Annotated in this window: 41 protein-coding genes and 2 pseudogenes (2 of these 43 only partly in view); 25 read left to right on the forward strand and 18 right to left on the reverse strand. The window is 70.9% G+C overall.

Annotated features, from left to right (window positions below):
- The 3 genes from ACIRJP_RS11715 to ACIRJP_RS11725 form a co-directional block, all read left to right on the forward strand.
- Positions 1–1,174 carry the 3' portion of an ATP-binding protein gene (locus tag ACIRJP_RS11715; protein ID WP_351262571.1) on the forward strand. Its footprint begins 56 nt before the window's first position, so 1,174 of the gene's 1,230 nt are visible here — the last part of the coding sequence; the start codon falls outside the window, past its left edge; its stop codon occupies positions 1,172–1,174.
- Positions 1,175–1,579: 405 nt separating this feature from the next.
- The gene (locus ACIRJP_RS11720; RefSeq protein WP_003965732.1) at positions 1,580–1,876 is read left to right on the forward strand and encodes a DUF4193 domain-containing protein; all 297 of its coding nucleotides are present in this window, start codon (positions 1,580–1,582) and stop codon (positions 1,874–1,876) included.
- A gap of 12 nt (positions 1,877–1,888) precedes the next feature.
- Entirely contained in the window at positions 1,889–2,866 is a 978-nt protein-coding gene (locus tag ACIRJP_RS11725; RefSeq protein ID WP_404171469.1) for a hypothetical protein, read from the forward strand.
- Positions 2,867–2,939: 73 nt separating this feature from the next.
- Here the strand turns inward: ACIRJP_RS11725 and ACIRJP_RS11730 are convergent, their stop codons facing one another.
- Positions 2,940–3,395, reverse strand: coding sequence for a DUF3093 domain-containing protein (locus ACIRJP_RS11730; RefSeq protein ID WP_404171472.1), 456 nt, complete (start codon positions 3,393–3,395; stop codon positions 2,940–2,942).
- 58 nt (positions 3,396–3,453) lie between these two features.
- Between ACIRJP_RS11730 and ACIRJP_RS11735 the strand changes: the two genes are divergently transcribed.
- From ACIRJP_RS11735 to ACIRJP_RS11765, 7 genes are all read left to right on the forward strand, one after another.
- On the forward strand, positions 3,454–4,038 hold the full coding sequence (locus ACIRJP_RS11735; RefSeq protein WP_404171475.1) for a PaaI family thioesterase: 585 nt from the start codon (positions 3,454–3,456) through the stop codon (positions 4,036–4,038).
- On the forward strand, positions 4,038–4,571 hold the full coding sequence (gene dut, locus ACIRJP_RS11740) for a dUTP diphosphatase (RefSeq protein WP_404171478.1): 534 nt from the start codon (positions 4,038–4,040) through the stop codon (positions 4,569–4,571). Before ACIRJP_RS11735 ends, dut begins: the two co-directional genes overlap by 1 nt.
- Before the next feature lies 1 nt (position 4,572).
- Complete coding sequence (locus ACIRJP_RS11745) at positions 4,573–5,346, forward strand: DUF3710 domain-containing protein (protein ID WP_388658161.1); 774 nt, start codon at positions 4,573–4,575, stop codon at positions 5,344–5,346.
- Between the two features lie 357 nt (positions 5,347–5,703).
- Positions 5,704–5,793 carry a K(+)-transporting ATPase subunit F gene (gene kdpF / locus ACIRJP_RS11750; protein WP_361448262.1) on the forward strand — a complete coding sequence of 30 codons (90 nt, stop codon included), beginning with the start codon at positions 5,704–5,706 and terminating at the stop codon, positions 5,791–5,793.
- Positions 5,794–5,800: 7 nt separating this feature from the next.
- Positions 5,801–7,504, forward strand: a complete 1,704-nt coding sequence (gene kdpA / locus ACIRJP_RS11755) for a potassium-transporting ATPase subunit KdpA (protein ID WP_404171482.1) — start codon at positions 5,801–5,803, stop codon at positions 7,502–7,504.
- Complete coding sequence (gene kdpB / locus ACIRJP_RS11760) at positions 7,501–9,627, forward strand: potassium-transporting ATPase subunit KdpB (RefSeq protein WP_404171485.1); 2,127 nt, start codon at positions 7,501–7,503, stop codon at positions 9,625–9,627. The genes kdpA and kdpB overlap by 4 nt, the downstream gene beginning before the upstream one ends.
- Positions 9,628–9,649: 22 nt before the next feature.
- On the forward strand, positions 9,650–10,318 hold the full coding sequence (locus tag ACIRJP_RS11765; RefSeq protein WP_404171487.1) for a potassium-transporting ATPase subunit C: 669 nt from the start codon (positions 9,650–9,652) through the stop codon (positions 10,316–10,318).
- A gap of 53 nt (positions 10,319–10,371) precedes the next feature.
- Here ACIRJP_RS11765 and ACIRJP_RS11770 read toward each other — a convergent pair whose 3' ends face one another.
- Positions 10,372–11,811, reverse strand: a complete 1,440-nt coding sequence (locus tag ACIRJP_RS11770) for a M1 family metallopeptidase (RefSeq protein WP_404171490.1) — start codon at positions 11,809–11,811, stop codon at positions 10,372–10,374.
- 23 nt (positions 11,812–11,834) lie between these two features.
- Positions 11,835–12,743: a M20/M25/M40 family metallo-hydrolase gene (locus ACIRJP_RS11775; RefSeq protein ID WP_404171492.1), complete on the reverse strand. Its 909-nt coding sequence runs from the start codon at positions 12,741–12,743 to the stop codon at positions 11,835–11,837.
- A 252-nt stretch (positions 12,744–12,995) separates the two neighbouring features.
- On the opposite strand from ACIRJP_RS11775, the gene ACIRJP_RS11780 reads away from it, so the two are divergent.
- The 5 genes from ACIRJP_RS11780 (at position 12,996) to ACIRJP_RS11800 (ending at position 18,862) form a co-directional block, all read left to right on the forward strand.
- Positions 12,996–13,745: an ABC transporter ATP-binding protein gene (locus ACIRJP_RS11780; RefSeq protein ID WP_404171495.1), complete on the forward strand. Its 750-nt coding sequence runs from the start codon at positions 12,996–12,998 to the stop codon at positions 13,743–13,745.
- Between the two features lie 351 nt (positions 13,746–14,096).
- Entirely contained in the window at positions 14,097–16,640 is a 2,544-nt protein-coding gene (locus tag ACIRJP_RS11785) for an ATP-binding protein (RefSeq protein WP_404171498.1), read from the forward strand.
- Between the two features lie 179 nt (positions 16,641–16,819).
- On the forward strand, positions 16,820–17,512 hold the full coding sequence (locus ACIRJP_RS11790; RefSeq protein ID WP_404171501.1) for a response regulator: 693 nt from the start codon (positions 16,820–16,822) through the stop codon (positions 17,510–17,512).
- A gap of 159 nt (positions 17,513–17,671) precedes the next feature.
- Positions 17,672–18,088 (forward strand): OB-fold nucleic acid binding domain-containing protein, encoded by a 417-nt coding sequence (locus ACIRJP_RS11795; protein ID WP_404171504.1) that lies wholly within the window; start codon positions 17,672–17,674, stop codon positions 18,086–18,088.
- Between the two features lie 3 nt (positions 18,089–18,091).
- On the forward strand, positions 18,092–18,862 hold the full coding sequence (locus ACIRJP_RS11800) for a DUF3159 domain-containing protein (RefSeq protein WP_266729247.1): 771 nt from the start codon (positions 18,092–18,094) through the stop codon (positions 18,860–18,862).
- A gap of 119 nt (positions 18,863–18,981) precedes the next feature.
- Here the strand turns inward: ACIRJP_RS11800 and ACIRJP_RS11805 are convergent, their stop codons facing one another.
- Together ACIRJP_RS11805 and ACIRJP_RS11810 are read right to left on the reverse strand one after the other, a co-directional pair.
- Entirely contained in the window at positions 18,982–19,659 is a 678-nt protein-coding gene (locus tag ACIRJP_RS11805) for a TrkA family potassium uptake protein (protein ID WP_266729246.1), read from the reverse strand.
- Positions 19,659–20,327, reverse strand: a complete 669-nt coding sequence (locus ACIRJP_RS11810; protein ID WP_124721011.1) for a TrkA family potassium uptake protein — start codon at positions 20,325–20,327, stop codon at positions 19,659–19,661. The genes ACIRJP_RS11805 and ACIRJP_RS11810 overlap by 1 nt, the downstream gene beginning before the upstream one ends.
- Positions 20,328–20,638: 311 nt before the next feature.
- Here ACIRJP_RS11810 and ACIRJP_RS11815 point away from each other — a divergent pair, with 311 nt between their 5' ends.
- The 6 genes and pseudogenes from ACIRJP_RS11815 to ACIRJP_RS11840 form a co-directional block, all read left to right on the forward strand.
- On the forward strand, positions 20,639–21,295 hold the full coding sequence (locus ACIRJP_RS11815; RefSeq protein ID WP_404171508.1) for a GntR family transcriptional regulator: 657 nt from the start codon (positions 20,639–20,641) through the stop codon (positions 21,293–21,295).
- A gap of 120 nt (positions 21,296–21,415) precedes the next feature.
- Positions 21,416–22,441: a 1-aminocyclopropane-1-carboxylate deaminase gene (locus ACIRJP_RS11820; RefSeq protein WP_404171721.1), complete on the forward strand. Its 1,026-nt coding sequence runs from the start codon at positions 21,416–21,418 to the stop codon at positions 22,439–22,441.
- A 112-nt stretch (positions 22,442–22,553) separates the two neighbouring features.
- Positions 22,554–24,602 carry an APC family permease gene (locus tag ACIRJP_RS11825; RefSeq protein WP_404171511.1) on the forward strand — a complete coding sequence of 683 codons (2,049 nt, stop codon included), beginning with the start codon at positions 22,554–22,556 and terminating at the stop codon, positions 24,600–24,602.
- A gap of 115 nt (positions 24,603–24,717) precedes the next feature.
- Entirely contained in the window at positions 24,718–26,046 is a 1,329-nt protein-coding gene (locus ACIRJP_RS11830; RefSeq protein WP_404171514.1) for a class I SAM-dependent RNA methyltransferase, read from the forward strand.
- A 272-nt stretch (positions 26,047–26,318) separates the two neighbouring features.
- Positions 26,319–26,732: pseudogene (locus ACIRJP_RS11835) on the forward strand (RNA methyltransferase); the annotation flags it as partial.
- A gap of 637 nt (positions 26,733–27,369) precedes the next feature.
- Positions 27,370–28,750 (forward strand): annotated as a pseudogene (locus ACIRJP_RS11840) (RHS repeat domain-containing protein); the annotation flags it as partial.
- Between the two features lie 1,311 nt (positions 28,751–30,061).
- On the opposite strand, the gene ACIRJP_RS11845 reads toward ACIRJP_RS11840, so the two are convergent.
- Both ACIRJP_RS11845 and ACIRJP_RS11850 read right to left on the reverse strand, forming a co-directional pair.
- Positions 30,062–30,304, reverse strand: coding sequence for a hypothetical protein (locus ACIRJP_RS11845; protein WP_404171517.1), 243 nt, complete (start codon positions 30,302–30,304; stop codon positions 30,062–30,064).
- Positions 30,305–31,043: 739 nt separating this feature from the next.
- Positions 31,044–32,078 (reverse strand): RDD family protein, encoded by a 1,035-nt coding sequence (locus ACIRJP_RS11850; RefSeq protein ID WP_404171724.1) that lies wholly within the window; start codon positions 32,076–32,078, stop codon positions 31,044–31,046.
- A 432-nt stretch (positions 32,079–32,510) separates the two neighbouring features.
- On the opposite strand from ACIRJP_RS11850, the gene ACIRJP_RS11855 reads away from it, so the two are divergent.
- On the forward strand, positions 32,511–32,876 hold the full coding sequence (locus tag ACIRJP_RS11855; RefSeq protein WP_404171727.1) for a trypco2 family protein: 366 nt from the start codon (positions 32,511–32,513) through the stop codon (positions 32,874–32,876).
- Between the two features lie 53 nt (positions 32,877–32,929).
- Positions 32,930–35,827: a trypsin-like serine protease gene (locus ACIRJP_RS11860; RefSeq protein WP_404171520.1), complete on the forward strand. Its 2,898-nt coding sequence runs from the start codon at positions 32,930–32,932 to the stop codon at positions 35,825–35,827.
- 481 nt (positions 35,828–36,308) lie between these two features.
- Here ACIRJP_RS11860 and ACIRJP_RS11865 read toward each other — a convergent pair whose 3' ends face one another.
- Together ACIRJP_RS11865 and ACIRJP_RS11870 are read right to left on the reverse strand one after the other, a co-directional pair.
- Positions 36,309–40,640 (reverse strand): tetratricopeptide repeat protein, encoded by a 4,332-nt coding sequence (locus tag ACIRJP_RS11865; protein WP_404171523.1) that lies wholly within the window; start codon positions 40,638–40,640, stop codon positions 36,309–36,311.
- A gap of 38 nt (positions 40,641–40,678) precedes the next feature.
- Positions 40,679–41,008, reverse strand: a complete 330-nt coding sequence (locus ACIRJP_RS11870; protein ID WP_383720481.1) for a CU044_2847 family protein — start codon at positions 41,006–41,008, stop codon at positions 40,679–40,681.
- 169 nt (positions 41,009–41,177) lie between these two features.
- On the opposite strand from ACIRJP_RS11870, the gene ACIRJP_RS11875 reads away from it, so the two are divergent.
- Positions 41,178–42,200, forward strand: coding sequence for a hypothetical protein (locus tag ACIRJP_RS11875; protein ID WP_404171527.1), 1,023 nt, complete (start codon positions 41,178–41,180; stop codon positions 42,198–42,200).
- A gap of 189 nt (positions 42,201–42,389) precedes the next feature.
- Here ACIRJP_RS11875 and ACIRJP_RS11880 read toward each other — a convergent pair whose 3' ends face one another.
- From ACIRJP_RS11880 to ACIRJP_RS11920, 9 genes are all read right to left on the reverse strand, one after another.
- The gene (locus tag ACIRJP_RS11880) at positions 42,390–42,755 is read right to left on the reverse strand and encodes a PH domain-containing protein (protein WP_376625529.1); all 366 of its coding nucleotides are present in this window, start codon (positions 42,753–42,755) and stop codon (positions 42,390–42,392) included.
- Between the two features lie 155 nt (positions 42,756–42,910).
- A complete protein-coding gene (locus ACIRJP_RS11885) occupies positions 42,911–45,508 on the reverse strand; it encodes an AAA family ATPase (RefSeq protein ID WP_404171530.1) in 2,598 nt (865 codons plus the stop codon).
- Positions 45,505–46,881 (reverse strand): hypothetical protein, encoded by a 1,377-nt coding sequence (locus ACIRJP_RS11890; protein ID WP_404171533.1) that lies wholly within the window; start codon positions 46,879–46,881, stop codon positions 45,505–45,507. Before ACIRJP_RS11890 ends, ACIRJP_RS11885 begins: the two co-directional genes overlap by 4 nt.
- The gene (locus ACIRJP_RS11895) at positions 46,871–47,548 is read right to left on the reverse strand and encodes a 4Fe-4S single cluster domain-containing protein (protein WP_404171535.1); all 678 of its coding nucleotides are present in this window, start codon (positions 47,546–47,548) and stop codon (positions 46,871–46,873) included. The genes ACIRJP_RS11890 and ACIRJP_RS11895 overlap by 11 nt, the downstream gene beginning before the upstream one ends.
- Positions 47,545–49,107, reverse strand: a complete 1,563-nt coding sequence (locus tag ACIRJP_RS11900) for a VWA domain-containing protein (protein ID WP_404171538.1) — start codon at positions 49,105–49,107, stop codon at positions 47,545–47,547. Before ACIRJP_RS11900 ends, ACIRJP_RS11895 begins: the two co-directional genes overlap by 4 nt.
- Entirely contained in the window at positions 49,104–50,492 is a 1,389-nt protein-coding gene (locus tag ACIRJP_RS11905; protein WP_404171541.1) for a hypothetical protein, read from the reverse strand. Before ACIRJP_RS11905 ends, ACIRJP_RS11900 begins: the two co-directional genes overlap by 4 nt.
- Complete coding sequence (locus ACIRJP_RS11910) at positions 50,489–53,146, reverse strand: hypothetical protein (RefSeq protein WP_404171544.1); 2,658 nt, start codon at positions 53,144–53,146, stop codon at positions 50,489–50,491. Before ACIRJP_RS11910 ends, ACIRJP_RS11905 begins: the two co-directional genes overlap by 4 nt.
- Positions 53,140–54,348: a hypothetical protein gene (locus ACIRJP_RS11915; protein WP_404171547.1), complete on the reverse strand. Its 1,209-nt coding sequence runs from the start codon at positions 54,346–54,348 to the stop codon at positions 53,140–53,142. The genes ACIRJP_RS11910 and ACIRJP_RS11915 overlap by 7 nt, the downstream gene beginning before the upstream one ends.
- 29 nt (positions 54,349–54,377) lie before the next feature.
- Positions 54,378–56,228 carry a hypothetical protein gene (locus tag ACIRJP_RS11920; RefSeq protein ID WP_404171550.1) on the reverse strand — a complete coding sequence of 617 codons (1,851 nt, stop codon included), beginning with the start codon at positions 56,226–56,228 and terminating at the stop codon, positions 54,378–54,380.
- Positions 56,229–56,943: 715 nt separating this feature from the next.
- Here ACIRJP_RS11920 and ACIRJP_RS11925 point away from each other — a divergent pair.
- Positions 56,944–57,671 carry the 5' portion of a Gfo/Idh/MocA family protein gene (locus ACIRJP_RS11925; RefSeq protein WP_404171553.1) on the forward strand. 133 nt of this gene lie beyond the right edge of the window, so 728 of the gene's 861 nt are visible here — the first part of the coding sequence; its start codon is at positions 56,944–56,946; its stop codon lies beyond the right edge, outside the window.

Below are 57,671 nucleotides of genomic sequence, written 5' to 3' on the forward strand. Positions count from 1 at the left end.
ACAGCAGGAGCCCCCCTACTGGCTGCGCCCGACCATCCGGATACGGCTCACGCTGCTCTACGGCGGCATGTTCCTGATCGCCGGAATCCTGCTGCTGTCGATCATCTACATGCTGGCCGCGCAGGCCCTGCACGTGGGCAGCGAACTGCCGTTCAAGATCGTCAACGGGCAGGTCACCAGCGATGTCTGCAACCTGCCCGAGAAGGCATCTCCGGAAGCCTTCAACGCGGCGATGAACTCCTGCGTCAACCACCAGCGGCAGCAGGCGCTCGACACGCTCCTGAACCGCTCGCTGCTGGCCCTGGTGGGGCTGAGCGTCATCGCCTTCGCCTTCGGTTACGCGATGGCCGGGCGCGTGCTCTCGCCGCTGGGCCGGATCACCCGCACCGCCCGCAGGGTGGCCGGGACCGACCTGTCCCGGCGGATCGAGCTGGACGGCCCGGACGACGAGCTGAAGGAGCTCGCCGACACCTTCGACGAGATGCTCGACCGCCTGGAGCGGGCCTTCACCGCCCAGCAGCGGTTCGTCGGCAACGCGTCGCACGAGCTGCGCACGCCGCTCGCGATCAACCGCACACTGCTGGAGGTCCACCTGTCCGACCCCCAGGCCCCGCCGGAGCTGAAACAGCTCGGGAAGACCCTGCTGGCCACCAACGAGCGCAGTGAGCAGCTGGTCGAGGGCCTGCTGCTGCTGGCCCGCAGCGACAACCAGATCGTCGAGCGCAAACCGGTCGACCTCGCCGAGGTCGCCTCGCGCGCGATCGACCAGACCCGCGGCGAGGCCGAGGAACGAGGCGTGGAGATCCGCGGCGAGCGGGCCCCGGCCGTCGTCCAGGGCAACGGCGTCCTGCTGGAGCGGATCGCGCTGAACCTCGTACAGAACGCCGTGCGCTACAACGTCCCGGAGGAGGGCTGGGTGGAGGTCACCACCGAGCTCCAGGGCGGTCAGGCCCTGCTGGTTGTCTCGAACACCGGCCCGGTGGTGCCGGCGTACGAGATCGACAACCTCTTCGAGCCCTTCAGACGGCTCCGTACGGAGCGAACGGGCAGCGACAAGGGGGTCGGGCTCGGCCTGTCGATCGCACGCTCCGTGGCGCGCGCACACGGCGGCCGTATCATCGCGGAGCCCCGTGAAGGTGGTGGTCTTGTGATGCGGGTCTCACTGCCCGTCTGAGACGGCCGGGCGGACCGATCCGGGCACGAATTAATTTGTTCGCTTTGAGCGGAATTTTCGGGACCTGCGCCCGGATCGTCCGTGTGTGATCGATCACAGGAGCGAATTTCGGACCGTCAACGCTCCGTGATCAGGAACCCCACCGGAAAACCCGCAAAAGTCGGGGTTTTCGGGGCCCGATATCACGGGAAGTACACGGGGTGGCGCCCGTGAAGCGTGACACCGGGACCGTGTACGGTCCCCATCGCCACCCAAGCCGGCCACTCCCGAGCGGCCCTTTTGGGTGTCGATTGAGTAACAGACCTTGATGTGAGGCAAAATCTCCGCCTCGGGTCGGGCACAAGTCCGGCCTCTCACGCGTTACGTGCGCTGAGACACCGCAGACACCCAGAGGGGGAGAGCGACATGGCAACGGATTACGACACCCCACGCAAGACCGATGACGACGTCGACCAGGACAGCCTCGAAGAACTCAAGGCTCGCCGGAGCGACAAGACGGCGTCCGCCGTCGACGTCGACGAATTCGACGCGGCCGAAGGACTGGAGCTGCCCGGCGCAGACCTGTCCAACGAGGAACTGGCCGTCAGGGTCCTGCCCAAGCAGGCCGACGAGTTCACGTGCATGAGCTGCTTCCTCGTGCACCACAGGAGCCAGCTGGCACGCGAGAAGAACGGCCAGCCGATCTGCCGCGACTGCGACTAGGTCGCACCGACCGTGGCAGGCGACACACCGTTCCGGAAGCGGCGCTTGCGACGCAAGGGGTCGTCGGAGGCGTATCAGGGCGGCACAGGCCCGGCAGAAGGCGTGACAACGCCGGCCGAGCGGTCCGCCCTGCCACCCTCCCAGGGCGAGTGGGACGGCGAGCGAGGCCGGCCGGCCTCGCTCGAAGCAGTCGTCGCGGCAATCGAAGAAGCACATGCGGCGACCGAGGAAGTCGACGCGGCCGATGGGGCCGGACAGGTCGACAGGACGGAGCCCGTGACCGGGGCAGGCCGTCTGAGTTCAGCGAAACGGGGCGTACGCAAGGGCGGGGAGAGCGCCAAGGCGGCGATCGGTCATATCGCCGACCTGATCATCGAGAACGCTCCCCGCGTCCCTGTGCGCGATCTCGCCACCCTGCGCAAGCAGTTCCCCGGGCTCGGCCCGGAGGAGCTCGCCGACAAGCTCATCGCAGGCGCGAGCAAGGGCACCGCCACCGTGGGCGCCGGTATCGGCGCGGCGGCGATGATGCCCGTACCGCCCGCCATGCTCGCCGAGCTGGCGGCGGAGATCACCGGTGTGGCAGCGATCGAGATGAAGCTCGTCGCCGAGCTGCACGAGGTCTATGGACAGCGTCCGCCGGGCGGGCTCGGCCAGCGTTCCGGCGCCTACCTCACGTCCTGGACGGAGGAACGCGGAATCGATGTCGCCCGCCCCGCGACGGTCAACGCCGCGCTGGGCGGCCAGATGAAGCGCGAGCTGCGCCAGCAGATCACGAAGCGCATGGCGCGCGATCTGCCGAACCTGGTTCCGTTCATGATCGGCGCCGCCGTCGGCGCGATGATGAACCGGCGCGACACCAGAAAGCTCGCCGAACGCGTCAGGAAGGACCTGCGCAAGCGCCAGGTCCCCTGGGACCGGCTCCCCGAGCTGCCTCCGCTGGAGCGGCAGGTGGGCCCCAGCGGACCTCTGCCGGGCGAGTTGGAGGCCTAGGTTCTCTCGGGTCGCGGGGCCTGTGAACGGCCCTGACGGCCCCGCCGAGGGCTTGGGGTGCCCCCTGCCCGGATCAGGCGCGTACAGCCGTGAGCGCCGCCACCAGGGCCTGCGGCTCGCGGGTCGAGAGATAGACGTACGGGGTCGGGTCCTGCGGGTCGGTGATCTCCACCCGGACCGCCGTCGGGATGTAGCTGCGCAGCAGCATGAACGCCCGGGTGTCCGCCTTGTACGTGCGCCACGCGCGCGCCTCCTCCCCCTCCAGCACCTCGGCATCGCCGAGCGCCGTCACGGGGATCCGCGCGTCTCCGGCGACCAGGGCGCCCGCCACCACCCGGATCCTGGCCGAGCCGTACGAGCTCACCACGACCGCCGACAGGGCCGTGCCGCCCACCAGGCCGGCCAGCAACGGCAGGGTGCCGAGCGGCAGCAGCATCAGCGCACAGGCGATGCCGACCAGAAGGGCGATGAGCCACCACGAACGGGGTGCGGTCAGTCGTTCGTCGAAAGGCGGGGTGGAAGGCTGCATGAACCCAAGCTTGGCACGGCGCGACCCGCGGGTAGCCTCGCGGGTAAGGTCTGCGCCTGTGAGTGGAACATCTGCGGCTCTGAAGCCCCCGGCCGACGCGGTGATACCGGTTCGGCACCCCGAAGCCCCGGCCCCCGGCGAACTCCTCGGTGCGCACTACGAACACTGTTTCGGCTGCGGCGAAGGACAGCAGCACGGGCTGCACCTCCAGGCGCGGGCCGGCGACGGCGTCAGCGTCACCGCCGAATTCACCGTGAAGGCCGCGCATCAGGGCGCCCCGGGGCTGGCGCACGGCGGCATCCTGACCACCGCGCTGGACGAGACGCTCGGCTCGCTGAACTGGCTCCTGCGGGTGATCGCCGTGACCGGACGGCTGGAGACCGACTTCGTGCGCCCGGTGCCGGTGGGCACCGTGCTGTATCTCGACGCCGAGATCACCGCGGTGCACGGCCGAAAGATCTACTCCCGGGCGACCGGCCGGATCGGCGGCCCGGACGGCCCCGTGGCGGTCCGGGCCGAGGCCGTCTTCATCGAGGTCAAGGTCGACCACTTCATCGAGAACGGCCGCCCGGCCGAGATCCAGGCGGCGATGGCCGACCCGGACCAGGTCAGGCGGGCCCGTGCCTTCGAGGTGAACCCCTGATGCGCGGACCCGTGGACGTACTGATCCGGCGGATCGACCCGGACGTGCCGATTCCGGCCTATGGGCACCCGGGCGACGCCGGAGCGGATCTCGTGACCACCGAGGCCGTCGAACTCGCCCCCGGCGAGCGGGCTGTGCTGCCCACCGGGGTGTCGGTCGCGCTGCCCGACGGATACGCCGCCTTCGTCCACCCGCGCTCCGGCCTCGCCGCACGCTGTGGAGTCGCCCTGGTGAATGCCCCGGGGACGGTTGATGCCGGGTACCGTGGAGAGATCAAGGTGATCGTCATCAACCTCGACCCGCGAGAGCCCGTGAGGTTCGAGCGGTTCGACCGGATTGCCCAACTGGTCGTCCAGCAGGTCGAGAAGGTGCGCTTCCACGAGGTGGCGGAGCTGCCGGGTTCGGCCCGCGGCGAGGGAGGCTTCGGATCCACCGGAGGGCATGCCTCCGGTGATGTCGATGGCGTCAGGGGCGGGAACACCCAGGGCGGGAACAGCTACGCTTCGGTCGTACCCGACCGGGAAGGACAGTGACGTGTTCGGACGTCGCAAGAAGAGTGGTTCCGCCGAGGACACGGCGGACGAAGCGCGCGAGGCCGAGCAGGTCGTCGACGAGCTCGATGACACCGACGGCGCCGACAGCGGCTCGCGTCGGGTGAACCTCCCGCCGGCGCCGCGGCCGGACGGGCCGTGGGACGTCTCCGAGGTCTCCCAGCCCGCCGAGGGCCGGGTCGATCTGGGCGGCATCTTCGTGCCCGGCGTCGAGGGCATGGAGCTGCGCGTGGAGGTGGCCGGTGACGCGATCGTCGCCGCGACCGTGGTGCTGCGCGACAGCGCCGTCCAGCTCCAGGCCTTCGCCGCGCCCAAGAAGGAGGGCATCTGGGGCGAGGTCCGCGAGGAGATCGCCTCCGGCATCACCCAGCAGGGCGGGATCATCGACGAGGTCGAGGGCCCGCTGGGCTGGGAGCTGCGTGCCCAGGTCCCCGTACAGCTTCCGGACGGAACGAACGGCGTGCAGCTGGTGCGCTTCGTCGGCGTCGACGGTCCGCGCTGGTTCCTGCGCGGAGTGATCTCCGGCCAGGGTGCCGTGCAGCCGGAGGCCGCCGGGCTGCTGGAGACGATCTTCCGGGACACCGTGGTCGTCCGGGGCGAGGGCCCCATGGCGCCGCGCGACCCGATCGTCCTCAAGCTGCCCAACGATGCCCAGATGGTCCCCGAGGGGGTCCAGCAGGAGAGCCAGGAGGGCTCGAAGTTCTCCGGTGGCATGGGCCAGCTCCAGCGCGGACCCGAGATCACCGAGGTGCGCTGAGCGACTCCGGGCAGCCGCCCGGCACAGCTTCGGCCGGTGGGCCGTATCCCCTTGCGAGGGGATACGGCCCACCGGCCGTTCTGCGTCCGGGGCGGTTTCCGGACAGCGCACGAGCAGCGCACGGAAGGTGCGCGTATGGGGCGCGTATGGGGCACGTATGCGCGCCGTCAAGGGCCCGACGTTCCCCGTAAGGAAGCCATCAACGCAGGCCAGAAGGGTCGTGGCGGGAGGTTTGCTCAAGAGGTCCGAGAATCCGTACCTCATCTAGGAGCACACGATGGCCGATGTGGCCTTCGTCGTCACCACGATCGCGGTCTTCGCGCTGGTGGCTCTCGTCGCCAAGGGGGTGGCGAAGCTGTGACTGCCGAAAACATCGTCGGTCTGGTAGTGGCCGTCGCCCTGCTGGGCTATCTCATCCTCGCCCTTCTGTACCCGGAGAGGTTCTGAGCGCGAAATGAGCCCCGTCCTCGCTGGTGTGCTCCAGGTCCTCGCGCTCGTGGTGGCGCTGGGGCTGGCGTACCGTCCGCTCGGCGACTACATGGCCGGTGTCTACTCCTCGACGAAGCACCTCCGGGTCGAGAAGTGGATCTACAAGGCTGTCGGCGTCGACCCGAACGCGCAGATGCGCTGGCCCGCGTATCTGCGCGGGGTGCTCGCCTTCTCCGCGGTGAGCGTCCTCTTCCTCTATCTGCTGCAGCGGCTCCAGGGCCCGCTGCCCGGTTCGCTCGGCTTCGCCTCGATCGACCCGGACCAGGCGTTCAACACGGCCGCGTCGTTCGTCGCCAACACCAACTGGCAGTCGTACTACGGCGAACAGGCCATGGGCCACGTCGTGCAGACCGGCGGACTCGCGGTGCAGAACTTCGTCTCGGCCGCCGTCGGCATGGCCGTGGCGATGGCCCTCGTACGCGGCTTCGCCCATCCCCGAGTTCTCGGCTCCGCTCGAACAGGGGAGACCCCGTCCCGCACCGGTGAACTCGGCAACTTCTGGTCCGACCTGGTGCGCGGCACCATACGGATCCTGCTGCCGATCGCCGTGGCCGGCGCGCTGCTGCTGGTGGCCTGCGGCGCGATCCAGAACTTCGCCGGCATCCACGAGGTCGGGCAGTTCATGGGTGGCTCACAGCAGTGGAACGGCGGCGCCGTGGCCTCCCAGGAGGCCATCAAGGAGCTGGGCACCAACGGCGGCGGCTACTTCAACGCCAACTCGTCCCACCCGTTCGAGAACCCCAACGGGCTGTCCAACCTCCTTGAGATCTTCCTGATCCTGGTCATCCCCTTCGCGCTGACGCGGACCTTCGGCCGGATGGTCGGTTCGCTCAAGCAGGGTTACGCGATCCTCGCGACGATGGGTGTCATCTGGCTGGGCTTCACCACCCTGATGATGTGGACCGAATTCTCCCACCACGGGCCCGCGTTCGATATCGCGGGCGGGGCGATGGAGGGCAAGGAGACCCGGTTCGGGATCGCCGGCTCGTCGATCTTCGCGGTGGCCACGACCCTCACCTCCACCGGTGCGGTGAACTCCTTCCACTCCTCGTACACGGGCTTCGGCGGCGGGATCACGATGCTGGGCATGCAGCTCGGCGAGATCGCGCCCGGAGGCGTCGGTTCCGGCCTCTACGGGATGCTGGTCATGGCGATCATCGCGGTGTTCATCGCCGGGCTGATGGTCGGCCGCACACCGGAGTATCTGGGGAAGAAGATCGGCACCCGTGAGATCAAGCTCGCGGCCTGCTACATCCTGATCACCCCGGCCCTGGTGCTCTGCTTCACCGCCGCGGCGATGGCGCTGCCCACCCCGCCCCACTCGATGACCAACACCGGCGCACACGGATTCTCCGAGATCCTCTACGCCTACACCTCGGGCGCGAACAACAATGGTTCGGCGTTCGCCGGGCTCAACGCGGACACGCAATGGTTCAACACCACGATCGGTCTCGCGATGCTGCTCGGCCGGTTCCTGCCGATGGTGTTCATCCTGGCGCTGGCCGGCTCGCTCGCCGAGCAGAAGCCCGTACCGGCGACCGTGGGAACCCTGGGCACGCACAAGCCGCTGTTCAGCGGACTGCTGGTCGGCACGATCCTGATCATCACCGGGCTGACCTACTTCCCGGCCCTGGCGCTGGGGCCGCTGGCCGAAGGGCTGGCGTCATGACCACTCGTACGGAGCAAGAGGACTCGATGTCCACTGTCACCCCCACCCGGGCACCGCACCAGGACGCGCCCACGGGTCACCAGAGCGAAGGGCGCGTCGGCGCGGGTCTGTTCGATCCCGCGCAGCTGATCCGGTCCTTCCCCGACGCCGTGCGCAAGCTCGATCCCCGGGTGATGGTCAAGTCCCCGGTCATGTTCGTCGTGCTGATCGGTTCGGTGTTCACCACGGTGCTGGCGTGCCTGGACCCGGGGGAGTGGTTCGGCTGGGCGATCGCGGCCTGGCTCTGGCTGACCACGATCTTCGCCAACCTGGCGGAGGCGGTCGCCGAGGGCCGCGGCAAGGCGCAGGCCGACACGCTGCGCAAGGCCAAGACCGACACCGTCGCCCGGCGGCTGATCGGCAAGAACGAGGAGCGGGTGCCCGGCACCGATCTGCGCGTCGGTGACCTGGTGGTCTGCGAGGCCGGTGACATCATCCCCGGCGACGGAGACGTCGTCGAGGGCGTCGCGAGCGTCGACGAATCCGCGATCACCGGCGAGTCCGCCCCGGTCATCCGGGAGTCCGGCGGTGACCGGAGCGCCGTCACCGGGGGGACGAAGGTGCTCTCCGACCGCATCGTCGTCAAGATCACCACCAAGCCCGGCGAGACGTTCATCGACCGGATGATCGCCCTGGTCGAGGGTGCCGCCCGGCAGAAGACGCCCAACGAGATCGCGCTGAACATCCTCCTCGCGTCCCTCACCATCGTCTTCCTGCTCGCCGTCGTCACCCTCCAGCCCTTCGCGATCTACGCCGGGCAGCGGCAGTCGATGATCGTGCTGACCGCCCTGCTGGTCTGTCTGATCCCGACGACGATCGGCGCACTGCTCTCCGCGATCGGCATCGCCGGCATGGACCGCCTGGTGCAGCGCAATGTGCTCGCCATGTCGGGGCGGGCCGTCGAGGCCGCCGGAGACGTCTCGACGCTGCTGCTCGACAAGACCGGCACCATCACGCTCGGCAACCGGCAGGCCGCCGAGTTCGTACCCGTCAGGGGCACGACCGAGGCCGAACTGGCCGACGCTGCCCAGCTCTCCTCGCTGGCCGACGAGACGCCCGAGGGCCGTTCGATCGTGGTGCTCGCCAAGGAGAAGTACGGGCTGCGCGAGCGCCACCAGGGCGAGCTGCGGCAGGCCGACTGGGTCGCGTTCACCGCCCAGACGCGCATGTCCGGCGTCGACGTCGACGGGCGCAAGGTCCGCAAGGGCGCCACCGGTTCGGTCGTCGCCTGGGTCAAGGAGCGCGGCGGCAGCGTCCCGCAGGACGCGCAGGCACTCACCGACAGGATCTCCGAGGCGGGCGGCACGCCGCTGCTGGTGGCCCTGGAGGACGAGCACGGCGCCCGGGTCCTGGGTGTCATCCACCTCAAGGACGTCGTCAAGGAGGGCATGCGGGAGCGGTTCGACGAGCTGCGCCGGATGGGTATCCGTACGGTCATGATCACCGGCGACAACCCGCTGACCGCGAAGGCCATCGCCGATGAGGCCGGCGTCGACGACTTCCTCGCCGAGGCCACGCCCGAGGACAAGATGGCCCTCATCAAGCGGGAGCAGGCGGGCGGCAAGCTCGTCGCGATGACCGGTGACGGCACGAACGACGCCCCGGCGCTCGCCCAGGCCGATGTCGGCGTGGCCATGAACACCGGCACCTCGGCCGCCAAGGAGGCCGGGAACATGGTGGACCTGGACTCCAACCCCACGAAGCTGATCGAGATCGTCGAGATCGGCAAGCAGCTGCTCATCACGCGTGGCGCCCTGACGACGTTCTCGATCGCCAACGACGTCGCGAAGTACTTCGCGATCATTCCCGCGATGTTCGCCGTGGTCTATCCCGGCCTGGACAAGCTCAACATCATGCAGCTGTCCTCGCCCCAGTCCGCGATCCTGTCGGCCGTCGTATTCAATGCGCTGATCATCGTCGCGCTGGTGCCGCTCGCCCTGAAGGGCGTGCGCTACCGGCCCAGCAGCGCCGACTCGATGCTCCGGCGCAACCTCGGGATCTACGGACTCGGCGGTCTGGTCGCCCCGTTCATCGGCATCAAGATCATCGACATGGTCATCTCCCTCGTACCCGGGCTGAACTGAATTAGGAATCGGCTGACCTGCCATGAACAACTCCGTAGCAAACACCGCCCGGTTGCTCTGGGCCGGGCTGCGCGCCCTGCTCGTCCTCACCGTCGTCTGCGGCGTGCTCTACCCGCTCGCCGTCACCGGCGTCGCCCAGGGCATCTTCCCCGACAAGGCCAACGGCTCCGAGATCACAGAGAACGGCAAGGTCGTCGGCTCCGAACTCATCGGCCAGCGCTACGACCTGCCGCTGAAGAAGGGGCAGGAGACCGCGGCCCCGGACCTCAAGTGGTTCCAGCCGCGCCCCTCCAACGGCCTGGGCACCAACAGCGTCAACACCCGGTACAAGCTGATCCTCTCCGGCGCGACCAACCGCTCCGGCGACAACAAGGAGCTCATCGACTGGGTGAAGGCCGCCAAGGCCGCCGTGGTCAAGGACAACTCCGTCCCCGGCCACCCGGTCAGCCCCTCGGACGTGCCGGCCGACGCCGTCACCTCCTCCGGCTCCGGCCTCGACCCGGCCATCTCCCCGGCGTACGCACAGCTCCAGGTGCGCCGGGTCGCCGAGCGGAACCACCTCCCCGTCGACCGGGTGGAGAAGCTCGTCGAACAGCACACCGACGGCCGGATCCTGGGCTTCGTGGGGGAGCCGAGGGTCAATGTCCTCCAGCTCAACATCGCACTCGAGCAACTGGCCGACGGGGCCTGAGGAAGCGCGAGCGGCGAGGCGCGGGGGCAGGACCCCGCGCCTCGCGCGCCCGTTCACCTGGCCGGCGTGCCCAGGGAGCCCGGGTAGAGGTACTTGTGCGGCGGGAGGACCGTGCCGTCCACCCAGGCCGCGAAGAAGCCCTTGAGATCCTTGCCCGACACCTTCGCCGCCAACGCCTCGAACTGCCGGAACGACGCATTGCCGTACGCGTGGTCGCGGGTCCAGGCCCGGAGCGTCCGGAAGAACGCCTCGTCGCCCACCGTGCGGCGCAGGGCGTGCAGCATCAGCGAGCCCTTGGAGTACAGAGCCGGGTCCAACTCCTTGCCCGGACCCGGGTCGTAGAGCCGGACGGACCAGAACGACGGGTCGTCGCGGTACTCCGCCACCTCGGACCGATAGTAGTCCCGGTCCAGGTCGGCGCCCTTGTGTTCCTCCCACAACTGCCCGGTGTACTGGGCGAAGCACTCGGCGGCGCAGCCGTCCCGCCAGTCCTTGAACGAGACGCTGTTACCGAACCACTGGTGGGTGTTCTCGTGGACCATCGAGGCGTCGAAGAGCATGGAGCCGTAGGTGGGGCGGCTCTGCGTCTCCAGGGCGAGGGGGCCGTCGGACGGCTCCTTCGAGGCCCCGACGACGATGGCCCCCGCGGAGGAGAACGGGTACGGACCGAACTTCGAGGCCAGGAAGTCCAGGATCTCCGTCTGCTGGGCCTCCGCCTCGGGGTCGATCACGGCGTCCGGGCTGTACGCGGTGATGACCGGCGTTCCGGCGGCCGTCCGGCTGCGGTGGACGGTGAACCGGTCGATGGCGACCGTGCTGAGGTACGTGGCCATCGGCCGGTCCTCGAACCAGCGGAAGGTCCTTCTGCCGTCCTTCACGCTCTCCGGGCCGGGCAGTCCGTTGCCGACGGCCGTCCAGCCGTCGGGGACCGTCGCGGTGAGGGCGAAGGTGGCCTTGTCGGACGGGTGGTCGTTGGCGGGGTACCAGGAGGTCGCGGAATGCGGCTCGCCCGCCACGTTCGCGCCGCCGCTGCGCAGGGTGTGCCAGCCCTCGGGGTCGGGCCTGCCCGCGTACCTCACCCGGACCTCGAACGTCGCGCCCTTTGCCACCGGGCGGGCCGGGGTGATGAGCAGTTCGTGGGCGCCGGCCCGGGAGAACGTCTTCGCCGGCACGCCGTCCACCTCCACCGATGCCACGGTGAAGCCCTTGAGATCCAGGCCGAACCGGTCCAGGCCGGTCAGGGCGCGGGCGGTGACGGTGGTGTCGCCCTCCAGACGGTCGGTGTGCGCCGGGTCGTAGGAGATGCGGACGTCGTAGTGGGAGACGTCGTAGCCGGAGTTGCCGTCGTCGGGGAAGTACGGGTCGCCGAGACCCGGTCCGCCGATGGCGGCCGAGGCGGGGACGGTGGCCAGCACGGAGCCGCACACGACCGCGGCCACCAGGGCGGCGACGGTCCTGCGGCGTCGGTGCAGTCGGTTCTGGAGTCTGCGCATGTCTCGTTCCTGGGAGTCGGGGGTCAGTGCCCGGGCGTGGTGGCGGCAAGCTTCCACAGCACGCCGACGATGGCGTTGGCGCTGGTCGTCTCCGTCTTCGGATCCACGTTGGCGAGGTTGTCGCAGGCCTCGTGGATGCAGTCGGAGATGCCGGTGCTGAAGCCGGACGACGGGATGCCGGCCTTGCCGAACGACTCGTGATCCGAACCGCCGACGCCAATGTCGAAGGTGGGAATGGACCGCTCGGCGAACCATGCCTCGAAGGCCTGCTGGGCCTCGGTCTCGCCGTGCTCGTCGTCGTGGACCACGAGCCACTGCCGGGTGTTCCTGCTGCCCGCCTGGTCGAAATTGAGATAGACGTCGATCCTGCGGCGCTCGGTCCCGGAGAGCCCGCTGACGTAGCTCTCCGAGCCGATCAGACCCGGCTCCTCCGCGCCCCACCACGCGAACCGCAGACGCCGCTCGGGCTTCGTGCCGGACGCGGCGACCTGAAGGGCCGCGGCCAGGACCGCGGCCGACCCCGAGCCGTTGTCGTTGATCCCCGGACCCTCCTTCACGCTGTCGAGGTGGGCCCCGGTCAGCACCACATGATCCGGGTCGCCGCCCGGCCAGTCGGCGATCAGGTTGTCGCCGGTGGCCCCGGCGTGGGTGAACGGGACCAGCCGGGTCCGGAAGCCCGCCCGGTCCAGGGCGCGTTTCACGTACGCCACCGAATCCGCGTACCCCTTCGTGCCGTGCGCGCGGTTTCCGCCGTTGCGGTCCGCGATGCGCTGCAGGGCGCGCAGATGGGGCATCACCTCCTGCTCGGAGACGGTGAGGGCGGCGGGGGCGGCGGTGGACCGGGATTCCGCGGCGGCGGGGACCGCGGACAGGGTCAGGGAGATCCCGAGAACTCCGGCCGCCAGCCGGGGAAGGCTTCTGCGTGATGTCATGCGCACCCTTTCGAGGACGGGTACTTCGAGGCCGGGGCGCTCGCCCCGGTGGACCCCGGCCAGGCTGGTCGGACGGTGTCAGAAAGTTGTCGGGAAGTTGTCGGGGGGCGGTAGTACTTCGACAAGGGGGCGTGGCGGACCCAGTCACCGCCGGACGACGGATCGGACGTCCGAAAACCGCTGGTCATTGTCCAGCCCTGTGCGCATTGCACATACTGGCGGCCGACGGACCGAGCACATACGGGGAGAGACATGACCGAGAGCACCGGCCGGACGGGCACCGAGGGGCAGGCCGGTACCGCGGTCGCCGAGGAACCGGCAGGCGGGCCCATGGTGCGGGTCGAGGACCTGCACCGCTCCTACGGCTCCGGCGCAGGAGCGGTGCACGCGCTGCGCGGGGTGTCCTTCGAGGTGCCGCGCGGCGAGCTCGTCGCGCTCAAGGGGCGCTCGGGGTCGGGCAAGACGACCCTCCTCAACCTGCTCGGCGGGCTCGACAGTCCCGACGGCGGCCGGATCACGGTCGACGGCACGGACCTCGCCGAGCTCGGTGAGAACGGGCTTCTGGAGCTGCGCCGGGACCGGATCGGTTTCATCTTCCAGTCGTTCGGCCTGATCCCGATCCTGACCGCGGCGGAGAACGTGGGCGTGCCCATGCGGCTGCGCAGGGCGGACCCGCGCGAGCGCGAGGAGCGGGTGGCGCTCCTGCTCTCCCTGGTCGGCCTCGCCGACCACGCAGCCCAGCGCCCCGGAGAGCTCTCCGGGGGCCAGCAGCAGCGCGTCGCGATCGCCCGCGCCCTCGCCAACCGGCCCGCACTGCTGATCGCGGACGAGCCGACGGGGCAGCTCGACGCGGAGACCGGGCTTGCGGTGATGGAGCTGCTGCGGGCGGTGGTGCGCAGCGAGGGCGTCACCGCGCTGGTGGCGACGCACGACACCCAGCTGCTGGGGCTGGCGGACCGGGTGCTGGAACTGAGCGACGGACACATCGTCGAACACGCGTAGGGCCTGTCCGCCGGATCAGGGCGGGGGCCGCGGCGTCTGGCACGGCGCCTCGCGGGGTTGCCGGAACGCCCGAACAGCTCCGCCGTCAAGATGGTCCGGCGCCTCGCGATGCACCGAACCGGACGCCGCGCCCGGTCCGACCCCGGCTCCGCCGGACAGGCCCTGGCGGAGCCGGGGGAGCGGCCTTCGCGGGGGCGCCCCAGGACCCTGCGAACCCCGTTCGGGGCGTCAGAATCCTGTCAATTCGGTCCCTCGCCCCCACCCCGCGCCCCATTTGTCGACCATGCGCGGGGTAGCTTCGAAGCGGCTGCCGCATCGAAGGCAGCCGGTTCGAGAGAAGACAATGGGGCCATGGCACGCGGCAAGCTTCGGATCTACCTGGGTGCGGCACCCGGCGTCGGCAAGACGTACGCGATGCTCTCCGAGGCCCATCGACGGGTGGAGCGGGGCACCGACTGCGTCGTCGCCTTCGTGGAGCACCACGACCGGCCGCGCACCGAGGTCATGCTGCACGGCCTGGAACAGGTCCGGCGCCGCGAGATCGAGTACCGCTCCGCCGTCTTCACCGAGATGGACGTCGACGCTGTCCTGGAGCGGGCCCCCGCCGTCGCCCTGGTGGACGAACTGGCGCACACCAATGTGCCGGGCTCCCGCAATGCCAAACGCTGGCAGGACGTCGAGGAACTCCTCCAGGCCGGCATAGATGTGGTGTCCACCGTCAACATCCAGCACCTGGAGTCGCTCGGTGACGTCGTCGAGGCGATAACCGGCGTACGGCAGCGCGAGACCGTCCCAGACGAGGTGGTCCGCCGGGCCGACCAGCTCGAACTCGTCGACATGTCGCCACAGGCGCTGCGCCGCCGGATGGCCCACGGCAACATCTACAAGCCGGACCGGATCGACGCCTCGCTGTCCAACTACTTCCGCCCCGGCAACCTGACCGCCCTGCGCGAGCTGGCCCTGCTCTGGGTCGCCGACCGGGTCGACGAGTACCTCCAGCAGTACCGCGGCGAGCACAACATCCGCACCACCTGGCAGGCCCGCGAACGCATCGTCGTCGGACTCACCGGCGGCCCCGAGGGCCGTACGCTCATCCGCCGCGCGTCCCGGATGGCGGCCAAGGGCTCGGGCAGCGAGATCCTCGCCGTCTACATCGCCCGAAGCGACGGGCTGACCTCCGCGTCCCCCAAGGAACTCACCGTCCAGCGCACCCTCGTCGAGGATCTCGGAGGCACGTTCCACCACGTCATAGGCGACGACATACCCTCGGCGCTGCTCGAATTCGCCCGGGGGGTGAACGCCACGCAGATCGTCCTCGGTTCCAGCCGTCGCAAGGCCTGGCAGTACATCTTCGGGCCCGGGGTGGGCGCCACCGTCGCCCGGGAGTCCGGGCCCGACCTCGACGTCCACATCGTCACCCACGAAGAGGTCGCCAAGGGGCGCGGTCTGCCCATCGCCCGCAGCGCCCGGCTGGGCCGGGTCCGGATCATCTGGGGCTGGCTGGTCGGGGTGGGCGGCCCGGCCCTGCTCACCCTGCTCCTCAGCGGCCTAGGCAACGGTCCGGGGCTCGCCAACGACGTACTGCTCTTCCTCTTCATGACGGTCGCCGCGGCCCTGCTCGGCGGGCTGCTGCCCGCCCTCGCTTCGGCCGCCGCCGGCTCGCTGCTGCTGAACTACTGGTTCACCCCGCCCACCCACACCCTGACGGTGCAGGACCCGGAGAACTTCGTCGCCATCGTGATCTTCTTCGCGGTGGCGGTCTCGGTCGCCTCGGTCGTCGATCTGGCGGCCCGCCGCACCCATCAGGCGGCCCGGCTGCGCGCCGAGTCGGAGATCCTCTCCTTCCTGGCGGGCAGTGTGCTGCGCGGCGAGACGACGCTGGACGCGCTCCTCGACCGGGTCCGCGAGACCTTCGCCATGGAGTCCGTCGCCCTGCTGGAACGCCGCAGCGACGTCGACCCGTGGACGTGTGCCGGGAGCGTCGGGCCGGGCCCGGTGACCCGGCCGGAGGACGCCGATGTGGACATGCCCGTCGGCGACCACATGGCGCTGGCGCTCTCCGGGCGGGTGCTGCCCGCCGAGGACCGGCGAGTCCTCGGCGCATTCGCCGCGCAGGCCGCCGTCGTACTGGAGCGGGAGCGACTGGTCGACGAGGCGGAGGAGGCCCGGCGGCTCGCCGAGGGCAACCGGATCAGGACGGCGCTGCTCGCCGCCGTCAGCCACGATCTGCGTACCCCGCTCGCCGCCATCAAGGCCGCCGTCAGCTCCCTGCGCTCCGACGACGTCGCCTGGTCCGAGGAGGACCAGGCCGAACTCCTGGAGGGCATCGAGAACGGCGCCGACCGTCTCGACCACCTCGTGGGCAACCTCCTGGACATGTCCAGGCTCCAGACCGGCACCGTCACCCCGCTGATCCGCGAGATCGATCTCGACGAGGTGGTCCCGATGGCGCTCGGCGGCGTCCCCGAGGACAGCGTCGACCTGGACATCCCCGAGACCCTGCCGATGGTCGAGGTCGACCCCGGGCTGCTGGAACGGGCCGTCGCCAACATCGTCGAGAACGCCGTGAAGTACAGCCGCTACGCGGAACGCGTCACCGTGGCCGCCAGCGCGCTCGGCGAACGCGTCGAGCTACGGGTGGCCGACCGCGGCCCCGGAGTCCCCGACGAGGCCAAGGAGCGCATCTTCGAACCCTTCCAGCGCTACGGCGACGCCCCGCGCGGCGCGGGCGTCGGACTGGGGCTCGCCGTGGCCCGCGGCTTCGTGGAGTCCATGGGCGGCACGCTGGACGCCGAGGACACCCCCGGCGGCGGCCTCACCATGGTGCTGACCCTCAAGGCGGCGTCGGGATACGTTCCGGTCAGCCCCGAGCTGCACACGCGGGTCACCTCATGACCGTGCAGGACACTTCATGATCGAACGGCACGGTCACCGCACGACCAAGCAGTCCATCGCATGACCGAGCAGTCAACTCACGACCACTGACCGAGCAGTCAACTCATGACCACGCAGTTCACCTCATGATCTCCGGTACGTCCCGGGAGATCGCCGTACAGCAGAAAGGCAGGGCCCCCATGACCCGGGTGCTTGTGGTCGACGACGAGCCGCAGATCGTACGCGCCCTCGTGATCAACCTGAAGGCGCGCAAGTACGAGGTGGACGCGGCGCCCGACGGTGCGACCGCCCTCCAGCTCGCCGCCGCCCGCCACCCCGACGTCGTCGTCCTCGACCTCGGGCTGCCGGACATGGACGGCGTCGAGGTGATCAAGGGGCTGCGCGGCTGGACCAGGGTGCCGATCCTCGTGCTGTCCGCCCGCCACACCTCCGACGAGAAGGTGGAGGCGCTGGACGCCGGTGCGGACGACTACGTCACCAAGCCGTTCGGCATGGACGAGCTGCTGGCCCGGCTGCGCGCCTCGGTCCGCCGCGCCGAACCCGTCGGGCAGCAGGGCTCCGACGACATCGTGACCGTCGAGACCGAGGGGTTCACCGTCGACCTGGCGGCGAAGAAGGTCCACCGCGAGGGGCGCGACGTACGGCTCACCCCCACCGAGTGGCACCTGCTGGAGGTCCTGGTCCGCAACAGCGGCCGGCTCGTCAGCCAGAAGCAGCTGCTCCAGGAGGTCTGGGGGCCCTCGTACGGCACCGAGACCAACTACCTGCGGGTCTACATGGCCCAGCTGCGGCGCAAACTGGAGTCCGACCCGTCGCACCCCCGGCACTTCGTCACCGAACCGGGCATGGGGTACCGGTTCGAGCGCGGCTGAACGAGCGGCGGCGTGGAGGGGCGGGCCGGGCGGTCGGCCGGCCCGCCCACCGCGACCTGCACAAGTGGCGGGACCGTCTTTCGGGACCTGTGCCGGTCACCCGTTCGAGTGAGACCGGAGACACCCGCTCGGAGCAGCCGGGACCGGTACCCTTCGGGTATGAGTGCTGTTCCCCGATCCGACAAGTCCGGCAGGGCGGAGAAGCCGTCCGGCCGCTTCCGGCGGATGCTCGACCGGCTGTCCACCTCCCAGGAGGACCTCGAGTCCGAGGAGCTGCAGGAGGACTCGCAGGCTTCGGGCTGCACGCGGATCTCCGAATGCGCCGACCGCCAGGTCGTGAAGGTGACTGGTACCTTGCGGACCGTCACCCTGCGGCCGCGCGCCGGAGTGCCCGCCCTGGAGGCCGAGCTCTTCGACGGCACCGCTCCGCTGGACGTTGTCTGGCTGGGCCGGCGCTCCATCGTGGGCATAGAACCGGGCCGCAAGCTCATCGCCTCGGGCCGGATCGCCATGAGTCACGGGCGCCGGGTGCTGTTCAACCCCAAATACGAACTCCGACCGCTCGGCAAGGAGTAGCCGGTGACGTCCCTCGACAAGCCGACGTCCGACACGGACCGCACCACCCGCACCGACCAGCAGGATGCCGAAGCGAAGGCGGTCACCGAGGCCGCGCTCTTCGAGGCGTTCGGCGGTGTCCGGGGAATGGTGGAGACGGTCCTCCCCGGGCTGCTGTTCGTCACCATCTTCACGATCAACAAGGATCTGCACAGCTCGGCCATCGCGGCCCTGGTGGTGTCCCTGGTCCTCGTCGCCGTGCGGCTGATCCGGAAGGACACCGTCAAGCACGCCTTCAGCGGCGTTTTCGGTGTGGCCTTCGGTGTGGTCTTCGCGATGATGACGGGCAACGCCAAGGATTTCTATCTGCCGGGCATGCTCTACACGCTCGGTCTGGCCCTCGCCTACCTGATCACCACCCTCGCCGGGGTGCCGCTGATCGGTCTGATCCTGGGGCCGGTGTTCAAGGAGAACCTCTCCTGGCGCACCAGGAACCCCGGCCGCAAGAAGGCGTACGCCAAGGCCAGCTACGCCTGGGGCCTGATCCTGCTCGCCAAGTGCGCGATCCTCTTCCCGCTGTACTGGTGGGCCGACACCACGCAGTTCGGCTGGGTCCTGGTCGCCCTGAAGATCCCGCCGTTCCTGCTCGCGGTCTATCTGACCTGGGTCTTCCTCGCCAAGGCTCCGCCGCCCATCGATGTGTTCGCCGAGATGGAGGCCGAGGAGCAGGCGGAGAAGGACCGCAAGGCGGCCGAGGCCGCAGCGGCAGCCGCGGCGCGCAACCAGGAACTCTGAGACGCAGCCCGCAGTTCTGAGACGTACGGGAGTTCCGAGACGTACAAGGAGGGGCCCGGAACCGTTTCACACGGTTCCGGGCCCCTCCCGTACCCCTGCCCTGATATACGCCCCGCGGGTCAGTCGTCCGAGTCGCCCCGGCGCACCGACAGCAGATCCTCCAACTGCTCCTCGCGTGCCTGTGCGGCCACGAACAGCAGCTCGTCGCCCGCCTCCAGGGTCTCCTCGGTGTTCGGCGTCAGAACCCGCTGTCCGCGGATGATGGTGACCAGCGAGGTGTCCTCGGGCCAGGCCACCTCACCGACCTGGGTGCCGGCCAGCGCCGACTCCGGGGGCAGAGTCAGCTCGACCAGGTTGGCGTCACCGTGACTGAAGCGCAGCAGCCGGACCAGATCGCCGACGCTCACCGCCTCCTCGACCAGGGCCGACATCAGGCGCGGCGTCGAGACCGCGACATCGACGCCCCAGGCCTCGTTGAACAGCCACTCGTTCTTCGGGTTGTTGACCCGGGCGACGACCCTCGGCACGCCGTACTCCGTCTTGGCGAGCAGCGAGACGACCAGGTTCACCTTGTCGTCGCCGGTCGCGGCGATCACGACGTTGCAGCGCTGCAGCGCCGCCTCGTCGAGCGAGGTGATCTCGCAGGCGTCCGCCAGCAGCCACTCGGCCATCGGCACCCGCTCCACCGAGATGGCGGTCGGCGCCTTGTCGACGAGCAGCACCTCGTGCCCGTTCTCCAGCAGCTCGCCCGCGATGGAACGGCCCACCGCACCTGCCCCGGCAATCGCGACACGCATCAGTGACCGCCCTCCTCAGGACCCTCGGCGAAGGCCGCCTCGACCTTCGCGATCTCGTCCGTACGCATCATCACGTGGACCAGGTCGCCCTCCTGCAGCACCGTCTGCGAGGTGGGCAGTATGGCTTCGCCCAGCCGGGTGAGGAACGCCACGCGGACGCCCGTCTCCTCCTGCAGAGTGCTGATCTTGTGACCGATCCAGGACGGGGTGGTGTGTACCTCCGCGAGCTGTACACCGCCGCTCGGATCCCGCCACAGCGGCTCGGCGCCGGAGGGCAGGAGCCGCCGCAGCATCTGGTCCGCGGTCCAGCGCACGGTGGCGACCGTGGGGATGCCGAGACGCTGGTAGACCTCGGCGCGCCGGGGGTCGTAGATCCGCGCCGCGACATTCTCGATGCCGAACATCTCGCGGGCCACCCGGGCGGCGATGATGTTCGAGTTGTCGCCGCTGCTCACCGCGGCGAACGCACCGGCCTCCTCGATACCCGCCTCGCGGAGGGTGTCCTGGTCGAAGCCGACACCGGTGACGCGCCGTCCGCCGAATCCGGAACCGAGACGACGGAACGCCGTCGGGTCCTGGTCGACGACGGCGACCGTGTGCCCCTGCTGCTCCAGGGTCTGCGCGAGAGCGGCTCCTACTCGCCCGCAGCCCATGATGACGATGTGCACCTTGCGCCTACCTCGCAGTCCTGGTCGTCCGGCTGACCTGCGAAAACACCCTGCTCACACTTCTTTCTCAGCTTGCCGGGCAAACAACGGGGCAACGGTATGTCCCGTTGCCCAGGATGAGCTTATGCGTCCCGGAGTGCGAAGCCTCATCCGAGTGCGCTTTCGCCGTGCCCCGAGCGACGGACGGCCAGGACCGCCGGCCGAGGCCGCGGACGAACCACTGACGCACCGCGGACCAACCGACCATGCGCCCCTTGGCCCATGCGGTGGCCCTTGAATACGAAGCGAACAGACATCTAACATGTCAGTTCATGGAGACTCTGCGCCCCGTCCGGCGGACCCTTTTGCGGGACACCGCCTACGAAGCGATCCGCGACGCCATAGTCCGCGGTGACATCCCACCCGGTGCCCCTGTCCGCGACGCCGACCTCGCCGAACGCCTCGGACTCTCCCGCGCCCCGGTCCGCGACGCGCTGTCCCGGCTCGCCGGTGAGGGCCTGGTCGAGTCCAAGCCGCAGAGCTACACCCGGGTGACCCGGCTGGTGCCGGGTGACGTCCGGGATGCCGCGGCCGTAGTACGAGCCATGCAGGAACTGGCCGCCAGGACCGCCGTGCCCCACCTCGTGGACGCGGACGTCACCGTGATGCGCGCGGCCAACGACCGGTTCCGGAAGGCAGCCGGCCGAGGCGACGTGGCGGAGGCGCTCCGCGCCGACGACCGGCTCCACGACGTCCTCGTCGCCGCCTGCGGCAACCGGGCCGTGGTCGCCACCGTCGAGCGCTACACGCCCTTGATCCGGCGCCTGGAATGGCGGCGGTTCGGCACGGCCGGCTCCGCGCACGGCTCCGCGGAGCTGCACGATCAGCTGATCGAGGCGTGCGCGGCGCGTGACGCCGAGGCCGCGGTCCGGATCACCGCCGAGATCTGGCGGGCGCTCGAAGAGCTGGCCGACGAACCGCTCGAGTAGCCCGCCGCGCGACGCCCACCGGCCAAGCGGTTCCGAGCGCGAGTGGACCCATCCCGCCTCATCCCACCCCGACCAGTGGACCCACCCCACCTCACCCCGACCAAGGGAGCCCCAGTGTCGATCTCGATCTCTTCGTACGACCGCTACCCCCTCCTCTTCGGCCCCTCTCCCGTGCACCGGCTCGACCGGCTCACCGAGCACCTCGGCGGCGCCGAGGTCTGGGCCAAGCGGGAGGACTGCAACTCCGGCATCGCCTACGGGGGCAACAAGACCCGCAAGCTCGAATACCTCGTCGCCGACGCCCTCGCGAAGGGCTGCGACACCCTCGTATCCATCGGCGGCGTCCAGTCCAACCACACCCGCCAGGTCGCGGCGGTCGCCGCCCGCGCCGGTCTCAAGTGCGTACTCATCCAGGAGAGCTGGGTCGAGTGGCCCGACGCCGTCTACGACAAGGTCGGCAACATCCTGATCAGCCGCCTGGCGGGCGCCGACGTCCGTCTGGTGCGCGCCGGGTTCGGCATCGGGGTCAAGGAGAGCTGGGAGCAGGCGCTGCGCGAGGTGGAGGAGGGCGGCGGCAGGCCGTACGCGATCCCCGCGGGCGCGTCCGACCACCCGCTGGGCGGGCTCGGCTTCGCGAACTGGGCGTACGAGGTGGCCGAGCAGGAACGCGCGCTCGGTGTGTTCTTCGACACCGTGGTCGTCTGCTCGGTGACCGGCTCCACCCAGGCCGGCATGGTAGCGGGCTTCGCCGCGCTGGAGGAGGCAGGCGCCCGCCCTCGTCGCGTACTGGGCATCGACGCCTCCGCCGAGCCCGCCCGTACCCGCGAGCAGATCGCCCGGATCGCGGCCGGCACCGCACGGCTCATCGGGGTGCGCCGGGAACTGACCGTGGACGACATCGAGCTCGACGAGCGCTACCACGCGGGTACCTACGGCATCCCCGACGACACGACCCTCGACGCCATGCGGCTGGCCGCCCGTACCGAGGGCATGGTCACCGACCCCGTGTACGAGGGGAAGTCGATGGCGGGAACGATCGATCTCGTGGGACGCGGCGAGATTGCCCGGGATTCCACCGTCCTTTACGCACATCTCGGCGGTCAGCCCGCATTGAATGGTTACAGCGCCCTTTTCGCGGACGCTTAGTGCAAGGATTTCGTTAAGGATTTCGTGGCTTTTTCGTCCGAGCGCAGGAGATTGCGGGGCCACGGGGGTGGTTGGTCCGCGGCTTCCATACGGAACGCTTACGATCCTCTGCGTGTCCAAACTGACCGACGTGCCCAAACGGATCCTGATCGGGCGCGCACTGCGCAGTGACCGGCTCGGAGAAACGCTCCTGCCGAAGCGCATCGCCCTCCCCGTCTTCGCCTCCGACGCCCTGTCCTCCGTTGCCTACGCGCCTGGCGAGGTTCTGCTCGTCCTGTCTGTCGCGGGCGTGTCGGCGTACCACTTCAGCCCATGGATCGCCCTGGCGGTCGTGGTGGTGATGTTCACCGTGGTGGCGTCGTACCGGCAGAACGTGCACGCGTACCCCAGCGGTGGTGGCGACTACGAGGTCGCCACCACCAACCTCGGCCCCAAGGCCGGCCTGACGGTCGCCAGCGCGCTGCTCGTGGACTACGTCCTCACCGTCGCCGTCTCCATCACCTCCGGCATCGAGAACCTGGGCTCGGCGATCCCGTTCGTGGTCGAGCACAAGGTGCTGTGCGCCGTCGCGGTGATCCTGCTGCTGACGCTGATGAACCTGCGCGGCGTCAAGGAGTCCGGGTCGCTCTTCGCGATTCCGACTTACGTGTTCGTGGTGGGCGTCTTCATCATGATCGCGTGGGGTGCCTTCCGCACTCTCGTGCTCGGCGACACCATGCGCGCGCCCACCGCCGACTTCCACATCAAGGCGGAGCAGGAGGGCCTCGCGGGCTTCGCCCTTGTCTTCCTGCTGCTGCGCGCCTTCTCCTCCGGCTGCGCCGCGCTCACCGGCGTCGAGGCGGTCTCCAACGGCGTCCCGGCCTTCCGTAAGCCCAAGTCCAAGAACGCGGCGACGACGCTCTCGATGATGGGCGTGCTCGCCATCACCATGCTCGTCGGCATCATCGCCCTCGCCCTGGTCACCGACGTCCGGATGGCCGAGAACCCGGGGCAGGACCTGCTGAAAGGCGGCGTGCCGGTCGGCCCCGGCTATGTACAGGACCCGGTGATCACGCAGGTCGCCGAGGCCGTCTTCGGCAACGGCAGCTTCCTGTTCATCGTGCTCGCCGCGGCCACCGCCCTGGTGCTGTTCCTCGCGGCGAACACGGCGTACAACGGCTTCCCGGTGCTCGGCTCGATCCTCGCCCAGGACCGCTACCTGCCGCGCCAACTGCACACCCGCGGCGACCGCCTCGCGTTCTCCAACGGCATCGTGCTGCTCGCCGGCGCGGCCGCCCTGCTCGTCGTCATCTACGGCGCCGACTCGACCCGGCTGATCCAGCTCTACATCGTCGGCGTGTTCGTGTCCTTCACGCTCAGCCAGACCGGCATGGTCCGCCACTGGAACCGCCACCTTCGCACCGAGAAGGACGCCGACAAGCGCCGTCACATGATCCGCTCCCGCGCGATCAACGCCTTCGGTGCCTTCCTGACCGGCCTCGTCCTCGTGGTCGTCCTGGTCACCAAGTTCACCCACGGTGCCTGGGTCGCCCTGCTCGGCATGTGCATCTTCTTCGCGACGATGACCGCGATCCGGAAGCACTACGACCGGGTCGCCGAGGAGATCGCCGCCGACGAGACCCCGTCCGACGAGACGATCCGGCCCTCCAGGGTCCACTCGATCGTCCTGGTCTCCAAGCTTCATCGGCCCACCCTGCGTGCTCTCGCCTACGCCAAGCTGATCCGTTCCGACCGGCTGGAGGCGCTCTCCATCAGCGTCGACCCGGCCGAGACCAAGGCGCTCAAGGACGACTGGGAGCGGCGCGGCATCGACATCCCGCTGAAAATCCTCGACTCCCCGTACCGCGAGGTCACCCGGCCGGTCATCGACTACGTGAAGAGCCTGCGCCGGGAGAGCCCGCGCGACGTGGTGAGCGTGTACATCCCGGAGTACGTGGTCGGACACTGGTACGAGCACCTCCTCCACAACCAGAGCGCCCTGCGCCTCAAGGGACGGCTGCTGTTCACCCCGGGCGTCATGGTGACCTCCGTGCCGTATCAGCTGGAGTCCTCCGAGGCGGCCAAGAAGCGCGCCAGGAAGCGCGCCGAGTGGAACGCGCCTGGCTCGGTGCGCCGCGGCCCGGTGGAGCGCAGGCCCAAGGAACCCAGCAGCAAGGCCTGAGCGCCCCCGTCCACGTGCCTGCCCGCCCGCTCGTGGTAAACGGCCGGACGACACCCACGTAGAATCGTAGGTTGTTGTCCGGCCGTTTCCCCTTGATCTCTGGAGCCACCCCCTCATGCAGAACGAACCCACGTCGTCGCTGGTCGGGGAGGAGTACGAGGTAGAGGTCGGCCCCGTCGCACACGGCGGCCACTGCATCGCCCGCACCTCGGAGGGCCGGGTCCTCTTCGTACGGCACACGCTCCCCGGCGAGAAGGTGATCGCCCGGGTCACGGACGGCGAGAGCGACTCCCGCTTCCTGCGCGCCGACGCGGTACGGATCATCGAGGCGTCCAAGGACCGCGTAGAGGCGCCCTGCCCGTACGCCGGCCCCGGCAAGTGCGGCGGCTGCGACTGGCAGCACGCCAAGCCCGGCGCCCAGCGCCGCCTCAAGGGCGAAGTGATCGCCGAACAGCTCCAGCGCCTCGCGGGCCTCACCCCCGAGGAGGCGGGCTGGGACGGCACGGTCATGCCGGCCGAGGGCGACAAACTCCCGGCGGGCGAGGTTCCCGCCTGGCGCACCCGCGTCCAGTACGCCATCGACGAGGACGGCAAGGTCGGCCTGCGCAAGCACCGCTCGCACGACGTGGAGCCCGTCGAGCGCTGCCTGATCGCGGCCCCCGGCGTCACGGAGCTCGGCATCGAGAAGCGCGACTGGCCGGGCATGGCCACGGTGGAGGCCATCGCCGCCACGGGTTCCCACGACCGCCAGGTCATCCTCACCCCGAGCCCCGGCGGCCGGCTGCCTCTGGTCGAGCTCGACAAGCCCGTCTCGGTGATGCGCGTCGACGAGCGCGACGGCGGCGTCCACCGCGTGCACGGCCGCGCCTTCGTCCGCGAGCGCGCCGACGACCGCACCTACCGCGTAGGCTCCGGCGGCTTCTGGCAGGTCCACCCGCAGGCCGCCAACACCCTGGTCCGCGCCGTCATGCAGGGCCTCCTGCCCCGCAAGAACGACATGGCCCTCGACCTCTACTGCGGCGTCGGCCTGTTCGCCGGCGCCATCGGCCAGCGCATCGGCGAAAAGGGCGCCGTCCTCGGCATCGAGTCCGGCAAGCGCGCCGTCGAGGACGCCCGCCACAACCTGAAGGACCTGGACCGCGTCCGCATCGAGCACGGCAAGGTCGACCAGATCCTCCCGCGCACCGGCATCACCGAGTGCGACCTGATCGTCCTCGACCCGCCCCGCGCCGGGGCCGGCAAGCAGGTCGTCAAACACCTCACGGGCCTGGGCGCCCGCCGCATCGCCTACGTCGCCTGCGACCCGGCGGCGCTGGCGCGCGACGTGGCGTACTTCCGGGAGGGCGGGTACCGGGTGCGGACGCTGCGGGCGTTCGATCTGTTTCCGATGACTTCGCATGTTGAGTGCGTTGCCATCTTGGAGCCTGCGGCAAAGGGTGTCTGACCTGCGGTTTTGTTGTCCGGGTGGGTTGCTCGACCTGTTTCCCTCCGTGTAGCGAGTCGAGCGGACGGATTGACCCTTTGGGCGGTCTGACCTGCGAATTCATGAGGAAGGCACTTGCAGCGGCGACGCCTCAGGGGCTTGTTCGGAGATTCTTGACGCTCGGATGACGCTCGAAGCGGAAGCCTCGACCTCGAGGACCTCTCCGGCTGGGGCCGTGCGGACCGGAGCAACGGCACGGGGACAAGTGCGCCGGTACGGGCGTCCCGTTGCATTTCCCCGGCGCCATCGGCCAGCGCATCGGCGAAAAGGGCGCCGTCCTCGGCATCGAGTCCGGCAAGCGCGCCGTCGAGGACGCCCGCCACAACCTGAAGGACCTGGACCGCGTCCGCATCGAGCACGGCAAGGTCGACCAGATCCTCCCGCGCACCGGCATCACCGAGTGCGACCTGATCGTCCTCGACCCGCCCCGCGCCGGGGCCGGCAAGCAGGTCGTCAAACACCTCACGGGCCTGGGCGCCCGCCGCATCGCCTACGTCGCCTGCGACCCGGCGGCGCTGGCGCGCGACGTGGCGTACTTCCGGGAGGGCGGGTACCGGGTGCGGACGCTGCGGGCGTTCGATCTGTTTCCGATGACTTCGCATGTTGAGTGCGTTGCCATCTTGGAGCCTGCGGCAAAGGGTGTCTGACCTGCGGTTTTGTTGTCCGGGTGGGTTGCTCGACCTGTTTCCCTCCGTGTAGCGAGTCGAGCGGACGGATTGACCCTTTGGGCGGTCTGACCTGCGAATTCATGAGGAAGGCACTTGCAGCGGCGACGCCTCAGGGGCTTGTTCGGAGATTCTTGACGCTCGGATGACGCTCGAAGCGGAAGCCTCGACCTCGAGGACCTCTCCGGCTGGGGCCGTGCGGACCGGAGCAACGGCACGGGGACAAGTGCGCCGGTACGGGCGTCCCGTTGCATTTCCCCGGCGTCGGCACGTGCTGCCATCCCGTAGCCACAGTCCTTGAAACCGAGAGCGCGGCCCGTCCGGGCCGTGTTCGGTGCGTATCTGCACCCGTAACGCTCGGGCCCTCCGCGACCCCGGACCCATGCCGATGGCACGTCCGCGCCCCCGGGGTGCCAAGGCTGGGGGCGCCAAGCAGGTTCGGCACTGCGTGGCCGGTGCCTACCGGTTGGTTGTCATCGACAAGCGCGGTCGTAGCGGTGGGTACTCCCGCTTATGCCAGCACTGCGGCGCCGTCCAGACTGGCATCGGGCCCCAGCGGCCACGGTGCGCGGCTCCCTCATGAACGGCATGGCCGCGTGGCGCCGCAGGTGGAGAGCGCTCCTACCGCGCCGACGGCAACCTGACCTGCGTCGCCGACCGGCTCTCGGGCACCCGCACCTTCGACCTCGACCCGGCGGGCCGCGTCACCGCCGTCCATGCCAAGGACTGGACGGAGCGCTACGCCTACGACGACGCCGGCAACCAGACCTCGGCGTCCTGGCCGTCCGGCCACCCCGGCAGCGAAGCCACCGGACCACGCGCCTACACCGGCACCCCGCTCACCCGCGCCGGGAACGTCCGCTTCGAGCACGACGCCCTCGGCCGGGTCACCCTGCGCCAGAAGATCCGCCTCTCCCGCAAGCCCGACACCTGGCGCTACACGTGGGACACGGAGAACCGACTCACTTCCGTCACCACCCCCGACGGCACACGGTGGCGCTACCGCTACGACCCGCTCGGCCGCCGCACCGCGAAACAGCGCCTTCGCGCCGCCGACGGAAGCGTGGCCGAGGAGGTCCGGTTCACCTGGGATGGCCTGACCCTGTGCGAACAGACCACCCACCACCCCAACAGCCCGAACGCAGTCGCCCTCACCTGGGAGCACCGCGGCCACGCACCCCTGGCCCAGACCGAGCGCATCCTCACGGCCGACGACGGCCAGGAAGAGATCGACCGCCGCTTCTTCGCCATCGCCACCGACCTCATCGGCACCCCCACCGAACTCATCGACGAGACCGGCCACATCGCCTGGCGCTCCCGCGCCACCCTCTGGGGGCACCACCGCCTGGTCCCGCAACAGCGGCACATACACCCCCCTCCGCTTCCCCGGCCAGTACTACGACCCCGAAACCGGCCTCCACTACAACGTTTTCCGGCACTACGACCCGGAGACCGGCCGCTACGCCACCCCGGACCCACTCGGCCTCGCTCCGGCACCCAACCCCGTCGCGTATGTTCCTAATCCGTGCACATGGATGGACCCCTTCGGTCTGGCGCCGGGCGGTTGTCCTGAAGAGGAGCACTTGTTCCGAGGGACGTCGAAGGGATTTGATGCCGGCGAGAATGCTCAAAGCTCGGGTTTCACACCCACATCAACGGACCCCGGCGTGGCGACGGCGTTCGCCAGGCACTCGGAACAATTCGGCGAATCCGTAGTGCAAATTATTCCCCGGAGCGCGCTTGAAGGAATTGAAACCATGCCAGGAGTCATACGTGCCGAGGCAGAATTCGCCGTGCAACTTCCCGCTTCGGAAATTGCCGGAAGAGCTACCATCCAGCTCCCGTCGAGCGTCGCTCATAGCATCCTCAAGGACATGGGAATCGATGTGCCCCGAATAAATTCGTACGGAGGTATCAGTGATGCCTTGGAATGGGATATTCCAAAACTCTCACCCGAGCAGGTACGGCAATTCCTGACGGAGGCTTATAAGCATGGATGAAAATGCTGCTGGTGAACTTCAGATCTACTCGGTGGAGGAGAGGAGTGCTGGGACTGCAACGTGTGCTGCTCGCTGCGTAGGCGGCGTAGTGCAAACCGGCCGACCGTTCAGACTTCGCTTGGCTGATGGCGCAACAGGAGCCCCGGTAATTCTGGGCCTCGACTGGATCAGATGTTATGGAAAGGTTACGGATCTCCTGTATCCGCCCTACAGTGCCTTGGTTCAACTGTCGGGGGAGGGTGTGAGTCTTCTGGCGAGAGGCGTGATCCTTTCCTCTGTCATGAATGATGAGACATGAACAAATTCTGGTGAGCAAGGTGGACTCATGGGTGGGCCGGCAGCGACACTTCGCGAGTGGGGCGCGCAGTACTTTCCGTACTTTCCGGTAGGAGAGCCGGTCAGCGCCGACGAACCGATCCCCGGCTACGCCGAGCAGGAGGACCGGCTGTTTGCGGACCACCCTCGAATGCGACGAATCGCGCTCCGCCTACTACCTGACTGGCTGTTGCACCGCTACTACCGCCGGCGCTCCTCACTTTGACCGGCGGACTGGTCGAGGACTACGGGAGTCGGTGACGGTCGGCCGATTCGACAGCGGCCCCCTGTCGCCGTATCGGCAGGTTCACCCCGGTGCGGGTTCGGCTCTTTGCGGAAGGTCCGCAGGAGCGTGGGGGCTCGAGGCCGGAAGCGAAATGGTGACCGCCTGAGGAGCTGCGGTGATGACCGGTCCGGTCGCTGTTTGCGATCACCGCTGGCGGCACAGAGGGCTTTACGATGCGCCAGCCGGGGCTCGGGTCGATGTGGCCCAGCTGTGGCGGGCCCTGGCCGCAGGCGGCGGACTGCCAGGTGGTGCAGGCTGAAATCCGTGCGCACCTGCCGTGACGCTCAAATGACGCTCCGAGCCCCTGGCAGCCCGCGTACAGAGCCGAGGAGACCCGTTTGACCTGCAGCTTCTCCCGCATCGACTATCGGTGACGTGTTTTCGATGACGCATCACGTGGAGTGCGTGGCGATTTTGGAGCCGGCCGTGAAGGGTGCTTGAGCTGCGGCTTTGTGGCGCAGGCGGGTCGACCGACCTGTTTCCCTCCATGCAGCGGGTCGAATGGAGGGGTCGATCCTTGAAGTTTGCCTGACCTGCGACTTCCTGAGGGAGGCGGTCGCTTCGGCGGCGCTTTCAGGGGTTCTTTCGAGGAAACTTGACGTTCGGATGACGCCCGCTTCGGGGCTCGGTATCTCGCACCACACCGGGCAGCTCGGTTCTCGGATTTCTCGATGCGTTTCGGGGGCGCGGTGCGCGCCTCACCCGGCTACTCACCGCGCACCCGCTATCCGAGTGGGGGCCACCCGCACGGCACCGAGGCACACGACACGGTCGTCCTGGTCGTCGCCGAACTCGCCGCGAACGCCGTTCTCCACGGCCGCGTCCCCGGGCGGGGCTTCGCCCCGTCCCCTTACCAGGGCGAGAGTCTGGGCGTCGTCCGAATCGAGGCGACCGACATTCACCCCACCCGGCTGGCGCGACCGGCTCCCGATCCGGACGAGGGCGGATGCCACAGACCGCTCCTTGTCGATGCGCTCGCCGCCGACTGGGGCGTACCAACCGCCCCGGCCCGGCAAGACGGTCTGGGCGGAGTGCCCGACGGCTCCCCGTTTCATCCGGCCCGTCGGGGCCAGCAGCTACGGCGTTCGGTTGACCGCACGGTCGGCCCGAAGCCCCGCCCAGGGCATTACGAACCTGGGCGCGGCGGCATTACGGTTGCTCTCCGAGCTTTCGAGGGGGAAACGGTCGTCGCAGCCGGCACACGTCCACGAGAGCCTTCGCGTCCATCTCACCGACTGGCTCGCCACCACGGACGTGTACCGGCACCGTCGGTGACCGAACTCGACAGGGATGGCCGGGCGGTATTCGCCGGCAAGATCACCGGCGATGGTGATCGCACAGTGAGCTGGACCGTGGCGGGCGACCAACTCCCCCGCGCCCTGCGCACGACCCCCTACCAGCCGCTGTCTACGGGACCGGCCCAGTTCGTCTACGTGCCGCACAGGCCGTCCGCCGAGCCCACGAGCAGGTGGCCGTACCCAGCGGTGGCGCCCGGCTGGTCTGGCCCGACCTTGGCCTGGAACACCCCGCCTACTTGCGTGAGGAGGTGCCTCAGACGTCCTTCGTGGAACGGCGGCTGATGCCGTCGCTCGCCCATGCTGTTACTGCTCCAACACCGCGGCGGCGAACCGGTCCCGGGCGGTGGGCCGGGAAAGACCTGGACGCAGTCGGCCCGCGGATCGATCTCCAGGTTCAGTCTCGCCAGCGGATTGGTCGACCAGATGTTCTCCGAGTGCGCCGGCGGGAAGTGACGGGGTCCCCAGGAGCGGCGAGATCGGCGGGATGAGACGGAGGCGGAATCGGGGCCGGGGCTTCGGGGCGCTTGCGGGTGGCGGCGGCCTTGGCGCGGTCGAACGCAGCCCGGCCCTTGCCCGCCGCAGCGCGGTTCAGTTCGGAGTCGACAACTCGCCGAATCGCCTCGTGTCCGGCGATCTTCTGCCCGCTGGCCTGGGCGTTCTGGATCGCTTTCTCCCAGGCTGCCCGGCCACCGCGGGCTCCGGTGAGCCCCAGGTCCACCGTCTGGCGGACGCCCTGCCGTGCGGCGCCCCAATCGGGCTGGGGCAGCGTGATGTTGTCGACGGTGGTGCCGGCCAGGCGGTCGGCGAGGGAGCGCCTGCGGCCCAGTAGGGCAGGGACGCCATTGGCCCAGAAGACGGTCACCGCGACCACCCAGCACAACACCGAGATCGCGAATGAGCCGCCGATCAGCGCGCAGCACGCCACCGCGAAGCAGCCGACATCGGCGAGCGTGGTGACAACGGCTCGGATCGCGGCCCGGCGAGGTCCGAGCCGACCCGGCTCAGCGTGGGAGACGCGCAGGCCGACCAGCAGCTTTCCCACCGTGCGGTTGGTCAGCACGAGCGCTGTGAACTGGTAGGCGAAGGTGATGAGTACCAACGCGGCGAAAGCCTGCTGGACGGCACTCACAGCGGAGCCCCAGATGTTGTCCCACACCTGCTCGGTGGCATCGAGCGGCCGACCGCGCGAGGTGAGGATCTCCCAGGCACTGCGGCCGACCAGCTCGGTGGTGCCAGGCACCAGCGCGCTGATGCGGTGGAAAGTGAAGTAGCCGAGAAGCACGGCCACCGTGACCACAAGGGAAAAATCGACCAGCCAGGCCAACGTCCGTCGACTGGCTCCAGGCATACGCGGCCCGTCGGCTAAGTCGACTTCTCCGGCTGCTTCTGCGTTTGCGGACCTCGAACGCCGAGACACGTACGCCCCCATGATGACGAAGAGCCAACAGACAAGAGTCAAGAACCAAAGGCTAGCGCAGCCTCATGGCCTCGGACAGACACGTTCAGGGGACGTGACGGGGGCTCTCAGGGCGATTGCAAAGTCCCGGCATCGAAGCTCCGACGCGGAGGTGATCTTCCCAAGTCTTCGTTCGCGCGACGGAGCTTGGATGTGCCGCCGGCCTGCCACCGTCGTACGCCGCATGGAAGGGCACGACCGGTCAGTACCCGTGCTCCGTCGCACGGGCGATGGGCCAGGGTCCGTTGCCTGATCAGCTCTGTCCGGTTTCATCCGGCAAGGCCTAGGGCAGTCAGGACCCACAACCGAACATTGGCGCATGAGCAACGGAATCTCGGACGCGGACTGGGGCGCGGTCCTGCGCAGTGTCGGCAAGGTCCTCGGAAAGATCGGTGTTTGCTGGCCGTGGCCCCCGGGGAGATCGGGACCGAATACGGTTCGGATCGAGGGGGTATCGACGTGCCGCAGGAGCCATGGGCCGAGCTGGGGGAGACCATCAGCGCGATTCGAGCCGAGTTGCAGAGCGCCATGGAAACGGGCAGGGAGGAGTCCCTGAAATTCAGGACCGGGCCGGTGGAACTCGAGTTCACCGTGGAGGTCAAGAAGGACGGCGGGGCCAAGGCCAAGGTCTTCGTTCTTCCCTGGACGGTTGAGGCCCAGGGTGCGGCAAGCGTGGGCCGGACCCACCGTGTCAAGCTCACCCTGCAGCCGGTCGACGGCGACGACAACGATCTGAAAATCTCCGCCGACTCTCCGCAGCGCCCGAAATAGCCGCGAACGGTCCGCGTGGAGAACAGCTCGTCGGGTGAGGAACAGGACGGGGCATGGACCAGGCACGGGTCGTGGAGATCTGGAATCCGGTCCTCGGGAAGTCGGGCAGCGGATACCTGATCGGTGACGACGTGGTGCTCACCGCGCACCACGTCGTGGACGGGGTCCGGATCCGCGGCAGCGTGGAGGTCCGGCAGCTGGATCCGGAGGGCCGCACGGACTGGACGACTGCCGAACTGGTGTGGCTGCCGGAAGCAGCAGCATCGGAGGTGTTGCCGGACGCGGACGGTGCGCTGCTGCGGATCGCCGGGCCGGACTGGCAACCACCGGTGACTCCGCCGGTGCGATTCGGGCGGATCGTGGGCACGAACCGCGTGCCCTGCCTCGGACTGGGCTTTCCCGACGCGGTCACACGTCCCGATCACGCACGGGACACCATGCCGATACGTGGCCATGTGGACCCGTTGCACAGCATGAAGTCGCGGATGACCACGGTGCACGTCGACGTGGGCACCGTGCCGAGCCGCTCGGGATGGCGCGGCAGCTCGGGGTCCGGGCTGCTGTGCGGACCGCACCTGATCGCGGTCGTGACGAAGGAGAAGCGCTTCGCGCCCGGTGTGCTGGAGGCCGTACCCGTCACCGCCCTCGCCGAACTGTCTGGATTCGAGCAGACCTTGCGTGCCCACGATGTCCACTTCGTCACCGAGGACATCGGCGGGGCGTCTCCGGATCCCGACGACGAGCTGGACTACGCGCCGATTGCCATACCGCCGCCCTTCTCACAGCACCGTCTGAAGGAGCTGCTGGTGCCCGCCGCAGGAGGGACGATGACGATCCTGGCGCTCTTGGCGCTGTCCCCGCCCGCGTCGGGCGTCACGTGGCCGGTCGGATCGACACTCTCCGGCGTTCTGGCCGGGTGGGGCATCGATTGGCTCCGTGGCCCGCGGTCGGCAAGGGCCGACCGGGAAGCTGCAGTCCGAAGGCTGCGCGAGGCCGTCCGGGGAGAGGTGAAGCGACGTCGTTGGCAACTGCTGGGCAACGACAGCAAGGCCATCAACATCACGTTCGTCACCGTGCCGCAGGGCGGCAGGGACGCGGACAGGGCCTGGCCGCGCGGGGACTTCGACGGTATCGCCCGTTATCTGGACGAGCTCCGGCCGAAGCGCCTGGTCATCACGGGCGGTCCCGGCTCGGGCAAGACACTCCTGGCTTATGAACTCGTCCATCGGGTGCTCGCCCGCAAGCACTACGACGGTCCGGTGCCGGTGCCGGTCGGCCTGTCGGAGTGGGACACCAGCGTGATGTTCGCCGACTGGTTCAGCGCTCGCTTGGGTCAGGAGTACCTGGGCGGTTCCGAGACCGGGGCGCGGGACCTGTTGGCGTCCGGGCGCATCATGCCGGTCCTGGACGGCCTCGACGAGATGGACCCTGCGGACAGCGGACGGCCCAGGGGCGTCGCCGCGCTGGCCCAGCTCAACCGGTTCGCCGGGCCATTGGTGCTGACCTGCCGTTCGGACGAGTACGCCGAGCTGAGCCGCGCCGATCAACGTCTGCTGGACTGCGCGACGGTGCGGATGGAGAAAGTCCGGCCCGTCGACGGCCGGCGGTTCCTGGTTGAGCGGAGCAGGAACAGGGCCCGGCTCGCCGAATGGAAGGACGATCTCTTCGCAACGGGGACGGCCACGAGAGCGGTGCTGTCCTCACCGTGGATGCTCACGCTGGCCTCACTGACATCGCAGACGGAAGCCGGAGCTGCGAAACTCCGCTCCTTCATCGGAGTACCGGCCTCAGGCGACCGAGAGCAGGAAGAGCTGCACGCGGCGTTGCTGGAGGAACTCATCCCGTCCTTGTGCGAGCCGGATCAGACCGACCGGCGTCAGCCGTACCAGGCGCAAGCCGTGACTCAGTGGCTGCGGCTGCTCACCACAAGCCTGCGCGGCGGCCACCCGGCACCGGCCGACGGCAGCGGTGCCGTCATACCATCCCGAGATCTGGCCATCCATACGCTGTGGCGGGTCGCCGGGCCACGCAGTGCCCGCTATGCCGCCGCAGCGATCACCATCGCCTGCTGGCTGCCCGCCCTGCTCTCTCTGGCGGTCTGCCTCCACCGCAACCACGCCCTACCACTGCCTGGCGCAGTACTGCTCGCACTGTTGACCCCTGCGCCGCTGCTGTCGGCCTGGAACGCACGTGCACGGTACGCGCAGCCCCGCCGAATCCTGTTTCAGCGGCTACGCAGCAGACTCGGCTGGAGCCGGATATTCCTGGGAGCCACACTGGGCGGCGTCCTCATGCTGCTGCTGACACCCGTGTTCGGTCCGGGCTTTGCGCTGGCCGCCGGTGCCGGGTTCGCCGCTGTCTTCGGCCTCGGCCTGGCGCTGGCGGTGCGGGCGGACCTAGACCGCCGCCATCTGCTGGCGGTCGGCATCCCCTCTGCCCTGGCGGTAACAGTGGCGGCCGGGTTCCTCGTCGGCCGACTCGGCGATTTCATCGGTCTCACCGCGGGATGCGGTGCCGGAGCGATCGGACTGGCGGTGGGGGTACCCGCAGGGCTGCGCGCCGCCCGGCGCAACAACGGCGGAGACCCGGACCCGGATCCGCCCGGGGTGCCCACGCCGCTGTCTCCACTGCGCAATGACGCGATGGCGGGGGCGGTGTCCGGTGCCGTCGTCGTGGCCTTCACGCTCTACGGGACGCTGAGCGTCGAGTGGTTGCGGGTTTCCTGGCCGCTCTCCGTCATGACGGCCCTGGCCTGCGGGGTGGCTGCCGGGCCCGGTTTTGTCGCGGTCGCCGGTCGCCAGTACCTCGGCCTGATCTTGGCCACCCGCGGAAAGCTGCCGTGGCGCCTGGCCGCATTCCTCCGCTGGTGCCATGAACGCGGTCTGCTGAGGTCGGCCGGCACCGTCTACCAGGTACGCCATGACCAACTACTTGAGTGGCTCCGCCGCTGACCCCTGCTTGCGCGCCATTCGCGTCGGTATGCGGCAGCCCGCCACCGGCACCTGGTCTGCGGAGGCGGGTCGGGAACGGTGATCCTCCCCAGGGACCGAACGCGACCGGGAGGTCAATTCGCCCCCGTCGGCAAACGCAAGCAAGGCTGCTCGGAGCCCGGTGCTGGGTGGAGGACAAGCCATCCAGCTCGCAGAAGCCCTGCGAGCGGTTGGCATCCCTCTCTCGTGACGACCCAGGCGCCGCCGCGGATCTCGACGCCGGGCTCGACGGCCAGGGTCCAGGCCGAGGTGGGCACCTTCAATACGGCGTGGTGGATGGCGTCGGTGATTGCGTGCCACCACCGGAATCGGTACGGATCAGGGTCCGGCGTCCGCGCCGGTACTTCTTCGGGAGCTGAGCCAGGGCAAGCTGGGCCGTGGTGATGTGGTCGGCGGCGGCGTTGCTGCCCGCGTTGCCGGGCCGCAGCAGGCCCGATCCGCCTCACTGGTGACGCGGGGACCGCGCCGCGCCGAGTGCGTACCAGAACGCGGCTTCCTCCTCCTCGCCCTCCGCGTGCGCGACGTCGCCCAGGAGTGTGAGCAGGGCGGCGGGGAGTGGGTGCGGGGGAGGGGGAGGTGCGGGGTTGGGGGGAGGAGACGGCGGAGGGCCGGTGTGGGGTTGCTGCGGCTCGTCCGGGGGTGTCGGCGGTGCGTAGAGCTCGCGGGCCCGCGACTGCTGTCCTTCGCTCGTCAGCAGCTCCGCGTACGTCTCGCGCGCCTCGGCCCCGGTTTCGGCGTCCGCGCACTCGATGGCCTGCTCCAGCCAGGGGTACGCCTCCTCCGGCCGGCCGTCCGCGGCCAGTACCCGGCCGAGCAGCAGCAGCGCCTGCGGGCGGTGCTCGGTGTCCTGCGAGTGGGCCAGCGGCAGCAAGGTCTGTTCCGCCTCGGGGAGCAGGCCCAGGCGGAAGAGGGTGCTGCCGAGGTAGCGCCGGGCCAGCGGGTCGACGGACGGGTCGCCTGCGGCGAGGGCGTCGGTCAGCAGGCAGCGGGCTGATTCGAGGTCGTTGACGGAACGCCGGACCACGCCGAGCAGCGCGCCGGCCCAGGGGGTCGTGCGCGGGTCCGTCAACTCCAGCACCGCCTGGAGAAGTTCTCCGGATGCCTGCACCTCCCCGGTGTCCAGCAGATACTCCGCCGCACGCAGATAGGCGAGAGCGAGGCCCTCCTCGTCGTCCGGGTCCTCCTCCCGGACCAGCAGTCGGCCCGCGGCTTCGGGCTCCCGGTGCAGCAACCGCACCGCCAGGTAGGCGCGTGCCACCTCGGTGACGTGGGACGGCTCGCCCCCGACCACGGTGCGCAGCAGCTCCTCGGCGGCCTCGCCCTCGCCGTCCTCGATCAGGCACTTGGCCAGGTGGAACCGCCCGAACTGGGAGGCGGCACCGGCGTCCGCCTCCGCCGCGGCCCGGAACTCGCCCAGCCCCTCCTCCCTCCGGCCCATGGCGACGAGCACCGTGCCCAGCACGGCGCGCGCCCAGACCACGGCCGTGGCGTCGTCCGCGTCGGCCACCACCCGCAGCAGGCTCTCCGCCCGCTCGTAGTCCCCGGAACCGGCGAGCATCCCCGCCAGGTCCATGCCGGCGATCAGCGACCACTGCGGATGCCCGGAGTCGATGGCGACGCGGTACGCGCGCTCGGCCTCCTCGACGCGGCCGTCCAGAGCGAGGAGGTCCCCGAGGAAGTCGGCCGCCCGGGGGCCCTGATGAGGGTGCGCGGAGTCGATGACGGCAGTCAGCAGGGCTGCTGCCGCCGCCCCGTCGCCCTTCTTGTTGGCGAGCAGGACCGCGAAGTCGACCTGGGCCGTCCGGGACCAGTGCTGGTGACCGGAGTCGATGGCGATGCGGTAGGCGCGCTCGGCGTCCTCGACGCGGTCGTGCAGGGCGAGTACCTCGCCGAGGACGGCGGCGGCGTACGGGCCCAGGTTGGGGTGGGCCGAGTCGACGACGGCGGTCAGCAGTTCCGTCGGCCGGGTCAGGTCCTCGTCCAGGGCCGCGAGCACGACGGCGAACTCGATCCGGGCCATCGCCGACCAGTCCGGATGACCGGTGGCGATCGCGCGCCCGAACCATTCCTCGGCGGCGGGACGATCGCCCTGGTTGGCGTACCACTCGCCGAGCCCGCAGGTCGCGCGCGGCCCGTGGCCGGGATGGCCGGAAGCCGCGGCCTCGTGCAGCAGGGCCATTCCCTGCTCGATCCGGCCCTGCGGGTGCAACACCACGGCCAGCAGGATCTTGGCGTACGAGTCGAGCAGGGGATTGCCCGAGGCGATCAGCTCCCGCAGGATCCGCTCGGCCTCCTCGGCCCGGCCGCGCACCATCAGCAGCTCGCCCAGGCCCACCTGGGCCAGCGGCACCGCGTGCGACTGCCCCCCGGCCAGCACCGAGCGCAGCACCTCCTCGGCGCGGTCCAGCTTTCCCCGGCCGGCCAGTACCCCGCCGAGGTTCGCCCGTGCCACCGCGGTGACCTGCCCCGCCATCGACTCGCCCATCGCCCGGGAGAGAGCCCACGGCTGCTCGACGGGCTCCGCCGTACCGCCGCGCGAAATGCCCGTACCCACAAGGGACTTGCCCCGGTCTGCACCCGCCTGCCCGGTCCGTACACCGGCGGCTTCACCGGCCCCGGTCAGCGCGTTGACCAGCTGCGCCTGTGCCCGGTGCGCCACCTCGTGGTCCCCGGCGGCGACGATCGACTCCAGCAGCCGCTCGGCCCGGTCGCTCTCGCCCTCCGCGAAGAGCAGGGCCGCGAGGCTGACCTGGGCCATCTGGGAGAGCTGGGGATCGAGGGCGCCCACGGCGCTCTCCAGCAACTGCCGCGAACGTTCCCGGTCACCGGCCATCATGAGGATCTCGGCCAGCATGACCTGTGCCAGCGGGACCACACTGTCCACGGTGGTGGCGGCGGCGCGTTCGAACAGGTCCGCCGCCGCCGTGAACTCCGCCCGGTAGAGATACATCTCGCCGAGCACCAGCATCGCCCACGCCGCGCCGTCCCGGTCGTCCGAGCTGTCCGCCACCCGCCGCAGCATCCGCTCGGCGGTCTCCGACTCGCCCCGGACCAGCGCCGTGTACGCGCTCGGCAGGAGTTCGGTGGCCGTTCGGCTGCCTGCCAGGTACTCCCAGGCGAACCGCGGCACCGCGGCCGAGGGATCGTCGTCGCGGGTGTCCAGGTACTCCGACATGTACGGAGTGCCGGCGTACTCCGCGGGACCGTCGGGAGCCCCGGTGCGGTGGAGCAGCGCGATGGTGCCCGCCACCGGTTCTCGGGCCCAGGCCAGACCGGTGCGGTACGTGCTCTCGTCGGCGTCCAGATCCGGGCGGTGCTCGGCCAGGTAGGCGGCGAACAGCTCCCGCAGCGCGGCCTCGGGGACCGGCTCGGCCACTCCCATGCGCAGCCAGTCCAGGGCCACCCTGGCCAGCGCCCACCCGGCCGGACAGCTGTCGATCCCGTCCGCGAAGCGCTGCTCCAGGCTGGGCGCGGCGACCATGAGTTCGCCGATGCCCCGGGCCGTGAAGTCCTCCTCGGGGTACGCCTCCCGGGCGGTCGCCGCGTCCTCGGGGGCGAGCAGCGACGGCAGTTCGACGGTGTTCGCCTTGTTCAGGACGGTGCGCGCGATACGGCCGATCTCGCTCTCCATCCCGGTCAGCGCGGCCCGTTGCGCGGCGGGGATCGTCGCCACGACGGTGACGGCCGGCTCCCGCCGGGCCAGCCGGTCCAGGATCTGCAGATCTAGGCCGCCCGGCCGGAGATAGCGGTGCAGATCGTCCAGCCAGAGCACCACCGGGTCGGATCCGGTGGGCAGCCGGAGCCGGCTGAGATCGTCCAGGACCCGGCGGCCCGAGTCGTCCAGGCGCGGCACGACCAGCCGGGCGCCCGGCACCGTACGGACCAGCGCCTCGTACAGGGTCCGGGACTTGCCCGCCTTCGAGCGCCCGGCCAGCACCACGAACCGCCGGTCCGCCAGGAGTTCGCGGAGCCGGTCGTCCTGGGCGCGGCGGGGTACGTACGGAGCGCCGGCCCCCGGATCGCCGCCTCCGGGGCCGCCGTACTTGGAGCGGGCCACCCCGATGTCGTACGGGTCCACCTCGTCGACCCGGGGGATTTCGCCCTCCCCGGTCAGCGGGACCCACAGCAGGCTCTCCAGCCGGTCCCGCAGCTCGGTGCCGCTCGCGCCCTTGACGTGCTGCCCGAGCTCCGGCCAGTAGCGGACGAGCGTCTCGACCTTGATCGCGTACGCGGTGCGCCGGTCCACCGAGGTCACCGTGTCGCGGGCGACCAGCATGCCGACGACGCCCCGGCTGTTGACGTCCCACACGGGGGAGCCGGAGAAGCCCTTCTCCAGTCCCCAGCCGGTGTGCGGGGCGGCCTCCACCTGGAGCCACTCGCTGCCCGCGTGGCCGATGATCTCGCCCCGCACCGGGACGCCCCGGCGCCGGTGCTCCTCGGGGTAGCCGTAGGCCCGGAAGCGGTGGTCCCAGGTGCCGGGGTCGGTGGTCCGCAGCGGGGCCGGCCGGGCCTCCGGGGGCGCGGGCGCACCGAGTTCCAGCACCGCGACATCGCCCGTCCCGTCCCCGGTGTCGGGATGCCAGCCGCCCGGCACCACGGAGGCGGGCAGCGGCTCGTGCCCGGAGGCGTACTGGAACCCTACGAAGACCGGTTGCTCGGGCACGTCCGGAGCCCTGCCGGGGCGTACGACATGGGCGCAGGTCAGCACGTGCCGCGGGGTGACCAGAATTCCGGCACCCACCGGGTCGCCGTGCCCGGTCCTGCGGATGCTCACCAACCAAGGCGGACGCTCCCAGTCGGGGGCCACCGGGTTCAGGCCGTGCGGTCCGGGGCGGGCCGGGTCCAGCGGACCTTGACCATGAAGTGGCCCTCCACCGCGGTCTTGGCGATCACCACGCCGGATTCGGCGTTGAACTTCATCCCGAATTCGATCTCGTACTCGTCCGGCCCCAGTGCCCGGACCGAGTCGACCACCGACCGGATCGCGGGCCGGGCCTGCGCGAGGGCGTCCTCCAGCCGACGGCCGGCCCGGACGACCTCGCCCGAATCCCGGGAGATCCGTTCGAGCCCCGGTGCGTCATCGGCCACTTCGACCTGTAGCGAGGCGCCGTCCGGTCCGTCGAAGGACACTACCTCGGTCATCAAGTCCCCTTGGTATGAAGGTGATTGAGCAGGCAAAGGAATTTCGGTGGGTCGATCATAATGGCCGCGACAGCGGATCGGCTCAGGATCCGGGGGATGCGATGATGCACCTTCGGTGCGGCCCGGGCGGGCCTCGCCGAGTCGGCGCACCCGGGGGACGGAGACCGTCGTGAACGATGCCGGACATGAGACCGCCGCGCTGGAGTACGCCGGGACGGGCGGGGCGAGCGGGACAGACAGGGCAGGCGAGACGGACGGGGCAGCCGGGGCGGGCGGGACGGAAGCCGCAGACGCGCTGCGGGAGCTCGGGCAGGCGTTCCGGCGGGCCGCTGCGGCGCTGAGCGAGGTCGACGGCGGTGCGGGCGGCGCCCATGCGCTCGCCTCCCTGTACGACCTGGACGAGGCACTGGAGGAGAGCCGTGCGCTCGCCGACGTGCTGCCGGGACTGCTGGCCGCCGCCATGCCCGGGGACCAGGTCGCGGCCGGCACCGAGGAGCTGATGCGACAGCTCGCCGAGGTCGCCGACCGGGTCGGGAGCGAACGCGCCGCGCTGGACGAGCTCGCCGCCGCCGAGGAGGAGCTGCGCGACCGGCTCGCCCGGCACGGGGCGCTGCGCCGACAGGTCGATGAACTGCGTCGTCTGGAACGGCTGGTGCTCGCCCTGGACGCCCTCCAGGAGCAGCAGCAGGTCATCGCGGACCGGCTGGCCGCCCTGCGGGGCCGGGACACCGGGGTCGACGAGGCGCTGCGCACCAGCAGCGACGCCCTGGTGCGGCTCTCCGACGACCAGCTCGCCGCTCTCGCGCCGCAGACCCGGCAGCTCCTCGAACGGGCCGCCGCCGCGCAGCACGCACTGGCCGCCGAGGAGCGCGAGAGCCACGACGCGGCCGCCGAACTCGCCCGGTCCGAGGAGCGGTTGGTGCAGATCCGGGACGCGTGCGGCGCACGGATCGCCTCGTTGCGGAAGTACGCGGCCGTCGACCGGGAGCTGGCCCGAGCGCTGGCCGCGCCCCGGGGGGCGGCCGCCGGCACCGGCACCGCTCGGCAGCGGCTCTCCCTGGCGGAGGTGGAAGCCGCCACCGCCGATATCGAGAACCGGCTCCACGCGGCCGACGAGGCGCTCGGGCAGGTACTGACGGAGCGCGAGGCCCAGGACCGCGAAGGGCGCTTCACCGTCCCGTGGGCCGGCTAGTACCAATCGCGGTTACCGGCAGGGCGGTTGTGAGCCCTGCCGGTGACTGCGGTGGTGTTCTGCTGTGTCCGTGGATCTCGGGGTGGGCAGATCGAGGCCCGGCGGAGCATGGGGGAGCGGAACCCTGGGAAGGTGGTGTGGTGCGCGTTCCGACTCGTGGGGAACCTAGGCCTGACGGCCGCCTGGCGGTCAGCGCGCGACGAACTGCGTCAGAATCGCCTGTACCTCATAGATGTTGACCCCCTTGGTGAAGGTCTTCTCTATCGGTGTCGCGCTCCCCGAAACCCAGATCTTCAGCTCGGCATCCAGGTCGAAGTGGCCCGCTGTTTCCACGGAGAAGTGCGTGATGCTGCGGTACGGCAGCGAGTGGTACTCGATCTTCTTGCCGGTCAGCCCCTGCTTGTCGATCAGGATCATGCGCCGGTCCGTGAGCAGGATGGCGTCCCGTATCAGCTGATAGGCGCCGTGGACCTGCTCGCCCTGGCCGAGCAGCCGGGCGTACTCCCGCGCCGCCTTGCCCGGATCGATGGTGTGCGCGTTGCCGAACAGTGCCACTGGGGTCCCCGTCTGTCGTCCTGCCGTTCTGTCTTTCGGTCGTTCAGTGAACGGGTGAGTCTGCAGGCGAGTTCCCCGGCGCTCCGCGGCTCCACTCGCAGTGGCCGAGGGTCTTGGCGAGGCCGATTGGTCCGGTCACCCACAGCAGAGTCCCGTCACCGGGACGGCGGGTCGGGGACGTCCTCGGGCAGGAACTCCGTGGGAACCGCCTGCCCGGCGTCGGCAGGGTCGTAGCGGGCGGCCATCCGGGCCTCCATGAGCTCCAGCAGACCGCGGACCGTGCGGGCGTTACCGAACTCGGCCGGGCCGGCCCGACGGGCCGCCTCCAGCCAGGCGGCGGCGCGCTCCGGCACACCGGGGGCCAGGGTGCAGCGCTCGCCGGCGGCCATCCGGCGCAGGATCTCGACCAGGTCGCCGATGCCGTAGTGCGGGAACTCCACACGTGTGGTGAAGCGGGACGGCAGGCCGGAGTTGGCGGCCAGGAAGACGTCGATCTCGCGGGGGTAGCCGGCCGCGATCACCACGAGGCGGCCCCGCCGGTTCTCCATCTCCTGGACCAGGGTGTCGATGGCCTCCTGGCCGAAACCTCCGTGCCGGGCGTCGCTCACCAGGCTGTACGCCTCGTCGATGAACAGCACCCCGTCCATCGCGTCCTGGACCGCCTGCCGTGTCTGCCGTGCGGTGTGCCCCAGATAGGCGCCGACCAGGGTGGCTCGCCCGGCCTCCACCACATGCCCCTTGCGCAGCAGGCCCAGATCGCGGAACATCGCCCCGGCCAGCCGGGCCACGGTGGTCTTGCCGGTCCCCGGCGGACCGGTGAACAGCAGATGCGGCGGGGCGAAGCCGTCCTGGCCCCTGGCCTGGCGCAGCCGCAGCCGCCCGGCCAGGTTCGTCAGCACCTCGCGCACCGCTTCGAGCCCCACGTACGCGTCGAGTTCGGCCAGCAGCTCCGCGGGGTCCGGCGCGGGACGTCGAAGGAACTCGCGGTAGCTCGCGGGCACGTCCTCGGGGGTGACCGGTTCGGCGACCCGGCCGCGCACCCGGCGGGCCCACCGCTTGAAGACGCTGTCGGCGAGGGTGCGCATGTCGCGGGCGTTGCCGAAGGATTCGCCCCGCACGTGGTGCATGCCCGTGATGATCTCCCGCAGCCGGTCCGTCGTCTCGTCCGAGGGCCGGCCGCCCCGCTCCGTCAACCGGCGCAGTGCGATGGTGTGCAGGGTGTCCGGCGGGTAGTCGGGGAAGCGCAGGATGTTGTCCTCGGCGAACCGGCTCGCCAGACCGGGGTTGGCGGCCAGGAACTCCGCCATCTTGTCCGGGTACCCGGCGACGATCACGACCAGCCGGGCGCGGTCGTTCTCCATGCGCGTGAGCAGCGTCTGAATGGCCTCGTCGCCGAACCCGTCGCTCTGGTCGCTCAGCCCGTACGCCTCGTCGATGAAGAGCACTCCGTCCAGCGCGTCGTCGATCGTGGCGTCGGTCAGCCCCGCCGTCTGACCGACGTAACCGGCCACCAGGTCCCGCATCTTCGCCTCGACGACATGCCCCCGCTCCAGCAGCCCCAGATCGCGGTAGAGCTCCCCGACCAGGCGGGCCACCGTGGTCTTCCCGGTGCCCGGGTTCCCGGTGAACACCAGGTGCAGGGACGGTGGTTCGGCATGTTCGGCCCGGCCGTCGGCGCGCAGCACCGCCATAGTCTCGACCTCGGCCCGCAGCTGCTCGAAGTGGTCCCGGACCACGTCCAGTCCGTCCATGGCCGCCAGCCTCTCCCACGGACCGCGGGCGTCGGCCGGGGCGACGGCCGCGCCCGCCTCACGCACCACCGCCGTGCTCAACGCGGAGCCCGGCGAACCGGCCAGCTGCTCCAGCGTCGCCATCCAGTTGCGTGCCTTGCGCGGATGGGTCGCCATGGCCCGGACCATCGTGTCCAGCTCGCGCCAGTCCTCGATCCGCAGCCCCGTGCGCAGCCGCACGGCGTGGATCAGCCGCTCTGTCTCGGCCGCCTGCGGATAGTCGATCCTGGCGGTGCCGGGCCGTCCCGGCTGCCGGGCCTGCTGGCGTACGTACGTCTCCAGCAGCGGATAGTCGTGGCACGCCTCCACGAACCGGGCCACGTCCTCCAGCGTCGTCCTCGAGAAGACCAGCACCCACAGATTGCCGTTGTCGTGCTGTGCGGCCCAGTTGGCCATGGCGCCGGCCAGCGGCCGGGACGCCCGGTTGTAGCGCAGGTAGTTCTCGGCGTGCGGGACGACGACGGCCGTACGGATGTCACGCTGCCTCAGGCAGTCGACCAGCGTCATGACGGCGAACGGATCGGACAGCGCCGATGCCGGACGGGGTGGACCGGCGGTTTCCCGGCGCGGTCCGGCAGCGGCCTCGGCGGCGGGGCCGGGGCCGGATGCGCCGGTCACCCGGAGGTTGCCCATCGGGCCCCGCATGCCCGGGGTCCGCATGGTGCGCGGCCCGGGGGCCGGAAGCTGTTTCCGGGCCGGGGAGCTGCGGGACAGGTCGCGTGAGGCCGCGTCCCGGAAGTACAGCGGATGGTCCGTCGAGCTGAACACGATCCGCTCGTAACCGGCGACCCGCAGCCGCCGCCACAGCACCTGCTCCAGGGTGCACACCTGGTAGGCGCTGTCGACGAAGACATCGCTCACCCCCGGCCCGTAGAAGATGGTGAACGGCTCACCGCTGCGCAGGTCGGCCCCGCCGAACCGTTCCACGACCGGCCCGGAGAGGGCGAACGGTCCTTCGGTCATGCGCCGCCCTCCGCAGGACGCCGCGGCTGTTCGCGGTGGCGAGCGATGTCGGGCAGCCTCGGGTCGGGCACTCCCGGTTCGGACACCGGCGCCGCCGGCACCGGATGGCCGTCGTCCTGGATCGCCCGGCTGACCATCTCGGCCCGGTCGTGGAGCTCGGCCTCGGCGGTGGTGTCGTGGTCGTACGACAGCACCCGCACCACGTGCTGTCCGGAGTCCCGGTCGGTCTGCGAGATGTCGAGGACGATCTCATTGCCGTTCGCGTGGCGGAGCTTGGCGTAGTAGGAGCCGCGCGGGTCCGATCCCTCGTACTCGCCGTCGACGAATTCGTAGTACGCCATCCCGGACAGGGCCTGGGTCACCGCGTCCGCCAGGTTCACCCGGATCTGCGAGGACAGATGCCGCAGACACGCCTGCCCCACGGTGTCGCCGAGCGCCTTCTCCAGCCGGGGCGCCTCCTCCTCCCGCAGCCGGCGCAGCTCCGCCGTGCCGGTCCGGTCGTCGCGGGCGCCCGCCAGCCCCTGTTCGGTCTCCTGCCGCAGCCGGTCCACCTCGCCGTCCGACCAGTAGTCGACGTCCACCGTGTACCCGTCCAGCGGCTGCCCGTCAGGACCGACGACCGGCTGGATCCGGCTGCCCTCGATCTCGTTGGCCACCGTGACCAGGGCGTCGATCGCCGCGATCTGCGCCGTGCAGCGCTCCAGCTCCCGCTGCTCGGTCTCCGCCCGCAGCTCGCTGAGCGAGTGGTACGTCTCCTGCGCCATCGCCAGCGCCGCGTCGAACCTGCCCTGCGCCGCGTTCTGCTCCGCCGTCGTAAGCCGGCCCGTCAGCCGGTCGAGCTCACCGGGCGCGTACCGCTCGTGCAGCCCCGCAGCGGTGATCGCCCCGGCCATCGCCCCGGCGTCGGACAGCCAGGCCGCAACCAGTTGCCCGGCCCGCGTCCGGTCCTCCTTCCACCACTCGATCTCCGCGGACAGCCGGGCCGTCTCGGCCCGTCGCTCGGCGCGTTCGGCCGCGATCGCCCGCCGGGTCCGCTCCTGCTGCTCGGCCAGCCGCTGCCGGGTCTCCTGCCGGATCTGCCCGGCGGACGCGGCCAGCTCCCCGCGCAGTTGCGCGGCTTGCCGGCCGAGTTGTCGCGCCGTGTCGGCCTCCAGCAGGCGGGTCTGCTCGCTCAGTTCCCGGACCACCGACTCGTGCCGCTGCTGCCGCTGCTCGACCTCGGTGAACACCCGGTCCAGGTCGGCGGCGGTCTGCTCCCGCACCGCGTCGACGAGGCGGGGGACGCTCCGCTTCACCTCCTTCAGCTGCTGCGCCTGGCGCTGGATGCGGTACCACTCCGACTCGTCGACCTGGATGCGCTTCCTACCGCTCATGGTGGGGTTCCCGTCCTTCGGATGCGTGGGGAGGTACCGGGCCGGCCATCCGGGCGCGAACGGCGTCGACCGCGTGGTCGAAGGCGCCGATCAGGCCGGGCGGAGGCACCCCGACGAGCAGCGCCTCCGGGCCACTGACGGCGATCTCGGCGGCCCGGGGCCGGCCCACGAAGTCGTAACCGCTGTCCGCGTACCGTGCGGTGAGCAGATGGACGCGCTGGTTGGAGCTGCCGCGCAGCCCCCGTCCGTCGTCCAGCGCTGCCACGTACGGCCCGTCGATCAGTACGTCGGTCTCGTCGAGGAGTTGGCGTACGCCGGGTCCTGACGGCCGGCTCCGAAGCCGTTCCAGCCGGTGACCGGTGAAGCAGATCACCGACACGTCCCGGACCGCCTTCGCCGCCCTCGCCACCTCGGCCAGCCCGGCCGCCTGCGCCATCGGCTCACCGCCGGAGAACGTCAGGCCCATCACGCGCTGATCGGCCAGCAACTCCTCGGCCAGCTCCAGCGGTTCGGCGATCCGGGCCGGCCGGAAGGGAATCCAGTCCGGCGCCATGCACCCGGCACACGACAACGGGCAGCCCTGGACCCACAGCACGGACCGCACCCCCGGCCCCAGGACCTCGGTGCCGACCCGGGTCGCCGCCACGTTCAGCGCGGTGCCGGTCACCGGGGCCACCCGGCGGCCGGTGCGGGGCCCGGGTCGGCGACATAGGTGAACGACATGCCGCCGACGACGACCCTGCCGCCCGGGGCGCAGGTGGCGACGGTCCCCCGGGCGGTGGAACCGTCCGGTGTGTACCAGATGCGCAGATCGGTCCGCGGCCCCTGCTCCGTGGACCGGCGCCTGCCCACGACCCGGCCGTGCCCGCCCACCGCCGGCGGCCCGAGCACCCCTCGGCGCCCCGCCAGCACCACACGGTCCGGCAACTGCTCGCCGAACGCGGGCGCCACCAGCAGCACACCGTGCAGCAGCGGCCGGTTGATCCGCCGCCACCACAGCCACGCCCCGAGCGCCACCAGCACCAGGGCCGCCGCCAGCGCGGGCAGCAGGACCACCGAACCGGCGGTCGCCCGCAGCGGCACCGCCGTCCGCTCGACGTGCACCGCGCGGGGTATGCCGAGACCGACGTCCGGGGCGAGCGGCCGCTCCCACGCCGAGCCGACCCGGCCGGTCAGCCGCAGCGTGGCATCGGCGTGTTCGGTACGCCGGTACGGCAGAGGGCCCCCCGCCAGCCGGCCGGTCAGCCGCACCTCGAAGGTGCGGGACTCGCCCGGTTCCAGGGTCACCCGGCCGGGCAGTCCGGCGATCGCCACGGACGGACCGGTCAGGGAGGCCCGCAAACCGTCGACGGTCAGCGGCAGATGGCGGGTGGTGGACCGCAGGGTGAGCTTCGCGGTGGCCGAACCGCTGCTGAGATCGGTCCCGCCGCTGACCTGCCAGTCGGCGCGCACGCCCCGGTCCGCGTCCCCGTCGAGCAGCCCGGCAGCCTTGCGGGCCCGCGCGCGGTCGCCCGCGCGCGCCAGGTACCCGCCGAGGTCCTGGATGCTCTGCGGCCGGAGCACCGAGGTGTCCTCGACGACCCTGCCCAGCAGATCGGCGCCGGTCGCCCCGCTGCTCAACGGAAGCGCGTATCCCGCGAGTTCGGTGCGGGCGGTGAGGGCCTGCGCCCGCTGGTGCAACTGTGTCCAGGGCGCGCCCGAGGCGGTGGGGTAGCGGGAGCCGCGCGGCGGATGGTGCTCGCCGTCGGTGAGCAGCACGACCGAGGCCACAGGGGCGGCGCCGTCCCGCCCGAGCTCGGTCAGCGCTGCGTTCAGCGCGGCGCCGATGTCGGTGTCACCCGCCGGATCGGGCCTGGACGGCAGCGACGCGACGATCCTCGCGGTGTCCCCGGCCGCGCCGATGTACCGGGGTTCCGGCCGGGAGTCGAACGTGAACAACGCGACGTGGTCCTTGGGGGTGAGGCCGTCCAGGAAGCGGCGCAGGGTCGAACGCACGGTGCTGTAGCGTCCGCCCTGCGCCATCGAACCGGAGGTGTCCACGAGGATCACATGGTCGCCCGGCGCCTCGTCCAGCGCGAGCGCCCGGTAGATCTCGGCGCGGGTCGGGTCCTGACCGCCCGGTGCCGCGTGCGCGGCCGTCACCGGCGCGGCCAGCAGCGCAGCCGTGAGCACGACGGCGCATCCGCGCCCGAACCGGAACGCCCACGACGGGCTGATGTGCTTCACAGACGCACTCCCTTGGGATCGGTCCTGAGATCGGTCGGCAGTCCACCGAGCGGGAATTCCGCGGGCGCCCCCGCGTCCAGCGGACATAGCACCAGCCGGGCCGTCCCGTCCACGGCGAGGCGGACACCCAGATGGAAACCGTCGTCCTCGGCGCCACCGGGCAGCGCCACGGTGCGCACCGGCACGCTCACGGCGCCCTCGGGATCGCGCACCCGTACCTCCACGGGCCGCCCGGCCACGGCTCCCGCCGGCCCGGTCCGCACCCGCAGCCGCTCCCCGCCCACCTCCGCGAAGACCGCCGCGCCGCCCGGCTCCAGGAGCCCGGCCCCGCAGACCAGCAGCTCCTGGTTCTCCGGCCGCCCCGCCACGGTCCGATGGGCGCCCACGCACACGGCGTACGGATAGCGGTCCGCCGGGTCGGCCAGGCCGGCCGCGACGAGCGCGGCGCCGTACACCGCGGCGAGCGCGGGGTCGGTGCCGGCGGGCAGTGGCACCAGGGGCCACCCGCCGCCCGTCAGATGCCGCAGCAGCGGCGCGAACCGGGCGGTGCCGCCCACCGCGACCAGCCCGCCGACCGCCGCCCGCGCGGCTTCTTCAGCAGGAGAGGCTCCGTCGACGGGAGCGGGGGCGGCGTCGTCCAGCGCTTCGGTCGTCGTCAGGTCCAGTCCGGCCGTGAGCCGGCGCAGGGCCAGGCGGATCGTGCCCGCAGTGATGTCGTGCCCCGCCACGCGGTGGACCGCGGTGGCGTCGTAGCGGTCCGGGTTGCGTTCGGCGCGGTCGAGGGCCAGGTCCAGACGGAGCGCGGCGCCGTCCTCGGCCCGGAGCCCGGCCAGCACCCGGCGGCCCGCCTCGTCGCAGGGCAGGCCCGCCTGCGCCAGGAGAGCCGCCTCGAAACCGGCCCCGTACCCGTCCGCGGGCGCGTGCCGGGCGGACCCGGCGACCGCGACCGCGCCGGCCGTCACCACGCACACCGACACCTCGGCCGCCGCCGCACCGAGGTCGCACACCATGTACCGGCCTGCCGTCGCCGTCCCCGCGTGCCGGAGGAGGGCCAGCACGGCGTGCGGGGTGCTCAGGACGCTCGGCGGCGGCGTCCGGCCGGTCTTGTGCAGACCGGCCGACGCGTCGGCCCCGTGGCCCGGCGGCCCGGACCGGTCCGGCCGCCGAGCGACGATCACCAACCGGTCCGGGACGCCGTGCTGCCCGACGTACGCGGAGTAGGCCGCGTGCAGGGCGGCGTCACGCCGGCCGTCCTCCCCGACTGGAACCGGCAGGCCCTCGCCGGGGACGGCCCCCGGCAACTCGACGAGCTCCGGCGCCCCGTGCGCGCCGACGCGGGCGATCCGGGCGTACCGGGAGCCGATGTCGATGGCGACGGCGCTCACGGACGCCCCCGGTTCTTGAACCGGCCGAGGAGCCCGCGGCGCTGGTCGTCCGCCTGGTACTGCTGGGCGACGGTCCGGTCGTCGGGGTGCTCGGGGTACCCGGTGGCCGGCTGTTGAGGCTGCGGCGGCGGAGGCGGCGCGGCCGGAGCGGCGCCGGGGACGGGCCCGGCGGCCGGGTTCGGCGGCGGACGGTACGCGTGCCGCTGGGGCGGCCAGTCGTGGCCGGGGGCGGCGGCGCGCAGCGCACCGAGGATGCGGCGGTGGCGGTTCTCCTCGTCGGCGCTGTACCGGACCAGCCGGTCGCGGACCTCCCGGTGGAACGGGCTGCTGCCCAGCGCCTCGTACACCGCGAACCCGAGACCGGGCAGCCGCTGGTCCAGCTCCGTCGTGAGGTCGAAGGCCCACCACGCCCCGAAGTCCCCGATGAGCGAGGCGATCTCGTCCAGCAGGGGGCCGGAGAACCGGCGGTCGGGGCAGGCGTCGGCGATGATGCGGCTGAACTCGCTCACCTCGGCGCGGCCGCGGGCGGCGACCCGCAGCCGCTGTACCGGGCGCAGCCATCCCAGGCCGCTGCGGTAGGCCAGGCTGTCGACCAGGTCATCGGGGAGATCGATACCGACCCAGCGGGAGTAGTCGGCCGAGGCGAGCCGCCGGGCCAGCCCGTCCCGCACGGTGGCCTCGGTGCTGGGCCGCCGGCGGATCCACCAGGACAGCACCGTCCAGGAGTTGCCGGGGTCCGGCTCGTCGCCGAGCAGCGCCTCGACCACCCGGTCCTTCAACGCGGGGTCGCCCTCGGTCCGTCGTGCGATCGTGGCTGCGTAGGCGTCGAGAACGGCGGGGTCGGCGGAGAGCCGCCGCAGCCGGGACATCGACAGGGCGAGCCGGGAATCGGCGCCGTTCAGACCGGCCAGCACCCGCAACAGGTCGGCGTCGGCGGCCGCTTCCGGCAGCAGGTCCGGCGCCCCGGGCGGCAGCAGGGCGTCCAGCAGCGCCAGTACGTCACGCTGCCCGCCACTGCAGACGGCCTGCCGCAGGACGTCCCACATCAGGCCGAACACGCCCGGCCGGCCGTGCTGACGCGCGGTCTCCAGAGCGATCCGCCACGCGTCCTCGTGCGCCGAGGCGAATTCGGCGGCGTCGCCCGGAACGACCTCGCCCGGACCGGTCTGCCCGGTCAGGACCCCGGCGAAGCGCAGCCAGCCGGGTCTGTGTTCGACGCGGACCTGCCCGGCGAGCGCCACCAGGCGCGACAGCGGCCGCAGGTCGCGGACCCGGTCGCCCAACAGCACCCGCAGCCAGGCCGTCCCGGCCTCCCGCGAGTCGACCAGGATGCGGTCGACCGCCTCGGAGGTGTGCCCGAACTTGCTCTCCACCATGTACGCGAGCGACCCGACCCAGGCGGGGTCGTAGCTCTCGGTGGCCGCCAGAACGGTGAACAGCCGGTCGAACGCGCCCGGATGCGGCGCCTCAAGACCGCGCAGCAGCTCCAGGTACGCCCTGGCCAGTGTGAGCGTCTCCTTCGACGCCGCGTGCGAGACGACATCGGCGGCCAGCAGGTCCGGGACCCGCGGTGTCCAGTGCCGGGTCAGCACGGCCAGCGCGGCCGCGCCGTCCGGACGCCGGGCGCACCCGGCCAGGAAGGAGACGAGGATCCCGAGCCGTTGCTCGTCCAGGGACCCCGCTGCCTGCAGATCCAGCAGCCGCTGTACGTCGTCGACCCTGCCGCGGCCCCGCCGGATGTCGTTCAGCACGGAGTCCAGCAGGTCCAGTTCCTGGAGGACGCGTACCGCCGTGCCGGGCTCTCGCAGCGGGACGGCGGCGGTGGCGGCGAGCAGATGGGCCACCACGTCGGTGGTCGACTCCCGTTTCGCCCGCACCCGCAGCAGCTCGGCGAGGTAGGTGCGGGCCGCTTCGCCCTGCGGGGCCGGCGGGCGGCCGGTGCGCAGCGCCACTTCCTGCTGCCCGGTCCGCGCGGCGGCGGCGAAGACCAGCCGCAGACCGTGCTCGGCCTTGCCGGTCCAGGTGGCGCCGCTCAGCCAGGCACGGCAGCCGTACGGCAGCAGCGAGCAGACGGCGTCCAGGATCCGGACCCGCTCGGCGACGTCGGGGACGGCGGCGCCGGGCGGCGGAGTGATCACCAGCTGGTGGCCGTCCAGCAGCAGGGCGGCCGTCCCGGCGGCCCACTCGAAGCCCAGCCTGTCCACGGTGCCCGCCAGTTCGGTGGCGGGGGTGCGCACCGGGGTCACGGTGGCGGCCCGGGGAACGGAGTCGGACGCGGCCAGGGAGACGGCCCGGTCCAGCGCGGTCCAGGTCACCCCGGCGCGGCTGGCCGCACTCCATTCGAGCAGCAGCAGCCGCCAGGTGTAACTGGGCCTGCCGGTGCCGTCCTTGGAGCCGTCCCAGCTGGTGTCCACCACGGCGCAGACCGAACCGGCCTCCTTCTGCGCGCTGCTGAGGAACACCCGCCAGGGCAGGCCGCTGGCCGGTTCTCGCGCGTCCGGTGTCCCGGTGGTGGCGCTCCACAGATAGCGCTGCGCGCGGGTGCTCGGCAGGCTGCCGGCCAGCACCTCGTACCCCATGCTCTGGCCCGGGTGCTTGCCCAGGACCGCCCACTCGGCGGGCAGTCCCGCGGCGCCGGACCGGTCGCTCACCACGGCCGCCGCCTGCGCGCGGCCGTCCGGATCCGGCTCTCCAGCTCGGTCAGCGGTTCCAGGACGTTGATGGGTACGGGGGAGGTGCGGATCCGGGGGACGTGGTCGACGGTCTCCACATTGAGGTAATTGCGGTAGTCGAAGATGTGCTGGGGGTTGAGCCGGAAGCCGATCGCGGAGGAGACGTAGTACGAGATGCGCTGCGGGTGGAAGAAGTTCAGCAGCCCGTCCCGTACGAGCCGGGCGTTGGAGCCCCGGAATTCGTCGCACAGCCACTGGAAGTAGTGGGCGGCCTGCTCGGCGGGCACCCGGGGGAGCCGGGAACCCACGGAGTCCTGCGTCACCCAGCCGGCCTCCACCGCCGGGCGGAACACCTTGGGGTCGTCGAACTTGGTGACGCAGACGGAGACATGGTGCGGCAGCCGGTTGCGGTGGAGCCGGCCCGCGTTGCGGACCCGGGTGTTGAGCTCGTTGAGCATCGAGTAGAGGAAGTCGAAGCTGTTGGTCGACTGCTCGCCGTCGAGCAGCGGGTCGAAGAGGTAGATCAGCCCCTGGGAGCGGGTCAGCTGGTCGAGGACCCGGGGGCGCAGAGCGTGCTCGACGTCCCTGCCGTACACCTCACCCGCCACGTCCTGGACCTCCAGTACGAAGCCCACGTCGCGGCGCTTGCGGAACGAGGCGTTCGCCGTCTCCTCGCCCTGGAAGGACCAGGACAGCGACCGCACGCCCACGGTGGCCTCCGGGAACACCCGGTCGCTGGCCAGCTGGGTCACACCGGAGGTGAGGAATTCGTTGGACTCCGGATTCATCCCGCTGATCACCCAGTTGGGGCGGCCCTGGCGCTGCTGCTGCATCGCGGCGATGGGCATCGCGGCCAGATATGACGTCTTGCCCGAGCGCGGTGCGCCCCACAGCGCGATGCGGATCCGGTCGTTGCCGGCGGCCGCCATGCCGCCGGGGGGCCTCGGGACCTCCTCCGGTTCCAGGGAGCCGTCGAATCCGGAGTACGAGGGCTGCGAGGCGGGGTGGTCGGGGTAGTACTCGGTCCCCGTCTCCTCCGGGCGGGCGGCGGACCGCGGAGCGGGATCGGGCCAGTGCAGGGTGGTGTCCTCCGAGAAGGAGCGGGGCGGCTGCGGGTCCTCCGGTGCGGAGGGGGAGCCCGGGTCCTGCGGGTCCTCGTTGGGGTCGTAGTACGGAACGGACATGGTGTTTCTCCTCGTACCGGAACGGCGGATCACAGCAGGGGAGTGGCCAGGGCCAGGCGGCAGGGCGGGCCGTCCCACCGCCATGCGGGGGCGAGGGCGTCGGCCACGGCGGCCGCGCTGTCCTTGCCCCGGAGGAAGGGACGGCCGGCGGAGAGCGTGTCCCACGCGGCGGCGGTGTAACGCTGCACGGGACTCGCGGGGCCGTCCACGTGCGGCTGGGCACGGTCCAGCCGTGCCATGACCCGGACTCCCCGGGCCCGCAGGCTGTCCAGATCGGTCCGCCAGTCGGCGCCGAGCGGACAGGACGGCACCACATCGTGCTGCTCGGGCAGTCCGGGCGGGCGGCGGCCGACGATCAGTACGGCGCGCTCGGCGCGGGGGTGCGGGGCGTTCTTCGTACCGGCCATGGTGAGCCGGACCTTTCGGAGCGCGTCCTCCAGCGAGGAGGCGGTGTCCTGTTCACGCCGCGCGGGCCGCCAGCCGGCCAGGGCGGACCGGGCGGCCGCCGCGGGGCCGGGCGGCACCGTCAGCAGCAGCACGGAGCGCGGGGTGTAGCTGTTCTCGTGGACGACGTGGTCGTAGTGGCCCACGACGCCTACGCGCAGGCTCCGGCCGGAGCCGGGGCGGCGGGCCAGGGCCGCGATGAATTCCTGGGCGAACGCCAGCCGTTCTGCGGTCTCCGCCGGTTCGGCACCGCTCATCTCCACGGTGAGGACGACTTCCAGGGCGGGGGGCCGGATGATGCCGCGAGGAAGGCGGCCGACCAGCGCGGAGACATCCGCCGGGCGGTCGACGGTGGCGCCGTCCGTCGCCCCGCCGTCCAACCGTCCGGCCGCCTGGCGGCTCGGCGCCCCGGTGTCCGGCGCGCCGGCATCCGGCCCGGCCAGCGTCACTTCCCCCGGGCCGCGCAGCACGAAAGCCAGCCGCGCCGGGGCGAACGCGGTGAGTGCGGTCTGCCGGGCGGACAGCACCACCGTTCCCGAGCCGTCCCGGCCCGCGGCGGCCAGCACGGGCAGTACCACCGGTACCCGGTCGGCGGGCCCGCCGAACACGGTGATCTCCGCGGTCGCGGTTTCCCCGGGCCGGAGCCGGGAACCGGCGGGAAAGAGCACGTGGGTGTGTGTGCGAACCGCGCCGGTCCCCTGGTCGACCCGGGCGAGCAACAGCGTGTGGTCGGCCCGCAGCGGCGCGGTGCGCAGCGCCTCGCGCACCGCGTCCCGGGTGTGCGTGGTGTCCGTCCCGGGCGCGCCGTCCGGTGCGGCGGGCGCCGGGCCGATCTCGGCCCTCGGCGGGTACGCGGCGCGGAGCAGGGCCGCCGCCCGGTCCAGCAGGGCCCAGCCGGAGCGGCGGTTCAGCAGCACGATCGAGCGGGCGTACGGGGGCGGGACGAATTCCCGGAGCCACCGCATCACCGCCGTGTCGAAATCCCGGCGGCCTGGTACCGGGAGAGTGCCGATTCCACCCGCGAGCTGGAATCGGAGAAATTCCGGACGCGGGTCGAGCGACGGAACGGCCGAGGTCCACTCCGTGGTCCCGGCGTCGGTCTGCCGGGGTATTCCGTACGTGTCCGTGACGGCCTTGATCACGTTTATGCAATCGGGAGTGAATTCGACGAACAACAACGCGTCGACGCGGCCGTCGATCAGGTCGGCGAGGGCCTGCCCGCCCTGCGCGGAGTCATGCGCCGGGAGCTTTTCCGGGTAAAGGGGCCGCGGCTGCCGAGTCCGCTCGCCGGGCTCCGCCGGCCCGCCCCGCAGCAGCGACGCGGGCCGCGCCGCGCCGTCGTCGTCGGCGAAGGCCAACTTTGCCGCCCGTACGTCCCAGGCGTGCTCCGCCGCCCGCAACGCGGAGGTGGCGGACTCCTGTTCCGCCTCGGTCATTTCCCCCAGGACCGGATCCCCGTACATCCGCCATCCGCAGAGCACGCAGAGAGCCGCGCCCTCGCCCTCGTCAGGTGTTCCGCAGACCGGACATCCTCGTTCGATCCTTCCGGTCAATGACCCCTACCCCCTGATCGCACGGTCGGCCGACCCAGTGAGGACCTGGTCGCGCGCTGATCACCGTTCGGAACAGTTGCCGGCCCGGCCGGTTCGGCCCGGTCCGGTTCGCTCCGGTCCTGTCCGCACGCATCCCCTTGCACAGGGACGCCGACTCGAATAGCGCGGTTCCGGAGGCTTCATGCTGGCATAGGGCGAGCGGAATCCGTGAGGGTTTGGATGCGAAGAGTCAGTAGAACTATTTCCGGGTTCGAAACGGCTTGAAACAGGCGCGCAATATATTCTCATCCCCGCAAAATGTTTCATTGATCAAAAGTGTCGCCTTGGTCCCATTTGACCGGGTTGGATGTGGCGCCGAATGAGGCGGAACGAGAGCGGGGCAGCCGGTCGAGGGGCCTGTGGCCTGCTCTTCGACGGGACTTCGGACGCCTGGACGGCTGTGCGAAACTCGACCGTGCGCCGCGCCGAGCCGGCCGGGCCCCCGGCACCCCGTAAGCCAGGTTCTGGTCAATCGGGTGCGGTGGGCCGCTGCGGGGCGGCCCCGGCCATGATCCGCCGGACAGGCCCGAGCCTGTCACCTCGAAGGGAAGCTCTCCGGATGCGCATCGGGATCGTCGGCACCGACAACAGCCATGTCGACCAGATCGTCCGCCACCTCAATGTCGAGAAGGCCGATGGAGAAGCGCGCGTCGTGGCGCTCAGCGGTGGGCGCGGCCGGCGCAACGTCACGCTGGCGCGCGCCGGAGGGATACCGGCGATCGTCGACGAGCCGGCCGGCCTGCTCGGGCTGGTCGACGCCGTCGTCGTCGCGGACCGGGACGGCGCGAACCACCGGGACCAGGCGGTCCCCTTCCTGGCGCAGGGCCTTCCGGTCTTCGTCGACAAGCCCCTCAGCCGCACCGTCGCGGACGCCCGGGTCATGATCGACACCGCACGCGCTCACGGCGCGCCGCTCACCTCGTCCTCGGCGCTCCGCTGGATCCCCGACACCGAGGCGCTGGTGGCCCGGTCCGCGCCGGGAGGCCGGCCGGAGCTGGTCGTGGTGTCCGGGCCCGCCGATCCCGCCGGCGACCACGGCGGAATCTTCTTCTACGGCATCCACGCGGTGGACATCGCCCTCCGGCTCGCCCCCGGCGAGATCTCCGGCGTACGGACCGACATCACCGGCACCACGGTCGTCGCATCGTTCATCGCCGGTGACACCCGCGTCGTCGTGAACCTCGTCAAGCCGGGCAGCGCGGATCAGATCCCTTTCCATGCAATGACGTTCACCCGGCAGAGCATGGTCCAGCAGACCCTGACCCCGGGCGCGGACTACTGCCTGCC

The sequence above is a fragment of the Streptomyces sp. NPDC102437 genome, assembly GCF_044765565.1.
Taxonomy (GTDB): Bacteria; Actinomycetota; Actinomycetes; order Streptomycetales; family Streptomycetaceae; genus Streptomyces.

Coding starts and splice junctions, on each gene's coding strand:
- ACIRJP_RS11915 (WP_404171547.1), bottom strand. CDS start 54,348: ATGTCCGTTCCGTACTACGACCCCAACGAGGACCCGCAGGACCCGGGC.
- ACIRJP_RS11850 (WP_404171724.1), bottom strand. CDS start 32,078: ATGGGGGCGTACGTGTCTCGGCGTTCGAGGTCCGCAAACGCAGAAGCA.
- ACIRJP_RS11785 (WP_404171498.1), top strand. CDS start 14,097: ATGGCACGCGGCAAGCTTCGGATCTACCTGGGTGCGGCACCCGGCGTC.
- ACIRJP_RS11720 (WP_003965732.1), top strand. CDS start 1,580: ATGGCAACGGATTACGACACCCCACGCAAGACCGATGACGACGTCGAC.
- ACIRJP_RS11920 (WP_404171550.1), bottom strand. CDS start 56,228: ATGACCGAGGCGGAACAGGAGTCCGCCACCTCCGCGTTGCGGGCGGCG.
- ACIRJP_RS11780 (WP_404171495.1), top strand. CDS start 12,996: ATGACCGAGAGCACCGGCCGGACGGGCACCGAGGGGCAGGCCGGTACC.
- ACIRJP_RS11805 (WP_266729246.1), bottom strand. CDS start 19,659: ATGCGTGTCGCGATTGCCGGGGCAGGTGCGGTGGGCCGTTCCATCGCG.
- ACIRJP_RS11870 (WP_383720481.1), bottom strand. CDS start 41,008: ATGACCGAGGTAGTGTCCTTCGACGGACCGGACGGCGCCTCGCTACAG.
- ACIRJP_RS11890 (WP_404171533.1), bottom strand. CDS start 46,881: ATGAGCGGTAGGAAGCGCATCCAGGTCGACGAGTCGGAGTGGTACCGC.
- kdpB (WP_404171485.1), top strand. CDS start 7,501: ATGACCACTCGTACGGAGCAAGAGGACTCGATGTCCACTGTCACCCCC.
- ACIRJP_RS11730 (WP_404171472.1), bottom strand. CDS start 3,395: ATGCAGCCTTCCACCCCGCCTTTCGACGAACGACTGACCGCACCCCGT.
- ACIRJP_RS11765 (WP_404171487.1), top strand. CDS start 9,650: ATGAACAACTCCGTAGCAAACACCGCCCGGTTGCTCTGGGCCGGGCTG.
- ACIRJP_RS11860 (WP_404171520.1), top strand. CDS start 32,930: ATGGACCAGGCACGGGTCGTGGAGATCTGGAATCCGGTCCTCGGGAAG.
- ACIRJP_RS11885 (WP_404171530.1), bottom strand. CDS start 45,508: ATGACCGAAGGACCGTTCGCCCTCTCCGGGCCGGTCGTGGAACGGTTC.
- kdpA (WP_404171482.1), top strand. CDS start 5,801: ATGAGCCCCGTCCTCGCTGGTGTGCTCCAGGTCCTCGCGCTCGTGGTG.
- ACIRJP_RS11790 (WP_404171501.1), top strand. CDS start 16,820: ATGACCCGGGTGCTTGTGGTCGACGACGAGCCGCAGATCGTACGCGCC.
- ACIRJP_RS11775 (WP_404171492.1), bottom strand. CDS start 12,743: ATGACATCACGCAGAAGCCTTCCCCGGCTGGCGGCCGGAGTTCTCGGG.
- ACIRJP_RS11815 (WP_404171508.1), top strand. CDS start 20,639: ATGGAGACTCTGCGCCCCGTCCGGCGGACCCTTTTGCGGGACACCGCC.
- ACIRJP_RS11795 (WP_404171504.1), top strand. CDS start 17,672: ATGAGTGCTGTTCCCCGATCCGACAAGTCCGGCAGGGCGGAGAAGCCG.
- ACIRJP_RS11770 (WP_404171490.1), bottom strand. CDS start 11,811: ATGCGCAGACTCCAGAACCGACTGCACCGACGCCGCAGGACCGTCGCC.
- ACIRJP_RS11830 (WP_404171514.1), top strand. CDS start 24,718: ATGCAGAACGAACCCACGTCGTCGCTGGTCGGGGAGGAGTACGAGGTA.
- dut (WP_404171478.1), top strand. CDS start 4,038: ATGCGCGGACCCGTGGACGTACTGATCCGGCGGATCGACCCGGACGTG.